Origin of the sequence: Geomicrobium sp. JSM 1781026 (assembly GCF_041949955.1) — a bacterium.
Taxonomy (GTDB): Bacteria; Bacillota; Bacilli; order Bacillales; family Marinococcaceae; genus Geomicrobium_A.
This window is the reverse complement of record NZ_JBHFQF010000005.1, coordinates 115343-171424: the sequence shown is the minus strand read 5'-3', so window position 1 is coordinate 171424 and position 56082 is coordinate 115343. Positions and strand designations below refer to the sequence as shown.

The following is a 56082-nucleotide window of genomic DNA, read 5'->3' as shown; positions in this document are numbered from 1 at the left end:
ACACGACCACTTTTCTAATCAGGTCCTCCGTATGAGGATCTTGACTTGCACGGATGACCGCCTGATGAAACTGGTGATTCTTCTGTAAAATCGCTTGAATATGTTCGATCTTATTATCCTCTTGCTCTGTAATCGTCGAATAGAATGCTGCATTCGCAGCATACATGTTGTCAAGATCTTCGTCCGTGCGGTGGATGGCACTTAAACTTGCAGCATACCCTTCGAGTAAAGACCGCACATCATAGATTTGGCGAATATCTTTTCTTGAAAACGAACGCGCGACATATCCTCGACGAAGGGGCGTGATTAAGCCATCAAACTCTAGCTGTTTGAGAGCGCTACGAATCGGCGTCCGACTCACTTGAAACTCCTCGGTTAATGCCTCCTCTGTCAAACGATCCCCTGGTTTATACTTACCTGTAATTAATGCTTGTCTCATTTTTTCATATACACTCAACTTCAACACCTCTATGTTCATTGTACAGAAATGTCAAAAAACCACAAAGTGATTATTTTGTATACAATAAAGCGTTTTCATGGTCATTTGTAGAATATATATTGACGTATTGTATACAATGATGCTATTGTTTTTTGTAATATTCGATCAGGGGTGATAATCATGAGCGACACATCAATGCCGCTTAAAGGAATTCAAGTGCTTGAACTCGGGACGTTACTTGCTGGCCCTTTTGCCGGGCGCTTACTTGCTGATTTTGGGGCGGAAGTGATTAAGGTAGAGCCCCCGGATAAACCTGATCCGATGAGGCAATGGGGAAAAGAAAAAGATGGTGTTGGATTATGGTGGCCCGTTCAATCTCGAAATAAGAAGTCAATCACGTTAAACCTTCGCACAAAGGAAGGGCAACAAGTATTCAAGGAATTAGCCGAAAGATCCGATGTGATTATTGAGAATTTTCGATCTGGGACGATGGAAAAATGGGGATTAGGTTACGACACGTTAAAAGAAATCAATCCTGGAATAATCATGATGAGAACGACGGGCTACGGCCAAACGGGCCCGTACAAAGACCGCGCAGGGTTCGGTAGCATTGGCGAGGCTATGGGCGGCATTCGGTATGTAACGGGGTTTGAAGACCGCCCTCCCGCTCGAGTTGGCATCTCTATTGGTGATACCCTTGCAGCATTATTCTCAACGATTGGTTGTTTAACCGCGCTCGTTGAGCGTCAAACATCTGGCCAAGGACAGATCATTGATACAGCTATTTATGAATCGGTATTTTCCGTTATGGAAAGTATGATTCCTGACTATCTCTTAGCTGATTATGTGCGGGAACGTACTGGGAATATCTTACCCGGTGTTGCCCCTTCCAGCATTTATCGTACGAAAGACGACACGTACATTGTTATTGGCGCAAATGCCGATGCGGTGTTTACAAGACTCGCAAAAGCAATGAATCAACCTGAACTTGCCAATCACAAAGACTATGCTTCTCATGTAGCACGGGGACGTAACCAAAAAGAGTTGGATGCTTTAATCGAACGTTGGACGAAAGATCTTGATGCATCGGATGCGCTGCAAATATTAGAAGACCACGGTGTGCCTTCGGGTCTCATTTACAGTGCAGAAGATATTGTGAAAGATCCTCATTATGCCGCACGTGACATGATCGTCACTACGAAACATCCCGTACTCGGAGATTTCCCTATGCCAGGCATCGTGCCGAAACTTAGCCGTACACCAGGCCAAATTCAACATGCGGGTAGTGTCACACCGGGAGAAGCGAACGAAGAAATCTATGAATCACTGTTACACATAACGAAGGAAAAGCTTGCACAACTACAAAAGCAAGGCGTAATCTGATTTCCCATTAAGTGAGGAGGGATTTCCAATGAAAGAACCTATTCAAAAGAAATGGATTTGGGTCGGATTTGTTTTACTCATTGCGTTTAATGCCCCGTGGTATTTACCTGAGGGCATGATTGAACCTTATATTCTTGGTATCCCTTTCTGGGCTCTCATTAGTATCTTGCTTTCTCTCATCTTGTGTGCCTATTTAAGCTGGGTTTGCATCGCGCATTGGAATCTCATTGAAGATGAAGAGGAGAAAGAAGCCGAACGTGAGAGGAGGCAATCATCATGACATTGCAATTTGGCGGTACGGATGCACTCATTATTCTAAGTGCCTATGCTGTATTAATGATTGTCATCGGTTGGCTTGCTGGAAGAGGTAAGAAACTCGGAAAAAGTGTTGGAGACTACTATTTAGCCGGTCGGAACCTTGGGTTTATCACGTTATTCTTCACGCTCTATGCAACACAATACAGCGGCAACACCATCGTTGGCTACGCGCCGACGGCTTACCGAGAAGGATTTTCATGGATTCAATCCGTCCCGTTCATGACTGCGATTATTGGTGTGTACTTAATCTTTGCGCCAAGATTGTACGTCATTGCAAAACGAGCGAAGTTTGTAACACCGACGGATTGGATTAGCTATCGCTTCGAGTCTAAAAAAGTTACGATTGTTGCCATCCTCCTCATGCTTTGGGGCTTAGGAAATTACTTACTTGAACAACTCGTCGCCGTCGGTCATGCGGTTTCCGGTTTAACAGGCGGCGCGATTCCATATGGGTATGCGGTTATTGGTTTTATCCTTGTGATGCTTATCTACGAATGGCTAGGTGGAATGCGCGCGGTTGCGCTTACCGACGTGTTGCAAGGAATCATCTTGCTCGTAGGCATTATCGTTGTCCTCATCGGGGCTATGACATTAGCCGGAGGAAGTTTAGGTAACATTTCTCAATCAATTGCTGCTACAGAACCTCAGAAGATTGGGGTGCCAGACTTGCAAACGAACATAAACTGGATCAGTATGATTTTACTTGCTGGTATCGGCGCTGCCGTGTACCCCCATGCCGTTCAACGAATCTATTCAGCAAGAAGTGAGCGAACATTAAAACGTTCGTTTGCACGCATGGCTTGGATGCCACCGATTACGACTGGCCTCGTACTTGTTGTCGGAATTATTTGTATTGTGTTGTATCCAGGGATGGAGACAGGTGAATCTGAACAAGTCATTGGCGTACTCGCAAATGACATCGCCTCCATGAATGCCTTTTATTATTGGATGATGATCATCTTCTTTGGAGGAATTGTTGGCGCGATCGTCTCGACAGCGGATTCGGTTTTACTTAGCTTCTCGTCGATGGTTTCTCATGACATTTACGGAAAGTACATTAACCCGAACGCTTCAGATGAACGAAAAGTAAAAGTCGGGAAATTCGTAGGCGTCATTGTCGTTTTTTTACTCTTATGGATTGCTTGGAATCCACCAGGGACGTTATACCAAATCTTCGTACTCAAATTTGAATTACTCATTCAAGTTGCACCGTGCTTTTTATTAGGCATCTATTGGAAGCGGTTACGATCGACACCGGTGTTCTGGGGTATGGTCGTCGGAGCGGCCATTGCAGGATTGATGACATTAACAGGGAACAACACTCTTTACGGCATTCATGGGGGTATTGTCGGGCTTGCCGCCAACTTTGCCATCTGTATCATTGGATCACTCCTCATCCCTGTTTCAGATAGCTATCGAACAAAAATTAAAAATAAAACGTCTCTTGAAAACAACGGTGTGAACATGTGATGCGTCTTTCCTTGCGTGTGGGGAACTTCCCCACACGCCTTTACACTAACCAATCTGTTCTCTTCATATATTGCGCTGCCCCGTAAACGAGCATACCCATCGTGATAATCGTTAAGGCGATCGGCATGGTACTACCCTCATGTTCAAACTGAACCGCAAGGTCAACAAGTGTTGCGGGTAACCACAAAACTTGCTGGTGGAATAATGAAGAAATGATTTGCAAAAGAAATATGATGCCTAAAGCAAGGCCCCCAGCTACGATTTGGCTTTTCATCAGTGCACTAAATGTGACAGTAACTGAAACTACGAACATTAACCATAACCAATATGCGAATATTGAAAACAGCAATGCACTCATTGAAAGCGTACCAAACAATTGAATAATGTAAACGAGAGTAACAGCGATTCCAGCAAGGAAACTTACCGTCGTTACCGTGAAAGCCGTCATGTATTTAGCGAGTAGATAAGATGTATAGCTTACGGGTTTAATGAGCAACCAAACCGATTCACCATTCATTCTTTCCCGACTAAGCGTCCCCATAAATGCCAGCACGAGAATGAACGTGCCAATTTGTGAATATTGGCCGAGTGTTTCAGCAAAGACCATCTCGGCAGTTGGTGTTGGAATAACAAACATTGCTCCATCTGGTAAACCTCCGAATTGTTCTAATAAATCGGATAAATAATAACTCGTTAACGGCTGCATGATACCTAAAAGTACAAATAGCAGCGGCAACCAAATGATCCGATAGCTTCTCGTCGTCTCTATCCATTCTTTTCTTAACAACACTCCGATCATCGGTTCACCACCCGATCAAAAAATTCGTCTAACGTAGGACGAGCTTCGTACATTTTTTCTATGACGACTTCTTCATCCAACAAACTTTGAAATAATACTGTTTGTTGCATTTGCCCTCGCACAACGGCTCTTTTCCCGACCGTTTCGATTTGTACATCGGGATGATAAAGACGCATGTAATCTTCCCATCGATCTAGCGGTGATTTTGCTTCAATGACTAAATCACCACTGCTATGGCTCTTAAGCACGGTCTCTAATGAATCATGCAAAGCGATTTCACCCCTATGAATCATAAGAACATCATTTGCAATCTGTTCTGCATCATGAAGAATGTGGGTTGAATATACAATTGTCGTTGACTCGCTCAATTCCACAAGCAATCGTTGCATGTCGCGTCGACCTTCAGGGTCCAAAGCACTCATCGGTTCATCGAGCATTAGCAATCGAGGTAGATGAACGATTGCCTGAGCAACTCCTAGCCTTTGCTTCATGCCCCCGGAAAGTTGGGACACCTTTTTATGAATCGCATCGGCTAATCCAACTTCTTGAAGCGTAATTTCAGCTTTTTGGGTGGCGGCATGCTTTGGCTCGCCAGCAAATTCGGCAGCGAAACCAACGACTTCAATGACGGTCAGCCACTCAGGAAATTTAGGGTATTGAGGCAAAAAGCCAATCACAGACCTTACATCCTGATTTCCACCATATCCTTCGACATGAACGGTACCTGCGGTTGGCGATAAAAGACCGGCCAACACATGGAGCGTCGTCGTTTTTCCTGCACCATTTGCGCCGAGCAAAGCGGTGATTTTGTTTTCAGAAAGAGAAAAATTCAAATTATTGAGGAGGGCCTGGTTTCCAACGGTATAACATACATCATTAACAGCAATCATCGGTCACTAACCGTTCTTCGTTTCCCAAATAAGAAGTACAAGATGGGTCCGATAGTATTCACGAACAAGATAATTAGAAGCCATCCCCATTTTGGCAATGACACGTGCTGTTGGCGATAAAGATCGGTCAAGGCAATTGCTTTTAAGACGAGTTCAATAATAATAAATGGTGCAATGAGTAACATGAAGTCATTCATAATTTTTTCTCCTTTGTCGATATGGAATCCAAATGTTTGTGTACAACAAGTAGACAATGAGCGGCATCGGAAGGCTCAACATCCCCCAAATCCCCCAAAACCAGTACATTCGACCGTTACGCCTTGCATTGACAAATAGATAGGTGCCTTGAGTTAAAAGTGCTATGAATAGGATCGTAAGTAGCCAAATCGGGAGTTCTAATAGATCATGACTCATCGTACGCCCCCTTCCTCCTCGCAACGAGTCCGAGCAATACAGTGAAAATAATGGTCGCTTGTATTGCCAGGAATACATACGGTTGTTTGGTCATCAAAAGGATCGTACCTGATGCAATGAAAAGCGCAATGAGGATAAAAACAGCCAATTCGAAGCGTTTCTTCTTACGAGTTTCACGGACGAGCGCGTGCATTTCAATTGGTGAAGGCTTTTGTTTCGGTTGCACACGGTGCAACTGATCGAGTTGCTCTTTCAATTTATTCTCATCCATTATTTAGCTCCTTTCTCAGACTAGTCATCCCGGTATGCACTCTTGACTTTGCTGTGCCCGAAGGGATTCCAACGATTTTGGCAATCTCATCATATCCGTATCCATAATAATGTTTCAAAATGAGTGGAATCCGCTCTTTCGGTTTGATGTTTTCAAGCGCTGATGTGACTGCTAGCCAATCGGCTGTCGGTTCCTCTCTCATTTCCCATTCCATTTGCTTATCGTTTGTATATCGCTTCCGTCGTTTCTCTTTTCGAAGCTCATCGCGCCAAAGGTTCGTTCCAATTTGGATGAGCCACGTTGAAAACGCAGCTTTCTTTGGATTGAATTGCTTTATTCGCTCAATCGCCTTTATAAACGATTCTTGCGTAAGATCTTCAGCCATTTGTGGGTGAAGGGTGAGCTTTAGAAGATAATGATAGACGAAATCATAATGATCCAGTAACAACTGTGTGAGAGCCAATTCATCGCCTTTTTTCGCTCTTGTTATTTCATCCATCCCACCCCTCCTTTCTTGCTGTTCATAAGTGATACGCTTAGCATCGTCAATTCGTTCATTTTTTTTACAGAAAAAAGAGAAGTAGCTTTACAATCGCTACTTCTCGTCTCTTGTATTGGTTATACGGGCGTTAAACAAAGAACTGCTCGGCTTTCTCGCGCTGTTCTTCTTGACCTTTCGGTAAATCCTCTTCAGCTACAATGGCTTCTACCGGACATGCAGCGACACAAGCACCACAATCAATGCATAGATTCGGGTCAATATAATATTGCTCGTCGCCTTCTTCAATACAATCTACAGGACAAATATCTACGCACTCGCTAGCTTTTTCTTGCTGGCACCCGTCCATAATGATGTATGCCACGCGCGTTCCCTCCAATCTCTTTACCGTTAAACAAGTTCGGATCAAGCCCAAGAAATTTCATTGCGTTTAGACCGAGAATTCCTTCTCTTTGTTCATCTGTAAGATGAGTGACGTCATCTACAACCTTTCCAGAAGGTGCTTCGCGCAATAAAAAAGGATAATCTGAACCGGCAATCAATTGCTCGGGACCTATTCTGTCAATCATAAGCCGTAGATTTTCGTGGTTGTATACTAACGTATCAAAATAGATAGATTGGACATATTCGCTCGGCCTCTTTTCTGACTGACGGATTTCAGGCCAAACATCGTACCCTTGATCTAACCGCGGAAGGAGATACGGCAAGGCCCCACCTCCATGAGCAAAGCACAGTTTTAGATTTGGATAACGATCCAACATGCCACTCATGAGCATGCTACCGGCAGCTGCTGCGGTTTCAGATGGCATGCCGACCATATACATAAGCTTATGACGCATGAGCCGCTCCTTACCAAGCGTCTCCCAAGGGTGAATGAATAAAGGAACATGTTGATCATTTGCAGATCGAAAAAATGAATCTAATGAAGAATCATCCAAGTTTAGGCCGTTTACGTTACTGCCGATTTCTACACCTTTTAGACCTAACTCCGTTGTGAGTCTCTCCATCTCTTTAATCGCAAGCGTTGAATCTTGTAAAGGGACTGTACCAAGTCCGACAAACCGGTGCGGATACTGTTCAACGATGCTCGCAATAAAGTCATTTTGAAACTTTGCCATTTCTAACCCTTTTTGAGGGTCAGCCCAATAACTGAATGTCACAGGGATTGGGGATAATACTTGCACATCAATGCCTTCTCTGTCCATGTCTTCAATGCGTTTATCCGGATCCCACGCTTGATCTGTAAGATCGCGGAAATTATTACCTTTGATCATAATTTTTGCACCACATTGGCAAGTTTTCTCTAATGTCGGCCAGCGATCATCTCCATATTTCTCTCGTAAATCAAGAAACTCTTCTGAAATGATATGCGTGTGAAAATCAACATTAAGCATGTTATTCTCCTAATCCTACACCGTACGTAAAGTAGGTTTTTGGTGGTTTACTTCCCCACATTTCTAGACCCAATTCACCGACTTGTGACGTCCATTGTATCGGCTCCCAATCTGGGGAAAAGATGAGCATTCCCCCAGTCCAAATTTCAACGCGATGGCCCGACGGTTCAAACACATAGATGAATTGGGCACCGCTCGTTCCGTGTTTTCCTGGCCCCCACTCGATCGGAATTCCATTCTCTGCCATGAGGTTCGCTGCACGGATGAGTTCATCAGGAGAATCTAAATAATAAGCAAGATGATGAAACTTCGCACCGTCTTGATTCGCATTGCGCATGAACGCAATTTCATGGGCAATATTCGTACGGCTCAACCACGAACCAAGTCGTGTTTTCTCATCATTCTCAATGTAATAACGATGATGAACACCAAGAAATTCTGTCCACCACTGTTGTTCCTTTTGTACATCGTTTACCATCACATTCACGTGATCAAAACGTCTAGGGGAAACGCCGTGCGCGCGGAACTTACTCGGGTGACTCGGCAGTTTGGACTGCAACTTCGTATCATTTGTCGTAAATCGCTCTTTCTCCCAATACAATTCGATCGGAACACCAGCCGGAGATCTGAAATGAATGGCATCCCCGAGCGCTTTCTTCGACCCACCTGCATGCCACGTAAACTGTACACCCATATCTTTCAATACTCGCTCAAATAGATAAAGGGATTCTTCTGAGCTTACACGCCAACCGACGCGCCTCACTTCTGATGTGTGTGCTTCTTGCAAAACGAGGGTGTGATGATCATAATCTTGCCACGCCCGAAGGTAAGCTCGATTCCCTACCGTCTCCGTCACTTCCAACCCCATAATATCTGTGAAAAACGCCAACGATTTCTCATAATCACTAACGGTAATTTCAACATGTCCGAGGTGAGCGACTGTACGCAAATACGTTTCCAACCGCTCTGTTGCTGTATCTTTATTAATGATGTCTTCATACACTTTCGCCATAACTATTCCTCCGTTACCTTTAAGTTAATTGCTTTTCTTTCTTACTCATAATGGTTGTACTATGAGGAGCGTGCAATGACCGGCTTGGATCAATAAAGATTTTCGCATGACAGACAGCAATCGGTGCTTCACCAAAACCTGTCGCCATCAACTTCACTTTCCCTCGATACATCGCCACATCACCAACGGCATAAATTCCTGGAATGCTCGTTTCCCCGAGTTCGTTAACGACGATGGAATTCTTCTCAATTTCTAGACCCCAGTCATTAATCGGTCCCAAGTTCGAAATAAAGCCATAATTGACGATATAATCATCTGCCTCAATCGTTCGTTCCATATCTCCTTTTACTTGCTGTACGATTACCGCTTCGATTTGTTCTTTGCCGATGAGTTGTACAGGGTGAAAAGGAGTTTGTATCTTTACTGATGACGCCTTTAGTTGCTCAACCGTGTAGTCATGCGCACGAAATTCGTCTCTCCGATGGACAATGGTGACATTTGAAGCGACATCTTCAAGCATGAGTGCCCAATCGACCGCAGAATCTCCACCACCAAAAACAACGACATCTTTATTTTTAAAATCATTCAGTTGCTTAATTTCATAATGAAGGTTTTTGCCTTTGAATAGATCTTCGTTGTCGAGTTTCATCGTTCTTGGCTTAAATGCTCCATTTCCAGCAGTAATGATGATCGTCTTGGAGTAGTGCGTTTGTTGGTTCGTCTTAATGACGAATAGACCCTCTTCTTTTGTCACTTCCAACACTTCTTCTCCTAAGCAAACATGATGATCAAAGTGATCCATTTGTTCCTTCAAACCTTGAACGAGCTCGCCCGCACGTACTTTCGGGAATCCAGCGACATCATACACGTATTTTTCTGGATACAATGCTGCCAGTTGCCCACCGAGTTCAGGCAAGCTTTCAATCACCTTCACACTCGCTTGGCGCATGCCCGCATAAAATGCTGTAAACATTCCGACCGGTCCTCCGCCTACAATCGTGATGTCAAAAACTTCTTCATGCACCGTCGTTCACTTCCTTTCTTCGGCACGTCGAGTAGCCGAGAGCGGGGCTCTCGCCCCACTACATCGTGTTAGAGAATTCTCTACAAGATCAAACTAATCTTCCCGTGGGGGCGTAAACTATCCAGGTAAAGAATGACTTTTTTGTTTTGAATTCGGATGCCTTCCTTCGTTTGTACTAGATCAAAATACGCCCGGCCGATAAACGTATCCAACATTTCTCTCTTCGTACGGTGAGTTGTAAAATTACAAGCAACTTTAATGATCGAAGGATCGCTTTCATCGTCGATGAGTATGTTGTGATAGTTTCGGATCGTCGTCGAATGGGGGTATTCCACATGAGCTTCTTTTTTCAATAACCGTTCTGCACGTTCTTGTAGTCGTGATCTGCTGTCATGCACATAAAATAGCGACGAGAGTGGGCTTGCGTCTGGTTCACCAATGGGCGGGATGAGGTACGTCGCATCCTCGGTAAACAAATCAGCCCATGCCAACAAATTCCACTCATCCAATAGCCGTGCTTCTTGAAATAAGAAGTCGATGATACCTTGTCGTGTTACACTCGTAACCGTCATCTGTATACAGCCTCCTTCTCAAGCGACGATTGAATGACCTTCTTATATTGACGCCAAAAACTTCTCATCTGCAATTCATCAGTTGCGAGCGTGTTCTCTTCACCACGCACCATTCCTTTTGAAATATCGTTCCACTGCACTTCGTAATTGTTTGTATACGCTTCTTGGCATAATTCTAATGCTTCATTATCATCTGGTGTGGCAAATCCCCCTGGCCCTAAAAATTCTAAGAAGTTATTGTTGCGGGCTAAGCGGTGCGCTTCGTCTTCTCCGACAGGAGCCATTGAATAGCCTGAAACTTCAATGTAACCAGGAGACGTTGGATAAAATGTGCGGGCAGTAATGGCCATGATGTCGTTAATGACTAAATTCGGAAAGATAATGATGTTTCGGTTGTAATTCGCGATGCGGTCTGCCCGCTCTTCCCCAAACCGCTCAACCAATCGCTCTTTCATCTTCTCCATGTCATGTTTCAGCTCTTCACTCCAAATCGCCGTCCATTGCGCAACTGGCCGTCCCCAAGGTGCAACATATTCCATAACGGCGTGTCCGTTGCCAAGGTCCTTTCCTTGCCCTTCTAGTTTTACTTTTTTAATCTCAGGGTCTTGCGCTTGTTTAATATCAAAATACGTTTTATGCGTTGGCATTCCATGATACAAATCCACACTGTTCTCAGCGAGTAATTTCCAATTTGCACGAACACTATATTGTTGAACACCACCGAGCGCCTCAAGTCCTTGTTCGGCTTGGTCAACAGCAAGGTCAATATACTCTTTCGCACCCGCCAAGTATTCATCTAACGTACATGCATCATCATCAAAGTTCACGAACACAAACCCTCGATAACTCTCAACGCGATTCACGGCTTTCATATCTTTCGTGCCCTCATCATTAAAATCATCTGGAAACCCATCTTTGCCTGGCATTCCTGCTAACTTACCGTCATTGGTGAAGCTCCACGCATGGTAGAAGCACCGAAACACCCGAGAATTCCCTTCATCCTCACGACAAACGAGTGCACCACGGTGTGGACATGTATTGTACAAAACGCGTAACTCTTCGTCTTGACTTCTTACGAAAAGCAAATTTCTGCCGCCAACTTTCTTACGCTTGTAATCTCCCTTGTTAGCAACTTCGGTTTCATGGCCGATAAACAGCCAACACTTGCTAAAGATCTCTTTGCGCTCGTGTGCCAGAATCTCCTTATCAGTAAACACACTCCGGTGAACAAGGAACTCATTTTTATCAATGTTATCTCGAACAATCTCTCTCATGATTTATTCCTCCTCTAGATTCGATCTACAGCATGTTGCTGCCACCGTTCACACTGATCACTTGTCCGGTGATAAAAGATGCCCCTTCAGTAGAAACGTACCAGACAGCATCAGCGACTTCTTCCATCCTCGCCGCTCTGCCTTTCGGGATAATATCAATATATTTATCTACCAATGCGTCGTCTCGCTCGCGAATGCGATCAAGTGCTTCACAATCAACCGCCGGTGGTGCAATGGTGTTTACGGTAATGTCATACTTGGCAAACTCTCGTGCAAGTCCTGTCGTCATCGCGTGCATTCCACCTTTAGCGGCATTGTACGCTGCGTGGTCCCATAACCCATTTCTTACAGAATCCGCACCGACGTTCACGATGCGACCATAATTGTTTTCCACCATATAAGGAAGTACTTTGTAACAACACCAGACCGCGGTCCATAAGTTTCGATCGATGGTCGTCCTTAATGTTTCAGGCGTTTGCTCGAGGAACGGTAAGATGACTCCTCCCCCGGCATTATTAATGAGAATGTCAACCTTTCCCCACGTATTTAATGTGTATTGCACCAAGTCATCGACGTTCCGTTCATTTGATAAATCTCCAGTGAAGTATATGACTTCTTGTTCTGTTAGCGCTTTCAATTGTTTGTAAGCGCTTTTCGTTCGTTCTTCATCTGTTCCTGCAATGACAACCTTTGCACCTGAATGAAGTAATTTCTTAGCAATTTCGTAACCAATTCCCCGTGCAGAACCAGTAACGATCGCTACCTTTTCCGTTAACGTTTCACTAAGCAAGCGATCTTCCATGTAACCTATCCATCCTTTCCCACTAAATATCCCTGTGTAGTTTCATCATAAATTTCATACGAAAAGAACACCAATTGATTATTTCTTAGTTTTCAGTCTTTTGTATAGAAAAATGATATACGGCGTACAAACCCTGTGCGTTGTTGCTTATAGAAGAACAACAATCTAGGATTTCTCTCCTTTGTTCGATATAATAAGGGAATCGGAACGAGTAACAACACATTTTTTGAATACGCTTACAAGTTTGTGAGGGGGGGATCTGTCATGAATGAATATCAATTGCAAACTTTTTTAGCTATTGCCAAGCATAAAAGCTATTCCAAAGCAGCTGAATCCCTAAACGTGACGCAACCAACGGTAACGTCACGAATGAAATCTTTAGAAGAGATACTAAAATGTACATTATTTAATCGAGTAGGGCATGAAATATTTCTTACGAGAGAAGGCGATATGTTTAAGGATTATGCAAAAAATATTCTCATCTATATTAATCAATCAAAAGAAATTACTAACATTACGAAAGACCCTGCCATTCGCGTTGGTTTCTCACCAGGCTACTCCTACTCCTTTATTGTTGAGCTATTAAAGACGATTAAGTCACTCGGCAACATTAACATCCAGATCATTGAAGGTTATGACTCTGTGAATCTAAACGAAAGGGTATTGGCTGGAGAGATTGACATGATCTTTGCACGCAATGTTTTGTCTAAAAATTCTGATATAGATTCCGAATATCTTTTCTCAAATGAACTGGTCGTCGTCTTACCAACCGATCATCCGCTATGCAATAAACCGACGATTACATTGGAAGATTTACATGGAGAGACAATGATTAGCTTTCGGAGGAATACAGAGTTATGGCGTTTAATTGATCAAGTATTAATCGGGGCTCGTGGACTTACACGTATCGATGTTGACAATAATGAAATGCTTTTAAAAGCTGTCGCTCACCATATTGGTATTGGAATTATACCGGAGTTAGGGATCGATGAAACGTATTCAGATGGCATTTGCACTCGAAAAGTGGATGAGATTTCCTCGATTCCAAATTCTGTGTATGTACAATATCGAAAAACGCCTCATATTCGTGACTTAGCAAAAAAGATTATCTATACGATTATTAATCACAAATATTCAGGGACATAAAAATGGGGCGGGGTCTTAAAAGGTCAAAAGATGACCGAGTAGAACCTGCCCCGATTATACTATACTGTTGCCTTCGCTTTTTCTTTCGCTAGCTCTTGCGCAACCCCAATAATCCAATCTTCTTGGCCACCCACTGCACCCATCTCACTTAATCTCGTTAAGATGTCTCGAGGGTCTACATCGTACTCTTTTCCTGCTCTTTCAGCAAAGAGTAGGAAGCTTGAGTAAACACCCGTATACCCAAGCGTTAAACTAAGCGGATCGATTTGTACGGGTCGCTTCATCATCGGCTTCATCACATCTTCTGCAGCATCCATTGATTTATACAAATCAACGTTGTGATCAATCCCCATCTTATTCATGACGGCGACAAGTTGTTCGGTTGCGGTATTGCCTGCACCAGCACCCATGCCTGCCAAACTCGTGTCAATTCGGTCAGCGCCCTCTTCAATGGCAGCAATGGAATTGGCAACCCCGAGAGAAAGGTTATTATGCCCATGAAACCCAATTTTTACGCTCAGGTTCTCTTTAAATAAACGGATGCGTTCACGCACTTCATTCATCGTTAACGCTCCAGCTGAATCGGTGACATAAATCGTGTCTGCACCATAATCTTGCATTTTCTTTGCTTCTTCTAGCAAATTTTCTGCTGATGTTCGATGCGCCATCATTAAAAAGCCGACCGTGTCCATACCCAACTCTTTGGCGGCACGTATATGTTGTTCAGAGACGTCTGCTTCTGTACAATGCGTTGCAACGCGAACGACCGATGCTCCGTAAGAGTGAGCACGCTTTAAATGTTCAATCGTCCCAACCCCCGGTAAGAGCAATACAGCAATTTTCGCTTGTTTCGCATGTTGAACGGCCGTTGTGATGATCGTTTTTTCATCTTCTTTAGAAAATCCGTATTGAATCGAACTGCCACCGAGTCCATCTCCGTGCGTGGCTTCAATAATATCCACACCCGTCTCATCTAAAAGTTCAGTCAGTTGAGCAATTTGTTGTTTGGAGTATTGATGAGAGAGGGCATGCATCCCATCTCTCAGCGTCACATCATTAATGATTATTTTTTTCATTGATCTAGTACTCCTTTACCATCATATGATCTGCCATGAGTTCCCCTGTTTTGACCGCTGCCGAAGTGATGATATCCAAGTTCCCTGAATACGTCGGGAGGAAGTCACCATTTCCTTCAACTTCAACAGAAACGGTTACGATTTTCCCTTGAATTACCGGGTCGGCTTTAAAGCGGTACCCAGGTACGTACGCTTGAACTTTCTTCAACGTCTCCTCTATTGAAGCAAGAATGTTTTCAGTGTGAGTATCGGCATCTTCAGAAAGTTGCATATGAATTGTATTTCTCATTAAAACTGGAGGATCGGCAGGATTTAAAATGATAATCGCTTTTCCTTCTTTCACGTTCGCCACTTGTTCGATCGCACGTGCTGTTGTGACTGTAAACTCATCAATATTCTGTCTCGTTCCGATGCCAGCACTTTTACTTGAGATAGAGGCGACAATTTCAGCGTAGTCCACACCAACAACATCTGAAACCGCTTTTATCATTGGGATCGTTGCTTGCCCGCCACACGTCACCATATTCACGTTGTCTAGCTCAACGACGGAGTTTGCATCCTCTTGAACAGCCGGTACAAAGAAAGGGCCAATTGCAGCTGGGGTAAGGTCAATCGCCCGCTTCCCCATTGCTTTTAGAATCGGCGCGTTGCTTTGATGTGCTTTCGCCGATGTGGCTTCAAACACGATGTCTGCGAGTTCAGGTTCTTCTTGAAAACCTTCGATACTCGTATAAATCGGTTTGAGTCCGTGCTCTTTCGCTAGTGCCAACCCTTTTGAGTCCCGATCAATGCCGATCATCGCTGTCGGCTCCAACGTTTCACTTCGGAGCAACTTGTACATTAAATCTGTACCGATGTTTCCAGAGCCAATAATTGCACATTTAACTTTTGCCATTGTTATACGTCTCCTTTATCTGTTCAATTCCTTCAGTGCAATAATCCATTGCTTCAAGCAAATGCTCGTTTAGCAATTGTTTCGCACACGCTAAGTCATACTCATGAATCGCATCAACAATCACCCGATGCCTCTCGACAACCCGCTCATGATTGGGCGCTGATACAACACTAGTAATGTCGACGAGGGTTGCAAAAATCCCTTCTAAAGACTTCCATAATTGAAGCAGCGTTTTGTTGCCACTAAGCTTCATGATGAGCATGTGGAAACGAACATCCGCTTCTACTTCGTTCGTTGTGACTTCCATATCGTATATGCATTGCCGCAGTCGCGGAACGATCTCTACAACCTCGTTTTTATTCGCTTGAGAAAGCGCATGGGTCTCTAGTAAAATTCGGCTGTCGTATAATTTCCGTATGTCTTCCTCAGTAAAGCCGTTGACGATAGTCCGACCATTTGACCTTTTTGTAACAAGATTCTCACTCTCAAGCTTTGCAAATGCCTCGCGTATCGGTCCTCTACTCACTCCTAACTGCTTGGATAACTCTGCCTCAACGAGTGCATCACCTTGCTCGTATGCTTGCAAGAAGATTTGTTTTCGAATGGTTGCGACTACTTGTTCACTTATTGTCTGTTTTTCGATTCGCATCGTGTACCTCTTTAAATATTCTGAAATGTTAACTGTTTACTATATTACGGGTGGGTATTGAAATTGTCAATACTTCTCTATATAAGTTGGACTAAAGATATTCACTGAACCCTATGTTCGAGATCGGCCTTTACGGGGAAACGCCTCCCTATTGCTATTAATTTTCACCTCGTTTCACTTCGACAATTTCGGTGTCGATCGTTGTTCGTCACTACAAGGTTTACCGCCAACACGAAGAAGGATTGCCGAAGGGTAACAAGATGTGATCGATGGTCATCACTTGGCGTAAGGAATATTATGACCTGTCACTTATGTGACAATTCAGCCGTCAAACCGGCCTCTTTCGGCCCTCAACTGTCACATATATCGCGATTTGTGACCGTTGACTCCGTTTATGTGCGGATTCACTTTTAAAGTGATGATTTTTCCTCTCACAAGTGTCACGTAAATGGATTTTTGATGCATTTGGACTTCCTTCTATACACCTTAGCCAGTAGGCAGAAAAGTAAGCCGTGTTGCCCTTGTGCTCTGGAGTGCATAGAAAACACGGCGAGCGATTTTTGACCGCCGATGTTGCACTTGTGCTCTGGAGTACAATCATCCGCTTGTACTAGTAAGCAAAAACCGATAGCGCAAATAAGGAAAATATTAAGTTCATTCCATTTAGCTTTCATCCATAAAAAAACCAACCGTCTCCCAGTGAGACGGCCGGCTTCTTTCATTAAATCGTTTTCTCAACTTGATTGAAGCAACGCTTATAAATCCACTCGTAATCAGAAACGGTAAGGTCTCTTGGATTTCCAATCGTTTGCGGATCATCCATTGCAGCTTTTGACCAGCGCTCGACTTGTGTTGGGTCAACGCCCTGTTCTTCAAGCGTCGGAACTTCCAATTCTTCAACGAGGTTGTACATATAGTCAACCGCTGCTTTTGCAGCTTCCTCAGTCGTCATATCAGCAGTATTAATGCCGAAAGCTTGTGCGATTCTTGCAAAGCGACCTGGTGCACCTTTCCAGTTAAACTCCATAACAGGTCCCATCATCGCTGCCACACATTGTCCGTGTGCTACCGGCACAATTCCACCAAGTGATTGACTCATCGCATGCGCAGCTCCTGCAGATTCACTACCGTAAGAAAGACCGGCAAGCATCGCTGATTGAGACATCCCGTAACGAGCTTCAAGATCTTCACCGTCAGCAAAAGCACGGCGAATGTAGGTTGCAGCATACTCGATCGCTAGAAGCGCAACAGCATCTGTTACTGGTTGTGCATATTTCATCGTGTAGCACTCCACTGCGTGAGCAATGGCATCAATGCCTGTCATAGCGGTCACATGTGGTGGCATAGAAACATGGAGTTTCGGGTCAATGATCGTCAAGTGTGCAGCGATCAATGGCCCGCCTGTATTAAACTTGTATTCACGCTTTTCATCAGTAATTACTGCCCACTGTGTCACTTCTGAACCTGTGCCCGCTGTTGTTGGGATGGTTGCGAGTGGTGGAATGCGGTTTTCAAGTGGCTTCTTGCCTTCTGCAGCCTCATAATCCAATACCGTACCTTCATGAGAAACTTCTACCCCAACAGCTTTTGCTGTGTCCATAGAAGATCCACCACCTACAGCAACGAGTCCATCACAACCGTTTTCTTTGTAGAATGTTGAACCTTCACCGATTAAACGCGTTGGAGGGTTTGGTTCTACGCGATTGAATACGGCGACATCAACTCCAGCTGCCTTTAAGCTTTCTTCAACAGGTTTTGTAACGCCTGCATTATAAATTCCCGGATCCGTGACGAGCATGACTTTTGACGCGCCGAGATTTTTTACTTCTTCTCCTAAATATTGAATGGCACCGATTCCGTGCTTAATTGCTGTCGGTACCTCAAATGTATGATAGCCAAGCATTGATTCAACTTTCATGTGCATACTCATGTCTAAATCTCTCCTTCATCGTAGATATATATTAGGAATTAAACCATTTTACTGGTGCTGGTTTTTGGTTGCGGAAAATATGCTTCACTTCTGTATATTCTTCGAGTCCAATCTTGCCAAGCTCACGACCAAATCCAGATTGCTTGTACCCACCCCATGGCGCTTGTGCAAAGTATGGGTGGAAATCATTAATCCATACCGTTCCCATGCGGAGTTGTTCAGCTACTTCTTCTGCTTTGGCGATGTCATTTGAGAATACAGCACCAGCAAGGCCATAAATCGTATCATTGGCTCGTTCAATGGCTTCTTCTTTTGTTGTGAACGTCTCCACAGTAATGACCGGACCAAAAATCTCTTCTTGTACGATGCGCATGTCAGCCGTACAGTTTGTAAAGATCGTTGGCTCAAAAAAGAACCCATTCTCAAACTCTTTGCCTTCAGGTCGTTTACCACCGACAGCAAGTGTTGCCCCTTCGTTCACACCAACGTCAATATATCCTTCAACTTTCTCGCGGTGGTCTGCTGAAATAAGGGGACCCGATTCCGTCGTGTCATCAAATCCATTTCCAAGCTTGATACGGCTTGCTCGTTTAATGAGTTCATCAACGAACGTATCGTGAATCGATTCTTCTACGAGTAATCGTGAACCTGCCGAACATACTTGACCTCCGTGGAAAAAGGCTGCATTTAACGCTTGGTCAACGGCTGTTTCAAAGTCCGCATCCGCAAACACGATGTTCGGGTTTTTACCACCTAGTTCAAGTGCGATTTTCTTTACATTATCACTCGCTGAACGCATGATCGTTTTCCCTGTCTCAATACCGCCTGTAAATGAAACAAGATCCACGTCCAAGCTCTCCGATAAAGGCGCTCCGACTTCTGCTCCCGCTCCGAGTACGAGGTTGGCTACTCCTTTTGGTAGACCTGCTCGTTCAAAAAGTTCAAACACACGTACTGTTGTGAGCGGTGTAATTTCACTTGGCTTCATGACAAGTGTGTTCCCTGCAGCAAGTGCGGGTGCTAATTTCCACGCGGCTTGTAACAATGGGTAATTCCACGGTGTAATTTGGCCACATACGCCGATTGGCTCTCGAACGACTTTACTCGTTGAGTCTGGGATTGGACTTGGGATGACTTCTCCGCCATCTTTATCTGCTAATCCACCGAAGTACTCAAATACATCGGCAATGTCGTCCATGTCTCCGCGACTTTCTTCAATCGTCTTGCCTGTGTCCAAAGTTTCTAGACGAGCCAGTTCTTCTTTGTCTTCTCGAATGAGCCTTCCAATCTCATTCACAGTTTTCCCACGCTCTCCTGCTGGTGTGTTGCTCCACTCTCCAGAATCAAAAGCGACTCTTGCTGCTTTAATCGCTCGTTCAGTATCTTCGCGTGTTCCCTCTGAAGCCGTTGCAATAACTTCCTGATTGTAGGGATTTATAATGTCTCGTTTAGATCCGTGAACCGCATCGGTCCACTCTCCATTAATGTACATGTTTACGTTCAAGGAACTCACTCCTTCAATTTGTTTAATATATATTAAACGTTCTATGTTTATAACTTAACATGCCGTTTTTATCCTGTCAAAGAAAAACAAAAAAAGAAAGGAGGAAACCAATCATGATGATCAGCTTCCTTCTTTCTTTTTCGCTTCATGCTTTTCCAATAGCCGCTGTGCAAGGTCGCCCTCTTCAAACTCTTCAACTAAGATATCGAGAAAACGATAATATTGAAGCGATTCATTAATCTTATTGTACTGATACGTGGCTTCTTCTCTTACACTGTCTGGGGCGGCTGTGTCTTCCATAATTTTCTTGTATCTCGGCTGTGCTTGTTTAATTGCATGTAAGTTTACATTCTTTTCTCGTTCCCAGCGGCGAGTAAAAAATGAAATAAAAAATTGAAAAAAGTCTTGTTCAGCTTGATACAAGTCTTTTCTTTCACCTTTACGGTAAACTCTATGAATAATCTTCTCATCTAGAAGTTTACGTACTCCAAGACTCATGCTGCCCTTGCTCATACCAAGCTCATCTCGTAATTGATCTAATGTCATTGGCTCATCACTTAGATAGAGTGTTGCGTACAGTTGACCAACGGATCGGTTTACGCCGTAAATATCCATTGTATCTGCGATGCCATTTTTAATTTGTGCGTGTGCCTCTTCTAGTTCTTCGTGAGCTGCTGTTGGTTCTGACATAGTAGCACCCCTTTTATTTAAAACGTTTCGAACGAACGCAAAATTAAGTATATCGATCCTTACCTTCATTTGCAAGTTTGTTTTTATGGTATAGTAGTTTAAACGTTGACAGATTGGTGATCTATGATAGTCTGTACATAATGTTTAATTTGTTTTAAACAAACAGAATTAACCGAAGGGGAGATTCGAATCATGAAGAAGTGGCAACTTCCACTCTTAAGTGTATCCGCATTAGCATTAGCTGCTTGCGGTGATAACGGTACAAACAATGGCGAAGACACAAGCGCGACGGCAGAAGAAGACAAAGAACTCGAGCTCGTCTACGTTACTTGGGATTCTGAAATTGCGTCTAACAATGTCATGAAGCTTGTATTAGAAGAAGCGGGCTATGATGTGACGATAACGACCGTTGAGCAAGGCGTCATGTGGGCAAGTGTTGCAGAAGGAGAAGCCGATGCACATATTGCTGGTTGGCTACCTGATGATATGCAGCATGATTATGAGCAGTTTGGTGATCAGGTCGTCGATCTCGGGCCAAACTTGGAAGGAGCGCAAACGGGTCTAGCTGTGCCAACGTATATGGATATTGATAGCATTGAAGAACTCGATGGTTCTGTCGTTTCTCATATTACTGGCATCGACGCTGGTGCCGGGGTGAACTCAACAACTGAAACGGTTCTAGAAGAATACGAAATTGATGACGTTCAACTACAATCCAGTTTTGATGCTGCTATGACTCAAGAATTGTCGACACATATTGAAAATGAAGAACCGATTGTTGTAACAGGTTGGCAACCACACTGGAAATTTAATACCCATGACTTAAAATTTCTTGAAGATCCTAAAGGCATCTACCAAGAAGAAGGAGAAATTCGCACAATCGTCCGTGAAGGTCTTGAAGAGGATGATCCTGTTGCATTCCAAATTCTAGATAACTTCTACTGGACGACTGAGGATATGAACGAAGTAATGCTCAAGATCTCTGAAGAAGAAATTGATGAAGTCGAAGCTGCCGAGCAATGGATTGATGATAACCGTGAAACGGTTGATGAATGGTTAGATGTTGAAGAATAAGTAGAGCGAGAAGTGGCTATGGGAATGAACAACATTCTCAAAGCCACTTTTTTTGATTCATATAACCTTCTATTAAATAAGGAGGGATGTAATCAAAACAGATATACTCCGCTTCCTTATAAGGCTTGTGCACTAGATAATCTGTTAGCGTCATTCGACTGTTCCAATATTGTTCCATAAGCCTTTGTTTAGAAGGGAGGTGATCTGTAAACATTCCTGGCGTGTATTCACTGCCCATGCCCTCTTCTTCTATATATGCAAATAAGTCAACGGTTTGTTCAATGTTGAATGCAATAATCCGATCTGAAGAATACGGAAAACGCAAATAGTTTTTAAAGGATTCTGCTGATAAATGTATTGCGAAAGATTGACTAAAATCCATCCAATCATCGGTACTTCCTTGTTGTACCTTCTTTATAATGTGTGGGAAGAGGGCTCCACACCCTCTTGAATTCCACTTGGAAATCGTTTGAGAGGTCATTCCTTCTCTTAATGCGCGATGGATTCCATCATTATTTTCATGTGGCTAGTAAACATGATAGATATCCATGCCTCTTCCCTCCGTGTTTAAAAACGCCGAAGGGTTCACCTCCGGCGTTTTTTTATACTCCCATGATCGCTTTTTCTTCAAGATATTCCTCAATGCCAAAATCGCCCCACTCACGACCGATTCCGGATTGCTTAAAACCACCAAACGGGGCCAAGTGGTCCGTTTTTGCATCATTTACGGTAATTTGACCGGCACGAATATGACTTGCTGCATATTTTAGCGACTTCTCATCTTCACCAGCAACGTAACCTGCCAAGCCGTACGGGGTGTCGTTGGCAATTTGTAAGCCTTCTTCAATGCCGTCATACGTAATAATGGTTGTGACGGGACCGAATATTTCTTCACGAGCAACGACCATATCGTTCGTTACATCAGAGAAAATTGTTGGTTTTACGAAATACCCTGTCTCAAGTCCGTCTGGTTTGCCTTCGCCACCTTGAACAATCCGAGCACCTTCTTCTTGACCTTTTTTAATATAAGATTGTACGGTGTCGTACTGCTTTTTGGAAATTAACGGCCCAGTAAAATTGCTCGTATTTTGTGGATCGCCCATTGGGAAACCTTCTAATGACGTGACAAGCTCACGCTCAAAATCGGCTTTCATTTCTTTTGGAACGAGCACTCTTGTTGCGGCTGAACAAACTTGTCCGCTATTTAGCATCATGTGTTCAGCAGCAGACTGCGCTGCTTTTTGAACGTCAGCGTCTTTTAGGACGAGAAGAGGTGATTTGCCACCGAGCTCAAGGGCAACGTTCTTAATCGTTTCTGAAGCGTTTTGCATGACACGTGTACCGACAGGACCTGATCCGGTAAACGATACAAAATCGATATCAGGATGAGAGCTAATCGCATCCCCAATCGTCGCTCCAGTACCATTTACAAGGTTAAATGCGCCTTTCGGTGCACCTGCTCGGTCAATAATCTCTGCTAGCATAATTGCCGCATACGGTGTTTCTTCAGACGGCTTTAACACAACTGGACTTCCTGCCGCAAACGCGCCAGCAATTTTTGTTGACGTTTGATTCGTCGGAAAGTTCCACGGTGTAATTAAACCACTCACACCGACCGATTCTTTCACAATCGTATGGTCGCCACGCTCTTCTTCAAACGAGAAGTCTTCGAGTGCTTTCGCTACCGTACGAAAGTGAGCAAGACCCATTTCATAATGAACATTTTCAGAGATCGTTTTTGGTGCACCCAGCTCCATTGTCATAACATCAATAAACTCATCTTTACGTTTCTCATACTCATCGGCAATGCGATTTAAGAGATCAATACGTTCTTTCTTTATTGATTTTGAAAAAGCGGGCAGTGCATCCCTAGCAGCTTTCACTGCTTTATCCAAATCTTCTTTGGTACTCGCTGATACAGTCCCAATCAATTCTTCTGTTGCTGGATTTATAACATCGATCGTTTCATCGTTCGTTGAATCAATCCATTCACCGTTTATAAATAGTTTATTCTCGTGTTTAAACATGATCGTTCCACTCTCCTTTGGTTGTACAAGAGGTGTTCCCGCTCAACATAGAATTAAACATCCCATAAACAATTGGTTAGAGTTGGATACATCGAACGCACGGTAGTGTTTTCTAGAGGGATCATTACGAGAGGGACGGAACAAGGAATCTTCTCAAAGAAATTTGAGGTTTTCTAATGAATTTGAGTTTCAATCGGTTGGTGGTTGATATTTAAGAACTCTATAAATGTTGAACTTTAGATCCCCTAAATTGCGCGGTTGGTGCTTGATTTCCATCGTCTTTCAAAGAAGGAAGAACCGGTTGCAGATCTCCCTCGACGCTTAAGGTAGCTAAAAACGTTGTTTACTTCCAAAGAGCATGGATTGGAAACAGAATCACCTATTATGCCCGTTTTGTCCTCGTTTTGCTTCCAATCGATGGACATCTCATTCCAAACTAGTATTTATGGAAGCAGATCGAGTGCTTTTAAAGAAAATGAACGACTCTCTCCTTCCAAAACCTACTTTCTTCTTTCAAGTTTGAGTCACACGCTTTGCGAAGGAAAGGTTAAGTGGTACCCGTTCGTTGAGTACAGCAGAGGAAAACTAATTATCGTTTAAAGCATCCTGAATGTATTTATAGAGAGATGGTTCAATGCCAACGCTCATCGCAATCTCAGGATTTTCTGCATAATAGCGTTCTGCACTCATCCGTAATTCATGATCATTTGAAGAAATGGAATCAATAATGGCTTGCCACCTCCGAGCTAAGCTTTGAACTTCAGCATTCGAGCTTGTTAACCCACGCTCTTTCCTGTTTCGTAATTCATCTAAAACAAGCTTAAATTCCTTTTCTCCCTTTTGAATAGCGGCTTCATCTAATTCTTGATAATGTTGTCTCATGCTGTCAATTTGTCTTTGATTAAAATACTTTGCTTGATTCACTTTCATGAGTTCGAATAATGTTGTTAGACTGTGTATCGAAATACGTTCTTCTTTGGAATTCGCTAATTCTTTCTGCACGCTTTGTAACTGCTCTAAAAGATTTTGCTGAATCTTTATATCCAATTTCATCCTTTCTATTTGGTTACTTAAGATCTCTACAATCGATGAAGCGTTTCCTTGCTCTTTTAATGAGCTGATATCTTCTAAAGAAAGCCCCATTTTCTTAAAAGATAGAACTTCTAACAATCTTTGTAAATCTTCACGTGAGTATCTACGGTGTCCTGAATGTGTGTATTCAGAAGGACTCAATAATTTGATTTGGTCATAATACCTTAATGTCCTAATAGACAATCCAGTCATCTCAGCAATTTCGCCTATCTTCCAGTACTTAGCCATTTAATTCCCCCAAAATGAGTTTAATTTCTTCTTCGTTGAACGAGTAATTTCTACCACATCTATTACATGTGGATATTATTGGATCACGAGAGTGAAGATAACCCTTTAGTTCTGCCGCATCTACTGAATGTAACAATCCAAAAAACATTTCCTTGGAGCAGCCACAGAAAAATTGGACGTTACTTTCACCAATAATCTCTGCTTCATCAAAATACTGGTTTAGTAAGCTGAAAATTTCACTGTTAATTAAAGTTTTAGGTTCATTTAATACACATTGTATAGATTGAAAATGTTCTTCTACCTTATTTAAAAGGTGTGTTGGTGATTGAGGAAGTAATTGAGCATATATTCCATAACTGTTTTTTATCTCTTTATTTCCTTGCCAATGAATCGTTGTTTTAATCAACGTTTCTGTTTGGTCGCTTTGTTTAAAGTAATGAGAAAAATCACGATCTAAATCTTGATAAGGCATATCGGTAATCCCTGTAAATTGATTAAAATCATTGGCCTTTATCATCCTGATTGATCCTTTTAAACCGATCAATTCCTTAACAGTCGAATAGTTTTTTGATGACGATAATAAGAAATCATTCGCATAGCCACGCACATTTCCATGTGCATCTGTGTCAACAAAGATTTTGCTTTTAGGGTGGTCAAATGAGAGAGCAGCACTTAAGCGTTGATTACCTTTTAGCGTTGCAGATAATATGCTCATAATCGATATTGAGCTAGCTAAAGCTTCTTTAATGATGGTGTTGGCGTTTTGATTCATGTGTAGTATTTCATTTAGTAAGCTCGTATTGTTTATAAGATAAAGCCTTACTTGTTTGTTAAAGATTAACGCTTTTATAATCCGGTTTTGCACTTGCAATCATTCCTTACGTTAGCTAATTAATTTTAACTATAAATCATTACGTAACGTAAGGTTCAAGGAAAAATTATTAACATTATTATCCTTTTACTTTAATTTAAAAAAGTTTAATAGGGTGAAGTTCATAATTCTCAGCTATAGCCTCCCAATACTTCCATGCCCCCAAAAAGGAGTGCCCCACAAATGGTCAAATGAGTTAAGTTGCATAGCATTCTCACCGAATACCTTGCTTAACTAAATCTCTAATGCCATAGAAAAGAGCTCCCCTCTTTATAGGGAGCTCTTTTCGTTCATTATGACTTTGATTCAATTAAAACATCGTTAACGAATGCTTCTATAAATAACATTTCATTATCCGTTGGCTCTCTTCCTTCAAGTAACCGGAAAGTATTTATTGAATCGGCGAAAGAACGTGTGTGAGCTGCTCTCGAAGAGGAGGCTAACTCGCGCCAATATAAATTCATCTCTTCATTGTCGCAAACTGACTCATGACCTAGAACAGTCCAATCCGCTTCGTATTTCTTCGCATCCGCTATCATCGCATCGATAGATTTGTGACTATAGTGAAATAACGATTCCGTTGTTTTACCGTAGGTTGCGTCACCGAAGAAAACGACTCTTTCCTTAGGATTATAGACTACGGTAGCATCTTCTGTATGTGTGCTAGCCATCTCTTCGATTACACAAAGCATATTCCCCAAATCAACAGTCAGTTGGTGATCAAAAATTACATCCGCATCTTTTACTTGGAAAGTATCTCTATCATTTAACTCCGTTTTTACTACTTCTGAAAAGATTGAACCTACGTTTTGTTCACGTTCAATTTCAGCTAAACCTTCATCTGAAAAAGAGCAGTTCTTCCATAATTGAAGTTTCTCATTCGTTTTCTTACTCACAATGAGAGAGGCTTCATATTCATTCACACCGAGAAAGTGATCCCAATGTGCATGAGTCACAACGACATATTTTATTGGGGGTAACCGTAACCGTTTCACTTCACTGATCAATTCTTGCGCGTGTAACGATGAATTCCCTGCATCCACGACTAAACTTGCATTTTCTCCACAAATCACACCTAACGTCGGTCTTTCTTTTTTATCATCATTTATTAAATAGTACGTATTTGCTGTTATTTTTTGCAACATAAGTTTTCTCCTTCAACATAATTATCTTGGCAATTATCGTTTGAGAAAACCTACATGTATTGAAACATTTATAGATTTCCTCGTTTATTTCACATTTACCATCGGGTGAAACCTCCTTCATATACATAATTACATCGTACCATTCATTGGCAGAAATTTCACTCATATAAAAAAACCTTAGTCACACCTGAATTCATCAAGGTTTATGACTAAGGCGAACCAACCATTGAAAGGAATTAATGAGTTATTTTAAAGGGGTAGAACTACCTTTACTAGAAAGCACGATAAGCAATATCACGGCGATAATGGTATCCATTCGTATCTAGCTGCTCGATTCGCTCGTACGCTTTCGCTTGAGCTTCTTGAATCGAAGGAGCATTACCGATTGCAATGTATACACGGCCACCGTTACTTTTTAGCGCAGCACGTTCACCAGTAACACCTGCGTAAAACACGTTACCGCTCGGGGCAGTCGGAACTGCGAGTCCTTTTTCATAATGAGCAGGGTAACCATCAGCGGCAAGTACGACGCCCACAACGGCATCATCGCTCCACACAATTGTCGGTGACTCATCATTTAAAACAGCAAGAATTACATCAACGAGATCACTTTCCATACGTGAAAGAACAACTTGTGCTTCAGGGTCACCGAAACGGGCATTAAATTCTATCGTTTTTGGACCGTCAGCCGTCATCATTAATCCTGCGTAAAGAACTCCCGTAAAGGGTGTTCCTTCTTGAATCATCGCTTTAGCGGTTGGAATAACAATCGTTTCAATTGCACGATCAATTTGCGCTTGATCAATATGAGGTACAGGTGAATACGCCCCCATCCCGCCTGTATTTGGACCAAGATCGGCATCAAACGCACGTTTATGATCTTGTGACTCAGCAAGTGGCACGACCGTGTCGCCATTGACGAGTGCAAGAATTGATACTTCTTCGCCTTCAAGAAATTCTTCAAGGACGACTTTCGCACCGCTTCCGAATGTATCATCGAGTAATATATCACGAAGCGCATGCTCGGCTTCCGCTAACGTTGTTGCAACCGTAACGCCTTTACCAGCTGCAAGACCGTCCGCTTTAACGACAATCGGGGCACCTTTTTCTTTCGTATAGTGAATGGCTTCATTGAAATCAGTAAACACACCGTACTGGGCTGTTGGAATTTCGTAACGGTGCATGAGGTCCTTCGCAAACGCTTTACTACCTTCGATTTGAGCTGCTTGTTTACTCGGACCAAACACGACTAAACCCGCTTCTTTGAACGCATCAACGATCCCTGCTGCAAGTGGCGCTTCTGGTCCAATAACGGTTAATTCAACGTCTAGCTCTTTTGCTTTATGAATGAGTGCTTCATGATCCGTACTATCAATGGTTACACATGTGGCAACGTCTTCCATCCCTGGGTTCCCTGGTGCCACGTAAACCGTGCTGACACGCTTACTTTGTGCGAATTTCCAAGCCAATACGTGTTCACGTCCGCCATTCCCAACGACTAAAATGTTCATTCTTGGTCCTCCTATGCGTGTCTAAAGTGGCGCATGCCGGTAAATACCATCGCAATGCCCGCATCGTTTGCTGCTTGAATCGATTCTTCATCGCGAATCGAACCACCTGGCTGAATAATCGCAGTAACCCCTGCTGTTGCCGCAGCTTCAACGGTGTCTTTCATCGGGAAGAAGGCGTCAGACGCAAGTGCGCTTCCTTTTGATAACTCACCTGCTTGTTTAACGGCAATATCACATGCGCCAACTCGGTTCATTTGTCCAGCACCTACACCAACAGTGCGTTCACCATTCACGAGTACGATTGCATTCGATTTAACGTGTTTGACAACGCTCCATGAAAGCTTCAAACTCTTCCACTCTGCTTCGGTAGGTTCACGGTCGGTTACGACTTCAATGTTCGCATCGTCAAACCCGGCACGATCATCATCTTGAACGAGTAGACCACCTTGAACGGACGTAATCATTTGTGCGTCGTTTGATTTTGTTGATGTGTTTACTTTCAGAAGACGAATATTCTTTTTCTTTTGTAGAATAGCAAGTGCATCTTCGCTATAATCTGGAGCAATAATCACTTCTAAGAATATGTCTGCAAGCTTATTTGCTGTTGCAACGTCGACGGTTTCATTCACCGCAACAATTCCACCAAAGATCGAAACAGCATCGGCTTCATACGCTTCATTAAAAGCTTCTTCTAACGTCTCACCAATGCCAACACCACATGGGTTGGTATGTTTTACTGCAACCGCTGCAACCGTGTCTTTGAATTCTGAGACGATTGCAAGCGCTGCGTCAGCATCATTTATGTTATTGTACGATAGTGCTTTGCCGTGCAATTGAATCGCATTGGCAAGCGACGGCGAAGCCGGAAGCGGCGTTTCGTAAAACGCTGCCTGTTGATGTGGATTTTCGCCGTAACGAAGTGTTTCTTTATGTTCATAAGTGAGCGTTAAGCTTTCTGGATATTTCTCGCCACTTTCTTTCGTTAAGTATTCAGCAATTAAGGCGTCGTAACTCGCTGTGTGACGGAACACTTTTGCCGCAAGGCGACGTTTTGTCGTCATGCTTACTTCACCTTTGGAAAGCTCTTCAAGAACAACGTCGTAATCGTTCGGGTCGGTTACAACCGTCACACTTTCATGGTTTTTCGCAGATGCACGAAGCATCGCTGGTCCACCGATGTCAATGTTTTCAATTGCATCTTCAAACGTTGTATTCGCCTTTTTAATCGTTTCTTTAAACGGATACAAATTGACAACGACGAGATGAATCGGAGCCATTCCTTGTTCTTCAAGAGCTTTCATATGCTTATCATCGTGTTGCTTTGCAAGCAATCCACCATGAATGGACGGGTGCAACGTTTTTACACGACCTTCTAAAATCTCTGGAAAATCGGTCACATCTGAGATGCCAATTACATCAACCCCAGCATCTTGCAAGGCTTTTTTCGTACCGCCTGTGGAAATAATTTCGAAACCGAGTTCAAGAAGTTGTTTGGCGAAAGATGCCACTCCTGTTTTATCACTTACGGAAATGATTGCGCGTTTCATCGTTAAGCTTCCCCTTCCTTAAAAACCGTTTGTAGCGTTTTTGGATACAGTTGATGTTCAAGTTGTTGAATACGCATAGCGAGTTGTTGTTTCGATTCGTTTGGATGGATCGCAAGTGCTGCTTGCGCAATGATCGGTCCTGTGTCCATCCCACGATCAACATAATGAATGGTCACTCCTGTTTCCTTCGCACCATCGTCAATCGCCTGGCCAATGGCATCTAACCCTGGATAGTGTGGTAGAAGTGACGGGTGAATGTTGATGATGTTCCCTTCATAGTTCGAAAGCAAAACCTCACCAATTAAGCGCATATAGCCTGCGAGTACAATCCATTCCACTTCGTGGATGTGTAACTTTTCAAGCAATGCACGCTCGAAATCGGCTTTTGAGTCAAATTGTTTTGGAGAGAATTGATACGTCGTTACCTCATACTGTTCTGCTTTTGAGAGAACACCTGCATCACGTTGATCACTAAACACAAATGCGGGTGTACCGCCTAATTCACCGTTTTGAACCGCTCTTAAGATCTGTTCAGCATTGCTTCCTGATCCTGATGCGAAAATGGCAAACTTCACGAGTTTACACCTTGGATAACGAGCGTATCGCCAACCGTTACTTCGCCAATCGTAATCGCACCTTCTAGACGATCGAGTACAACTTGTTCGTCTTCTTTTTGCACGGCCATTACGAAACCAATTCCCATGTTAAACGTTCCATATAAATCATGATCAGCCAATTGCCCAACGTCTTTTAAAAACGAGAAGATTGGCAACCGTTCCCAACGACGAGGATCAATGGTTGCACTAAGACCGCCTGGCAACATGCGTGGAATGTTCTCATACAAACCACCACCTGTAATATGGGCCATTCCTTTAATCGCATCGGTTTGTTGAATGATCGGTAGAACGTCACGAACGTAAATGCGCGTTGGCGTGAGTAGTTCTTCAATGAGTGGTCGATCGAACGGTTCGTACGTCTCATGATAGTTCAAATTATGATCAGCAATTAGCTTACGTACGAGCGAAAAACCGTTGCTATGAACCCCCGATGATGGCAAAGCAATGAGCACATCGCCTTCTTTGACGTCTTCATTCGTAACGATGTTCGCTTTCTCTACTGCGCCAACCGCAAAACCTGCAAGATCGTATTCCTCTTCATCATACATGCCTGGCATTTCTGCTGTTTCGCCTCCGATTAATGCGCTTCCAGCTTCTACACAGCCGTCACTTACACCTTTGACAATTTGCTCAATCCGTGCAGGATCGGCTTTACCCGTAGCAATGTAATCAAGGAAATACAATGGTTCAGCACCTTGTGCTAAAATGTCGTTCACACACATCGCTACCGCATCAACCCCAATGGTATCATGACGATCCGCTTCAAATGCGAGCATTAACTTCGTTCCAACTCCATCGGTTCCTGAAACGAGGACGGGCTCTTTCATATTCAGCATTGAAAGATCAAACATTCCTCCAAAACCACCAAACGCACCCATGATCCCTTGGCGCTCAGTACGCTTGATATGCTTTTTCATCCGTTTTACCGATTCATAACCAGCTTCAACATCAACACCAGCTTGTTTATATGCTTCACTCAACACTATTCCTCCTACTCCATGCCTACGGTTACAAGTTCTTTTTTCGTATTAAAGATCGCCGTTGGGTATTGATCTGTAAAGCACGCTAAACATTGTCCACAGTTTGGCTGTGAATCATCGCGGCCAATTCCTGATTTCAAGCCTTCTACACTTAAGAAACTTAAAGAATCAGCACCCATCATTTCGCGCATTTCCTCTATACTTAAGTTCGCTGCAACAAGCTCACCACGACTTGACGTATCGATGCCGTAAAAACACGGACGAATAATTGGCGGTGCACTAATTCTTACATGGACTTCTTTTGCACCGGCTTCTTTTAATAATCGAACAATTCGCTTACTCGTTGTTCCACGGACGATTGAATCATCAATCATGACGACTCGTTTGCCTTCAACGACTCCGCGTACCGCTGACAGCTTCATCTTTACCCCTTGTTCACGAAGTTCTTGGGAAGGTTGAATAAACGTACGACCAACATAACGGTTTTTAATGAGACCAAGCTCATATGGAATGCCCGTTTGTTCTGCATACCCAATGGCTGCTGAAATGGATGAATCAGGTACACCCGTCACCACATCCGCTTCAATCGGTGCTTCTTTGGCCAACTGTTTACCGAGTTGTTTTCTCGCTGTATGAACGTTAATGCCATCTAAATTTGAATCCGGACGAGCAAAGTAGACGTACTCCATACTGCAAAGCGCACGATCTTCAGCTTCAGTAAAACGAGAAGAATGCATCCCGCTCTCGTCGAAAATAATCATTTCTCCAGGAGCGACTTCACGTTCATACGTTGCACCGATAATGTCAAACGCACACGTTTCAGAAGCAACAACGTACGCATCACCAATTCGTCCGAGTGAAAGTGGACGAAGTCCATGAGGATCTTGGGCTACGATCAGTTCTTTTTCGGTCATCACTGCAAACGCGTAAGCTCCAATTAATTGAGGGAGTGCAGCGTGAAGTTGTTTACGAAGTTTCGTAGAACTTTGGCGCTTCAACAAGTGAGCCAACACTTCCGTGTCCGTCGTCGTTTGAAAAATGCTACCTTTACGCTCAAGGTCACCTTTTAGAATTTGATAGTTCACGAGATTTCCGTTATGCGCGATCGCCATGCCGCCGTCTTCTGAGCGGAAGTGAAGCGGCTGAACATTCTCAATGCCGCCGCCTCCTGCTGTTGCGTAACGTACGTGTCCGATCGCATGGTTTCCTTTTAAGCGCTCAATGTCTCCAGGGCCAAATGCTTCAGTCAGAAGCCCAACACCTTTGTGTGCATACAATTGCTCTTTATCGCTAGAAATGATGCCTGCACCTTCTTGCCCCCGGTGTTGCAAACTATGCAAACCATAGTAAGAAAGCTGTGCCGCTTCATTGTGGCCCCAAATCGCAAACAGTCCACACTCTTCGTTTAAGCCTTTGATTTCAGCAAACATGGAATGGCTCCTTTCCAAATGCGAGTTAATTCTTCAGTTGACGCGTTGATGTATGACTGACCAGAATCATCATTCACAATCACTTGTGCGTGGTCTGTTATATGACCGATTGCTCGTGCTTCTGGCATGAGTGATTCGAACTGTTCTGCATCACTTGCTCTAACCGTAAACACATAACGTGAAGGTGCTTCTGAGAATAGCGTGTTTGCGTCTTTGGAAAGCGTTATGTTAAGCCCTAAAGACGTGCCCATGACTTTCTCTGTAAGTGCTACTGCTAAACCACCCTCAGCTAAATCGTGTGCCGACTGAACGATTCCTGCTTGAATTGTACGTAATACCAATTCTTGACGACTCGCTTCAACATCCAAATCAATTTTTGGCACAATACCGTAAATATTATCGTCTTGCATCAGTTGAAGCTCGCTACCACCAAAGTGTGCTGAACCTTCACCAAGGACATAAACGAGGTCTCCAGCTTGTTTTGCTTGTTGCGTCGTAATGTGAGCGGTATCTTCAATAAGACCGACCATACCGATAATCGGCGTTGGATAAATTGCTTCCCCTGAAGTCTCATTATAAAGCGAGACGTTTCCGCTAATGACTGGCGTTGAAAGCGTACGGCAAGCATCACTCATGCCTTTCGTCGATTCTTTCATTTGCCAGTAGATGTTCGGTTGTTCTGGGCTGCCGTAGTTCAAACAGTCCGTGAGTGCAAGTGGTTTCGCTCCTGAACAGACAATGTTACGCGCAGCTTCTGCAACGGCAAGCTTGCCTCCATTTTCTGGGTCAAGCTTAATGTAGCGACTGTTACCGTCCATCGTCATCGCAAGCGCTTTTTTCGTTCCACGAATGCGAAGAACCGCTGCATCAGATCCTGGTACTACAACAGTATTCGTTTGTACCATATGATCGTATTGATCATACACCCATTCTTTAGAAGCGATTGTTGGGCGTTGCAATAGGTCTTTGAGTGTTTCGTTGTAATCGGTGATTGACGCTGGCTTCCAGTCTTTTGCTTGGTTCTCTTTAAATGAAGCCGGTTCAATTGACTCAACTTCATACACTGGAGCATCGTCTGTTAATGCCGTTACAGGTACATCAGCAACCACTTGACCGTCAAAATAGAGCGTTAAATTGCGATCATCGGTTACCTCTCCGATCGATGCGACATCTAGGTCCCACTTTTCGCAAATCTCTTCAATTTCAGACTCATGACCTTTTTTCACGACGAGTAACATCCGCTCTTGTGATTCTGAAAGCATCATTTCGTATGGGGTCATATTCTTTTCACGTTGTGGTACGAGATTGAGGTTCATGTTGATACCAGAACCGGCTTTGCTTGCCATTTCTGCAGAAGAACTCGTAAGACCCGCTGCACCCATGTCTTGAATCCCGACGAGTGATTCCAATTCAACGAGCTCTAAACATGCTTCAAGTACTCGCTTTTCCGTGAACGGGTCACCAACTTGAACCGACGGACGCTTCGCTTGAGACTCTTCGTTCAGTTCTTCTGAAGCAAACGTCGCCCCGTGAATGCCGTCGCGCCCTGTACTTGCGCCAACATACATGACCGTGTTTCCAACACCGGCAGCGACGCCTTTTTGCAAGTTGCGATGATCGATTAACCCAACACACATCGCATTCACAAGTGGATTGCCATCGTATGAGCGATCAAATTGGACTTCACCACCAACGGTCGGTACACCTACACAGTTGCCATAACCGGCAATTCCCGCAACAACTTCTTCAAACAAGTAACGTACACGCGGTGTATCAAGAGGTCCGAAACGTAGCGAGTTTAAGAGCGCGATTGGACGAGCACCCATGGAGAACACGTCACGCAGAATACCACCAACCCCTGTCGCTGCCCCTTGATACGGTTCAACCGCTGATGGGTGGTTATGACTTTCAACTTTGAAAACGACGGCTTGGTCATCACCGATGTCTACAACACCAGCACCTTCTCCCGGTCCTTGTAAGACGTGGGGTCCATCAACTGGGAATTGGCGAAGCAATGGTTTGGAATGCTTGTAGCTACAATGTTCTGACCAGAGTACACTGAACATACCGATCTCGGTATAATTAGGTTCACGGCCGATTAAATTCACAATTCGCTCGTACTCGTGATCTTTCACGCCCATCTCTTGATAGAGTTTCTCTTCTTTAATGTGTGATGGTGTTGGTTCAGTTTGTAACAACATTCATTTCCCTCCAATGGCGATAAACACTCGTAAACAATTGACGTCCGTCTTCACTACCAAGCCATGCTTCCATCGCGCGTTCTGGATGTGGCATCATTCCAAGAACATTACCCTCTTCGTTTTGAATACCGGCAATTTGAGATTTTGATCCGTTCACATCGTTCACATACGTGAAAACAATTTGGTTGTTATCCTGTAACTTTTGAAGCGTCTCATCATCGCATTCAAAGTTTCCTTCTCCGTGGGCAATCGGAACTTGCAGCACATCTCCTTCTGTATATTCCGATGTAAAACGAGTGCTATGATTCTCAATTTTTAGACCGACCGTACGGCAAATAAATTTCAAGTCTTTATTGCGCTTCATTGCGCCTGGCAGTAAGCCTGCTTCTTGAAGAATTTGAAATCCATTACAAACGCCTACAATTGTTTTTCCTTTTGCCGCTTCTTCACTCACACTCTTCATAACAGGTGCAAAGCGTGCGATCGCTCCAGTACGAAGATAATCGCCATATGAAAATCCACCAGGAATAAAAATTGCATCGTAATCGGCTACGCTACTAGCCGTATGAGGAACAAATTCAACCACATCAGCAGCGGTGAAATCTTTCACGGCGTGAAACATGTCTGTGTCACAGTTTGATCCTGGGAAAACGATGACAGCGGCCTTCATACCGTTGCCTCCCGCTCTACTTTGTAGGTGTAGTTCTCAATCACTGGATTGGCAAGAAGTTGTTCACACATCGCTTCAATACGTGTCTCTAATCCTTCTCCATCTTTCACTTTCAGTTGGATCCACTTGCCAACACTAACTTCCTCGACTCCTTCGTAGCCAAGTGATGATAAAGAATGTTCCACAGCTTTACCTTGTGGATCCAATACGCCTTCTTTAAGTGTGATGTATACGTGCACGTTAACCATGAACAACGCCTCCAATGCGCTCTAATATTGTTTCGTACCCTGCTGTAAGTGAACCGAGTTCATAACGATACAAATCTTTGTCTAGTTTCTGTCTTGTGTCACGATCCCAAAAACGGCACGTGTCTGGTGATACTTCATCCGCTAAGATGAGTTCACCCTCTTTTGTTATGCCAAACTCTAATTTAAAGTCAACGAGCAACAAATTCGCAGATTCACAGATTGGAAGAAGCGTATCATTTGTCAGCAATGCCAAACGCTTCATTTCTTCCAACTGTTCAGTCGATGCTGCTTCTAAGAGGGAGATGTGCTCCTCGGTAACAAGCGGGTCACCAAGAGCATCATCTTTATAATAAAACTCGACAATCGGACGTTTTAGTTCAATGCCTTCTTCCCAACCGAGGCGCTTTGCAAGGCTTCCAGCAGCGATGTTTCGAACGACCACTTCTAAAGGAATAATCGTTGTTGGTGTCACAAGTTGTTCGGTTTCGCTTAAGCGTTTAATAAAGTGTGTGGGAATTCCACCTTGTTCAAGAAGCGGAAAAAACAATGATGAAATCTCGTTATTAAGTCTTCCTTTTCCTTCGACGATGTCATGTTTGACTCCATTAAATGCGGTCGCATCGTTTTTGTACTGAATTCGAAGTTGATCACTGTTCTCGGTTGTGAATAATTGTTTCGCTTTACCTTCATATAGAAGTGTCATACCGTTTCCCTCCAGAAGTTCATCTACGTTTTAGAGCCCAACACGCTCAAACAATACGTCGACATTTTTCATATGATGTTTTTCGTTGAAGCACTCATCAAGGTCTGCATCCGTTAATACATCTGTAATCTTCGGTTCTGCTTCAACAAGCGTTCGGAACGGCACGCGTGTTTCCCAAGCTTCCATCGCTTTTGGTTGAACGATGTCATACGCTTCTTCTCGCGCCATGCCACGGTCAATTAGTGTTAACAGAACACGTTGAGAATAGATTAAGCCGAACGTTTTCTCCATATTTTCTTTCATGTTATCTGGATAGACCGTCAACTCATCAACAATCTTCGTAAAACGATTTAGCATGTAATTAAGTAAAATCGTGCTGTCTGGCAAAATGATGCGCTCTGCCGATGAATGAGAAATATCACGCTCATGCCATAGTGGCATATTCTCAAATGCTGTCGTAACGTGACCACGAATCACACGTGCAAGACCGGTCATGTTCTCTGATCCAACAGGATTTCGTTTATGTGGCATCGCAGATGAACCTTTTTGACCTTTTGCAAAAAACTCTTCAACTTCACGAGTCTCTGTTTTTTGGAGGTTACGAATTTCAACAGCCATCTTCTCAATACTCGTCGCAATAAGCGCAAGTGTAGATACGTAATGCGCGTGTCGATCTCGTTGAAGCGTTTGTGTTGAAATTGGCGCGGCTTGAATTCCTAATCGCTCGCATACGTGCGCTTCAATTTCTGGTGGAATGTTCGCAAACGTTCCGACCGCCCCTGACATCTTACCGACACGAACGCCTTCAGCTGCTTGGTCAAAGCGATCAAGATTTCGTTTCATTTCTGCATACCAAAGTGCTAGTTTCAATCCAAATGTCGTTGGCTCAGCATGAACGCCGTGTGTACGTCCCATCATTAACGTATAACGATGTTCATTCGCCTTTTTACCGAGAACATCAATAAAACGTTCAAGATCTGCACGCAGAATTTCGTTCGCTTGCTTCAAAAGATACGAAAGTGCTGTATCAACAACATCTGTTGACGTTAATCCGTAGTGCACCCATTTACGCTCTTCACCGAGCGTTTCAGATACTGCCCGTGTAAAGGCGACAACATCGTGACGTGTACTTGCTTCGATTTCGTGAATACGATCCACATCAAATGAAGCGTTTTTGCGGATCTTCTCTACGTCTTCTTTTGGAATGTCTCCAAGCTCTGCCCAAGCTTCACAAGCGGCAATTTCAACTTCTAACCATGCTTGAAAACGATTTTGCTCCGTCCAAATACTTCCCATTTCTTCTCGCGTGTAACGTTCAATCATTGTGTTGCCTCCATTGTATGTGTACGTATGTGTAGTTGTAATGATCGTTCTAGCGCTTCTTCAACCGTTGGTGCGGTAATGTTCAAATGACCCATCTTTCGTCCAGGTCGAGCTTCGCTTTTCCCGTAAAGATGAAGGAATGCATCCGTAAATTCTGGAATCATCTTTATTGCTATTTCCACATGTTCACCAAGAATGTTATCCATAATAACTGGGTGATACAACTTTGGTTTCACGAGCGGCCAGTCGCAAATTGCACGAACGTGTTGCCCGAACTGGGAAACGTTGCAACTGTCCATCGTGTAATGTCCAGAGTTATGTGGTCTTGGCGCAAGTTCGTTCACGTAAATCTCACCGCTCGTTGTATAGAACATTTCTACGGCAAGCGTACCGACAAGTTCAATGCTTTTGGCAAACGCTTCTGCCATTTGTACCGCTCGCTTTTTTGCATCTACACTAATTCTTGCAGGCACAATCGTCCGTTTAAGAATGTTATCTTCATGAATGTTCTCAGCAACTGGGAAGGTTTGAAGTTCACCTTTTAGGTTGCGCGTAACGATTACACTAATCTCTTTTTCAAAAGACACAAATCCTTCAACAACAAGTTCTACACCCTCACGGTAGAGCTCTTGAAATGCTTGATCGCTTTCTTCTTTTGAATGGATAACGTATTGCCCTTTCCCGTCATAGCCTCCACGACACGTTTTGAGAACGGCCGGAGTGCCAAGAACATCAATCGCTGCTGCTAATTCATCCGCAGACGTAATTGCTTTGTACGGCGCGACGGTTAATCCCGCTTCTTCTAACGCTTCTTTCTCACGTAAGCGATGTTGTGTTGTCTTTAATAACGTTATCCCTTGCGGCAACTTTCCAGCTTCTTGCAAAATCGTTGCAGTGTTCGCATCTACGTTTTCGAATTCAAAGGTAACAACATCACTCACTGCGGCTAATTGCTTTACTGCTTCTTCGTCATTATACGCACCGACAATTTCAATATCAGCGACTTGTGCTGTAGGAGATCCAGCTACAGGTTCAAGCACGGCAATCTGATATCCCATCGCTTTCGATTCGAGCGCCATCATTCTGCCAAGTTGTCCGCCACCTAGAATACCGATCGTTTGGCCAGGTGTAATCATGATTGTACCTCCTGATTGGCAAGTACATCGTTTTTCTTCGCTTCTCTTCTTGCTTCTAACTTGTGTGCAAGCTTTCGGTCCCAAACGCTAAGCATTTGTGCTGCAAGCAATCCAGCATTCTCAGCTCCTGCTTCACCGATCGCTACTGTCGCAACTGGTACGCCTTTTGGCATTTGTACGATACTTAACAGTGAATCCCATCCACTTAACGTCTTGGATTGTACAGGCACACCAATTACTGGCAATGTCGTTTTCGCCGCAACCATCCCAGGAAGATGCGCCGCACCGCCTGCTCCGGCAATAATGACTTTCAATCCACGTTCTCTTGCAGATGATGCGTAGTCAAACATATAATCAGGCGTACGATGGGCCGATACAATCCGTTTCTCATACGGAATGTGTAATTCTTCTAAAATTTGTACCGTGAACTTCATCGTCGGATCATCGGATGTACTTCCCATGATTACGCCAACATCAACAGTCATTCTAAACGCTCCTATCTTTAGGCATATCAAAGAACCCGCTGTCTTATTCATTCGAGCACCGGGAGGAGACATGTTGCCATAGACGTACGACAACCATTTGTCTCCTCATAGTCCAGCTATTTACGGTAGCCAGGTAGAAACTTTCGAGCCATATTCTCGAATTTATATGAGGTATCTTGTGAAAGATCAATGAAATGCCTTACTCTTCTTCTATCGTAGTATGCGTCAGATTAATTGTCAATGTAAACTCGAATATTTACCAATATTAATAATCGATCGTTCGGATATTGGCTAAATAAAACGAATGTCAACTGCTTTAAGCATCATTCTTATCACGAAAGAGCATTGCATTAACCCAAGTAGTTCCTATGTTGCAACACAAAAAAACAAACGAATGGGCTCGTTTGATATCACATGCGTAGATATAATGATTCTTTTACAATCGGTCAACCACATAATGCAATTCTACAAATTGATTAAACGTCTGCACTTGTTTTAATGACAAGTTATGTTTTGAATTCGTTTCCGGAAACAACCGTACGCCTTTACCAATGAGTTTCGGGGCAACCGTTACAGTGATTTCATCGAGAAGATCTGCTTTCAAGAATGAAGAAACTAGCTCACCGCCACCGACGAGCCAAATGTTCTTTCCACTTTCTTGTTTTAATTGGTTAACGAAGGATTCAAGATCTTCATGAACACGCTGAACGGACGGTTCACCTTCAAGGAATTGGTTTGTAAACACGAATGTTCGTTTATCTTGATAAGGAAAACCTTCGTTAATCGTTTCTTTTTTGACCCAATCGTACGTTTTTCTGCCCATTAAGACTGTATCAACCGTCTCATAAAAGGCAGAAATCCCATTGTCGCCTTCACCATCTACTTCGAATAACCAGTCAAGTTGTTCATTCTCAGTCGCAATATAACCGTCTAAACTAACCGCGATAAATAACACAACATGTCTTTGTCCACACACCGAAATCCCTCCACTTCATCTTCTTAAGCGGAAACCTAATCTACCGATGGAATAGGGTTCGTTTTTTCTATACATAAAAGCTGATCTGAACTTATCTTGAAGACAAGCTCAGATCCGTTGAACATCTAATCTTTAGCGACCGCCTCAAACACAATCTTTTGCGCTTTAACGGTTACATTTTGTTCACGATCTTCTGTAAAGATTGGCTTTTCTATTCGCTTTACCGGTCGATAGCCTTCTTCGTCAATTCTCGCTAAACAATCACCAATCGTTTCATTGTCTACAACTTCAAATGTTTTCTTTCGGGCCATTTATCTTCGCAATCCTTTCACCCAGAACCCGCCGAAAAATGCTTTTGGCTCATGGGAAATGATAAAAGCTTTAGGATCAAGTAACTTCACTGTATCATAAAGTAGCTTCTCACTTCGACGAGAAGTCAAAATCTCCATCATTAACCGTTCGCCTTCTCGTCCGTATGCCACCCAGTTGGTTACTCCGTAGCCTTTATCACGCAATTGGTTAGGAATGTCTGGCTCGTATTCTTTCGTGATGACGTTCACTGTAATGTAGCCTAGGGCGAGCTTTTCTTCAATCTTCATGCCTACAATCACACCAATGCCGTACCCGAGTGCATAGGCCGTCACGTGAAAGACGGACGTCATGTTATCCAAAACGATGCCTAAACCGGTCACGTAAACGACAATTTCAAACATCCCTGCACTTGCTGCTAGTAGTTTCAAGTTTTTCAAGGTTAAGATTAAACGAAGCGTTAACAAACTAACGTAGACAATATTAATCGCAAATATAATAAAAACGACACTCCACGCATGTTCCATTAACTCATTCATTCGGCGGCGCCCCTTACCCCCTAAGTTTTCATTTCCGCCAAAATATATCATGAAATGGAGCAAACGGATAGGGGATAAAAAACGCTATTTCCGACAAGGAGCGACGTTTATTTCTTCGGGATTCCAAGTGCCTCTTCTTCTTTCGGAATTCGCACAAAGTACAAGAACAAGAAATTCAGCACCGAGAAAACCGCCATCGTAATGTACGCTTGAAAAATCAGTGGGAGGATGAGGATTTCAAGAATGACAACCACATAGTTCGGATGCTTCAAAAACCGGTACGGTCCTTCTGCCACTCGCTCCCCGTCAGGAACAACGAGGATTTTCGTGTTCCAAAAACGGCCTAATGTCAACAACACCCATAACCGTAATCCTTGTATGGCAAGAAACACGAGAAGTAATAGCTGCCATACCGGGGAGAGAGGAAACCCTCGCCAGAACACTTCACTGATTAAGGTTACGAGAAATAACACGTGCATGCCTACCATATATGGATAGTGCCGGGCTCCGTATTCGATCGCACCTTCGTCTTTAGTCAGTCGCTCATTTCGTTTCGCAACTTGAAGTTCAACGACACGTTGGAATATGACCCAACTCATCACAATGAGAAATAAAATCATCGCTCTTCTCTCCATTCAACCCACAATAATTCAGAACAAAATCCTGGGCCAAGTGCCGTCACCAAACCTTGTTCTCCCGCTGTCGGTCCACGATCGATAATCTCTTTGAACACGTAAAGTACTGTAGGTGAGCTCATGTTGCCATGATTTCTCAGCACCTCTCTTGCTGGCTCGGTATGTCCGCTAGGTAGCTGCAGCGATTGTTCATACGCCGTGAGAACTTTTTTGCCCCCTGGATGCGCGACGAACTGATCGATATTCTCTTTTGAGCGGTCAATGGCGGATAGAAAGCTACTCACATTCTCATCTAACCAGTCGGTCACAATCGAAGGGATGTCTCTTGAAAAAACGACATGCAATCCGGTATCACTTACGTCCCACCCCATCACCCGTAAAGAATCAGGCATGAGCGTCGACCTCGTATGTGTAATGACAGGCACATGCGTATGCCGGGACTTCACTTTCTCCCCTTGCATTAATACACAAGCGACCCCATCAGAGAACAAAGATGTGCCGATCAGATTACTTTTGCTTTGATCGTTCGGTTGAAATGTCAAACTACATAGTTCAATACAAAGAATGAGCACTCGCGCCTCTGGAAATGCACGGCAATACTCATATCCGCGGGACAGCCCAGCAGCACCTCCTGCACAACCTAACCCCCAAATTGGAATTCTTTTTGTGTGTGGACTCATGTTTAGCCGATTCATAATTCTTGCATCCAAAGACGGGGTAGACACCCCCGTACTTGTTACACAAAAAATGGCATCGATCTCAGCATCGTCTACCTGTGCGTCTTGCAAACACTTCGAAATCGCTTTATGCCCAAGATCAACAGCTTTTTCTATGAACGTATCATTTTTCTCTCCGAATGAATGGGCTTCAGAATACCAATCGATCGGCATGACAAACTGTCTGTTCACAATGTCACCATTATCAAACACTTGCAACAGTCGATCGATATCTTTATACCGATCTTTAAATATCCGTCTAGCAAACGATGCAATCTCTTTTTGAGATACATTGTTCTCGGGCATTACCGTTGCAATCGCTTCTATTTTCGACAACCTCTCCACCTCAATGCGCATGACTTTATTCTAAGCATCACCAAAAGTGGAAGATTTATGTACAAAAAAATAAAGGGCATTGCTGGTGGTCAATGCCCTTCATCTATTGTTCTATTATACTTCGTCGTCTTCTTCGTCATCATCTGCGCCAAGTGGATCTTCATCGTCTTCCTCACCTAGCGGATCTTCGTCTTCTTCACCTAATGGATCTTCGTCATCTTCACCGAGTGGATCTTCTGCAGGCTCATCTGCTGGTTCATCCATTGGCTCATCGTCGAGACCATCTTCTGCAGGCGCTTCATCAATGCCACCTTCTGGCTCTTCTGGGGCATCTTCCCCGCATGCTGCTAACATACCTACTGAAAGGATTGCCGATAGTGCTCCGTATAGAAGTTTTTTATTCATGATCAAACACTCCTCATTCGATTCGTATTGGCTAACCTCTTGTTGTTAGCTGTGAATATCATATCAACGAAACCAGCCTTCGCCTAGAGGTTCTGCGGATTTTTGATTTTGCTTTACTTTTTCTCACAATACTGACATCTGTATGCAATCAAAACGATACATCGCAATCCCTCCATTCGCGGGAATGCTCCCGTTGTGTCAAGCCCCTGCCCCGTTGTGCCCTCTATTATCTGTTACGAGTGTAACCTCCCATTAATCTTTAATTCGAGAGTAATCCCCCCTCAACCAGGGCATACTCCGAGGGTACACATAACTTTCTTTGAAAGGATGAAATGATTGAAACGTACATGGATCACCTTAATGGCGCTTCTTCTGTGCGCAATTCCTACTATTGTAAACGGGCAAACTGACGAAGCAAGACAAGGAGAGACACTTCCTGAACTTGCAGATGCATACCCAGGTGTGATTTTGATAAGAGGCAACCCTGATACGAATCAGATTGCATTGACCTTTGATGATGGCCCTGATCCCCGTTTTACAGAAACCGTGTTGAATACACTTGAAGACTACGGAGTACAAGCTACATTCTTTGTCATCGGTGAACGAGCCGAAGCAAATCCTGACTACATTCGCCGCATTCAAGAAGAAGGTCATGAACTTGGAAATCACACGTTCTCCCACCCTAATTTGACGGATTTAACTGCCGATCAAATGCAAACTGAAATTGAGCAAACAGATGAGATCATCGAACAACTCGTCGGCTATCGACCTACACTCTTTCGCCCGCCGTATGGCATGATTCTCGATTCACAAATGGAGCGTCTCGAACAAATGGGCAATTACGCGGTCGGCTGGACGGTTGATCCAAACGATTGGCAAGAAATTTCTGCAGAAGAGGTGACAGAGCGAGTACTAGCAGACACGACCGCAGGCGGGGTTATTCTGCTGCACGATGGCGTAGATGAGCCATCTCTCACGGTCAATTCACCTGAAGCCTTAAACGAATTGATTCCAAGACTTCAACAAGCCGGCTTTCAGTTTGTCACAGTTGCAGAATTGTTCGAAGTGTCGAATGAGAAATAAGTGAAACGCTGATTAGCGATATAGTTTATGAGCTTTTTCATAAAAAGCATAAGGCAACATCAAGTATATCTATACCGTTTATAAACGGTAAGCTAGTTGTAGTGTTAGTGGCGAAATGTGATGACGTCGAAGCTCACGGTCTGTGCCGCACAGCACGATACTCATATTTGTTCGGAAACAAAAAAGCTTATCTTCATCTATAAAAGGACGCGCACCGCTTGCGCATTGATTTTCATTGAGGACAAGGTCGATCACTCTCTGTAACTCTTTATGCAACCATTCCGGGGATGGATGATGGACCCCCGCTTCAGAACCCGACTCTATGAAGCAATCGACCAGATCGTAAACCGAAATGCATTTTAACGCCAAAAGAAAACGCACGTGACGCAGCGAATAATAGTGCCATCGCTTTTATATCGTTGAGGTGGTGTTTACTCATAACCACCTCTAGTTGTAAAGAATTTAGGTATATTTAGGAGATCGGTGATCTATATAGGATGAACTTAAGATTTTCCTAATTACACAGTTTGTTGTTGCTTTCCAATTTAGGCGGATACTTGCACTCCAGAGCACAAGGGCAACATGGTGCTGTCTCTACTTTGGATGGATGCTCGATATTGGTAATTTCCAGGAGACCGGCGATCTAGATCACCTCCCGGAACCATCTAGATCAATTGAACGTAAGGTTTTCCTGATTTGCGCTGTTGGGTTGGAGGAGGAGGAGCGCGGTGCTAGTTTGCCTAGTTTAACGATTTTGGCTCTCATTTTGCTAAACTCCTGCGCAGTTTGTTCCAACTTGCGCGCAGATTCCAGGCTGATGTGCCAACGACACGTCGGCCCCGCCGGGGCCGAAACAAAACCGGACTCGGTTCGGCGCGGCTCGCGCCGACAGTATGTGGGTACTTCGGGGCGGGGATGTACACATGACCTTTTGATTTGTTACCGAGTTTGCTCATTCTGTTCCCTAGTTTATGAGAATATATCGCTTTTCCTGCGATTTTCACCAACTTGAGAACAGTTCGGTCGCAACTCCAGCACAGTTTCCACTTTGCCAAGCTCACCATTGGTCCTTGAAGAAATATGTTAGTGCAACTAATCTAGACGCCGCCGACTTCCAATATCCTCTAAATGAGTCTAAGCGCAGAAACTCAAACAATTATAGCAGTGCGACCGGTCTGTGCCGCCTATCCCCCCTATACAACAGCACACCTAACAAAAAACGCACACGGCGCTTGGCCGTGTGCGTTTTTACATTTAGCGGTTGGTAATCGTTTCCGGATAAAGATCATGGTATAACAAACGTTGTTCTGCCATGTTCTCGAACTTCGTACCCGGTTTGCCATAATTCACATACGGGTCAATCGAGATGCCACCTCGCGGCGTAAATTTCCCCCATACTTCTATATAACGAGGGTCCATTAACTCAACGAGATCGTTAACGATGATGTTGATCGCATCTTCATGGAAATCTCCATGATTACGAAAACTAAACAAGTATAATTTTAACGATTTGCTCTCGACCATCTTTACGTCAGGGATATAGCTAATATGAAGCGTAGCAAAATCCGGTTGACCTGTGATCGGGCATAACGTCGTAAATTCCGGGGTGTTAAACTTCACGAAATAATCCCGGTTTTGATGTTGATTCTCAAACGTCTCAAGAACTGCTGGATCATACTCAAAAGAATATGCGGTCCCTTGATTCCCAAGCTGTGTGATTTCTGGTAAGTCTTCTTTTCCTCTGCCAGCCATGGAGATGCTCCTTTATTTCAAATTACACGCCTTGCTTGTTGCCCCAAATGAGTGCATGGATTTGCGGCAACACACGCACATTGTTCAGCTCTCTGTCTTCCATTACGGTGTCTACAAGCCATTCATAACGATGAAGCAAGTGGTCCCGAAGTTTCTCAGGTTGATTCTCGTGCAAATCGTCATTACCGACTTGCAAATAAAAAGGCATGTGCGGATACCGTTGATGTACCTGTTTCGCATACGCCAAATCTCCATCGTTAAAGATCACGACTTTGAGCGATTGCGAACCTTCACTTCGCGATGATAACCGCTCAACAAACAAGTCCAACTGCTCGAAGTTCGTAACCATGGTCGAACTCGGCGGCTTTGGTGAGATGGTCACATCGTCAATACTGAGGAGCCAGTCTTGCCAGTAACTCCCTTGGGTTTCCACCGCAGTTTGAATTCCTCGATCTGTAAGAAGTTCTACGAGCTCACCAATGCCTTTATGGAGCGCTGGGTTTCCACCAGAAATCGTTACATGATTATAACGATCTCCACCGGTGTCGTCCAAACGTTCCAACACACTTTCTGCCGATAGCGCTTCTGCCTTTTGACTGCCATCCCACGTAAATGCGGAGTCACACCACGAGCAACTATAATCACACCCACCTGTACGAACGAACATCGTCTTTTGCCCTGCAACCATACCCTCTCCTTGAACCGTCGGCCCAAAGATCTCTAATACAGGAATTTTCATCGATGCTCCTCCTGTTTCGGACGATAAATCGCATAGCTTGTTGGGGTTTCCCTCACGATGACTTGCAGACAAAACGGTCGGTGCGCCTCTTTAGACAAAAGTTCATCGACTTGGTCCCAAATGACACTTGCCACAACTTCTGTCGTCGGTATACCTGCCTTGAACTCCGGATGTTTATTAAGAAGTGAATGGTCAAAACGACCATGCACTTGTTTTTTTAGTTCCTTAAAATTTATTAAAAATCCAGTGCTGTCAAGCTCATCTCCAGCAACGGTCACATTTACAAAATACGTATGTCCGTGCATTTCTTGGCAAATGCCGGCACTCGGATCGTCAATAAAATGCGCAGCAGCAAAGTGCATATCTTTATTCAACTCATAACGATAGTCATGTTGTACTTGCGGGTAAAACTGCTGAAGCATTAGCGATCACTACCTTTACGCTCGAGATACTTGTTTAGCCCAAGTTGTCTTAACTCACATGCTGGACATTCGCCACACCCATCACCTTGAACACCGTGGTAGCATGTTAATGTCCGCTCACGTACATAATCGAGCCTACCTAAATCATCCGCTAACTTCCACGTTGCTTCTTTATCCAGCCACATGAGAGGAGTATGAATAACGAAAGTGTCGTCAATCGCAAGGTTTAGCGTTACATTTAAAGATTTAACAAACCCATCACGACAATCAGGATAGCCACTATAATCGGTCTCACACACACCTGTAATGATATGATTCGCCCCACGTTGCTGACCGAAAATCGTAGCAAACGTTAAGAAAAGCAAGTTACGGCCTGGCACAAACGTGCTCGGTAACTCACCCTCTCCTCCATCAGTCACATCAATATCTGAACGAGTGAGTGCATTCGGAGCAAGTTGGTTCAACAGATCCATATCAAGAATATGATGCTCGACGCCTACGTCTTTCGCGATCGCCTTTGCGACATTCAATTCTTCACTATGACGCTGACCATACGCAAACGTAACCGCATAGACCGTTTCAAAACGCTCTAATGCCCAAAAAAGACAAGTTGTACTATCTTGTCCACCACTAAATACGACGACTGCTTTTTCACGCTTCATCACATACCCCTCCTTTCTATCAGTAAAATAGTCAATCTATATTATCATACAGGTATTTTTCATAAAAATAAAGACGTATGCGACCCTCATTTTTGTGACAGTTTCTCCCACGTTACCTTTGAATTTCATAGCGGTCGACGATTTCTAAGAGCTGCTCTTGATCTGTAGAAATCGGTGTAATTCTTTCCACTTGGCGATCATTTTGAGCAACATGGATGACAAAGTACCCCGCACCGTTATGAGCTAAATAAAACGTAGGGTTGCCTGATGTATATCGTGTGCCTGTTCCGAGATACTGGTACGTATAATACTGCCAATTTGATTCCTCAAAAATACTCGCTTCTAGCGCCCGTTCTTGATGGACCGTAGAGATATAGTGAATCGGAACGTACAATAACAACATCGCAAGCAGCATACCGGTGATCCAATAGATGGGTGTCTGTTTCACTAGTAACTCCTCCTAAACCGTATCTCGTACACTCTATGTCGATGTCTACTAGATTAGAACGCGTATCCGTTTCAGTTTTTGTCGGATTTCTTTGCATCATTTCTATTGGCTTTTTCGTAGATTTTCCATATACTATGTAATTAAAGAGGAGTGGTGTTCATGAACGCAAAAGTATGGGATCCTTCCCTTTATGACGATACAGCTGCCTACGTTTCCAGGTATGGCAAAGACTTATTAGAAGAGTGGTTAGCTCCTAAAAAAGGGGAAACCATTCTTGACCTTGGCTGTGGTACGGGCGAACTCGCTGACCGCATTACCCAACTCGGCGCAACCGTTCACGGAATTGATTCATCTAGCTCTATGGTTGAAACGGCGAAGGCAAAGTATCCAAACCTATCATTTGAAGTAGCCGATGCGAAAGAATTCAAAGTCGACCAGCCTGTTGACGCTGTTTTCTCAAATGCGGCGCTTCATTGGATGACCGAACCCGATCCAGTACTTCAATCGGTATCTAAATCACTAAAGCCAGGTGGTCGCTTTATTGGAGAGATGGGTGCTCAAGATAACATCGCAACCATTATCGCCGCTGTGAATATGGCTTTTGTAGAGATTGGGCAAGAACCGATGCCGACGATTTTCCCATGGTACTTCCCGAGTTTAGGAGAGTACACGTCTCTACTAGAGAAGCACGGTTTTGTTGTAGAAAAAGCTGTCTACTTCAATCGTCCGACACCGCTCGTCAACGGTGCAGAAGGACTGAAGATTTGGATGCAAAACTTTGCTGATCCACTTTTACAACCTCTCGAACCTGAAATTCGTGAAGAAGTGTTAGAACGAACTATACAGTTTGCTGAACCGGCACTTCGTGACGGCGACCAATGGTATGCCGATTACGTTCGCCTACGTTTTAGTGCATATAAAGAAGAATAACCTGAACATATCAGGTTATTCTTCTTTATTTTTCTCGTTTTCCTTCATTCGCTTCGCGATCTGTTGGTCATCTTCTCGCTCAGATTGTTGCAATTTCGCAATCACACGCCGCTGGCGATCTCGTGAATGGTTTTGGCTCAGCTTAGATTTACCTTGCAATTCTGTTATTTTCATTTTAAAGCCAACAACGCCTTTTTTCATGCCTTCAATATAGTCACTGTCTTCCAGAAAAGTGTCTTCATACGTGAGCACGAGTTGTTTTAATGCGTCATGCAGCTCATCATCTCGCAAGTATTCCATCGTTCCATACACATGTACGCTCTCATAATTCCATGTAGACACTGCTTTTTGGGTTTCATACCATGAAGAAGAAATATAGCTGTGTGCACCGAGGAAAATTGCGAGTGCACGCTGCCCTTCAATCGTTTTCCATTGATGATTGGCTCTTGCAAAGTGCCCGATCAAATGCGCTTTGTTTTCATCTAGAATGAGCGGTACGTGTGTCGCTTCAGGTATACCGTCTACATCGAGTGAAACGAGAGAAGCAAACGGATATTGCTGCACAAAAGCATAGACTTCATCTTCATCCTTCATTGCAAAATGCTTAGGAATGTACATGGCCACCTCCCGAGTGTAAGATTCATTACAATCATATCGCGTTTAAACCATATATCCAATAAGGAGGAAACACCATGAATGAACAAACAATGTTAGACCGCGCAAACGAATTATTCACGAAGTATGAACAAGCTTTCAACGGGGCACTGAATGGCGAGATAGATATGCATCACTTTGCGTCATTTTATACAGATTCTTTCATCGCTGCCAACCCGAATGGGGTAATGACCGGGGATAACGATGAATCACTTCAAAAAAATATGAAACAAGGCTATGAATATTACCGATCAATCGGCACAAAAGCGATGCAATGCTTACACGTCAAACTGAACATCATTGATGCTCATCACGGGGTTGCTCACACCGAGTGGCAAGCGAGTTATGTTGTAAACGAAAAGACCATTCACGTTCCCTTTCGTGCCAACTATTTGCTGCAATTTCAAAAAGGAGAACCGAAAATTTTCGGTTGGATTACCGGGGATGAATCGGAGTTGTTGCACAAGTACGGTGTTATTTGAGTGAAGAGACTCGCTATTTTTTGTACTCTCTTGACGAAAAATAGCGAGAGCTGTTATATTAATATAGGTTCATACATAAACGCGGGGCTGTAGTTCAGGGGGAGAACGCTTGTCTGGCAGACAAGAGGTCGAGGGTTCGAATCCCTCCAGCTCCACCATACATAGTGACTAACGCATCTTTTCGTACAAAACGAGAAGGTGCGTTTTTTATTTTACTAAGGTAGACTAGAGAAAAAGGAGTGGATGATTGTGGCTACCATTGATGACTTTCAAGTTTTAGACATTCGAATTGGAACAGTAAAAACCGCTGAGCCATTAGCAAAAGCAAAGGTTCCAGCCATTGCAATGAGCATCGATTTCGGTGACGAGATCGGTATCAAACATTCTAGCGCCCAAATAACAAATCGCTATGAACCTGAAGCGGTCATCGGAAAACAAGTGACCGCCGTCGTCAACTTTCCACCTCGAAAGATTGCTGGCTTCACCTCAGAAGTGCTTGTCCTCGGTGCCGTTCCAGGAAAAGGTGATGTCATTCTCTTATCTCCTGATGAACCTGTCGCCAATGGCACATCGATTAGCTAGCCATCTGTCAATAAACTGACTCAACCGAGTCAGTTTTCTTTTAACCTCAAGGTTCCATCAGGGCCGCATATAAATCTAAGACTTCACGAGCGCTACAAAGTTAGGATCTGCTTCCAATATCGCGTGTTTGGAACTAGACGTCTATTGATTGGAAGCAAACGTGGGGAAAACGTTCATATGCGACTGAATCTGCTTCCAATAGCGGTTCTTTGGAAACAGCTAGTCGATCTAACCGAACCACCCACTCAGCAACTACACGCTCACAAGTCACTCCCCCCACACCCGAATCACCGATGCATGATCTGATTATCGTCCCGTATCCTCGGACCTGTTTTTCAAAAATACTCTTCCTGCTGATTGACGTTCTCAACTTCCTGTGTGTAAATATTAAGAATAGTATTTACAATTTATGTAGAAAAGGGGAATTCGATGAAGCACCTACTCATATTATGTTCGACTTTGCTCATTGCTTTTGCTCCGCTCACAGCCGACGTTCAAGCGAACTCAGCCACAGTAGACACCGCGCAACAAACGACCGAACCGACAAAGGTATCTGACGTACAACTTCTCATTGAACATCTCAAACGTCACGACGGGTTCGTGGATGCACGCGTACATAATGATTTACAGCGTCAACTCGTCGTCATGCGCATGATGATTGACCCAAATGATACCGATGCACTCACCGAAGCGATGCTCGCTTTCAAAGATGACCTTTCGCTTTACCACGCTCAAAACCGAATGAGTACGACCGCTTACGAGCTTCTCAGAAAAAAAACCGCTCACTATTTGTTGCGAGATGAAACACCGATTGCCACTTTTGATCAAGATTGGCAGAACCGCAACACATCACACACTCTCGCTTATCACCCACCCGAAGAAGCAGGATTAACCACCTCATTTATTGATGAGATTGATTCGATCGTCCACGCTGGAATGACAACCGATCAGCTATTCCCTGGTGCAGTCACTCTTGTAGGAAAAGACGGGAAGATTGTTCAACATGAAGCCTACGGTGATGCCTATCGATTTGACGCTGACGGAGAAGAGTTACCTTCAGACGAAAAGATCTCGATGCAGACGGATACGATCTTTGATCTCGCTTCTTTAACGAAAACATTTACAGCAACAGCCGTCATGCAACTCGAGGAACGAGGGCTGGTGTCGATTCATGACCCGGTAGCCAATTATCTTCCTCAGTTTGGGACTAATGGCAAAGAAGAAGTGACGATCAAGCAATTACTCACACATACATCTGGTGTACCCGCTTCCATTCAAACGAGCCAATACGATACGGTTGACGAAATGTGGGATGCGATCCTAGAAATTGAACTGATTAATATTCCTGGCACGACGATGGTTTATAGCGATGTAAGTATGCTCGTTCTCGGTAAACTTATTGAGGAAGTATCATCTGAACCACTTGATGCGTATATTCATGAGCATATTACAAAGCCCCTTGGGATGAACGAGACGATGTTCAATCCTCCAGAAGAGCTACTCGGGCAAATTGCTCCGACTGAATACACCGACGAGCGCGGCCTTGTATGGGGCATTGTGCATGACGAAAAAGCAGATGACCTCGGTGGCGCAACTGGTCACGCCGGGCTATTCAGCACCGCCTATGATTTGGCGGTTTTTCTGCAAATGCTTTTAAATGGCGGAACGTATGATGATGAGCAAATCTTGCAGCCAGAAACGGTGGGGCGAATGATGCGAAATGAAATCGTCCGAGAAACCCACATCGGTCAAAGTCTAGGCTGGAACGTTGATCGAGGTTGGTTCATGGGTGGGTTATCTTCCCCATCTGCGGTCGGCCACACCGGGTTCACCGGTACAACATTTGTCGTGGATCCGATTACGAACAGTTTCGTCATCTTTCTTTCCAACAGAGTTCACCCGACGAGAGATGAAGGGTCAATCAATACCGTCCGTCATGACGTCGCACAACAAGCGGCTCGTGCAATACCCGTATCTGCACCAAGCGGTGAACCGGCATGGTATTCTGGTTACACACGAAACGCGAGCCATACCCTCTCCTTTTCCATCGATGCGACAGATCATGATGCCATAACATTTGATACGTGGTTTCATATTGCCAATGACATTGAACGTGACTACGGAATCGTTGAAGTATCCGATGATGACGGTGAAACGTGGCAACCATTGTCTGGTCGGGTCAACCGAGACGACACACAAAACACCATTCATCGCGGATGGGTAGGATCAACCAAATGGGAATGGGTATCCGCAAACTTTCCAATTACCGATTACTCAGGACCCATCGACGTCCGCTTTCGTTATGAAACGAGCGAATCAAATGGCAGAGGTTGGTACATCGATCAAATAAGTGCAGATGAAAATGCGATTACAGATTTCGATGCGTTTGGCTGGGTGTTGGAGGATGACTAGACAGACCCTTAATGATTATAATTTCAGTCCTAGTAATATAATTAATTTTTAACAGTAGAGTTTAATTTTTGATGGGTACGTATTCTGAAGGGTAAGCATTCATTGTTGTAATCCTAAATACCAAGCTTATTCAATAGATTACCCGCGCAATAACACAACTTCAAAATCTTTTATAAAACTAGCCTGTTTGCCTATTCCTATTAGGCCAGCAGGCTATCTGTACTTTCCTTAACGGTACATCATTTTTATCATTCGATTGTGTGCCTAACACAATATCGCCAGTTATTATTTTTGTGTACTTCTTTCTTTTGCAATCTTTCTATAAGAATCTATCTTACTTTCCAAGTACCTCTCTAAATGTAACTTTATAAAGCTTGCTTTTGCATCAGCTGTTAATACCGACCAGTTATTCGTTTGAATAATATTATACGTATACTTAGCTTTTAAGAAATCATATTCTGATTGAGTCACAACCTCTACATTTACAGGTTCCAAACAATTATTATCTCCTGGAACGACAGTGAAATTAAAAGAGTGAGTAGACTTAAACCCATATTCATTAATAGGATTACCGCCACCCTCAATTGAAAGATTGCGTATCTTCATATTCAGTCCTCCACTAAATAAAATGTTTATTTTTCTGAAAAATGGGTATTATCATTATAATCTTAAATAAGGAGTGATTTTATGAAAGTGATTTTACCCATTGTAACATTACTGTTCGTTTTTTTACCAGTCACGGTTGACGCAAATGATTTTGGCGATTATGCAGGCGACTTGAACACAATGCAACCAATGATTGATAAACAGAGCGACGATTCATTTCCACTAGCTATCGAGAGCGTTTGGGGCGATTGTTTTGTGTTCCTAGATGAATTAACTTGTCAATATGAAGTCACAGATGACAGATCCATCTGGCATGCAAATATTTTCTTTGAAGTCGAAGAAGAAGTTCAAGGGAGTTTCGAATTTCTAAGAACCGAACCACATCACACAACCGGAGTTGGAAATACCGCAGACGGCGAGAGAACCATTGACGTTCCAAATGGCACTTACCGAATTTCTATGTACGGAAATGTAGAATATCACGATGGGGAATACGATGAATTTGAAATTAGAACAATCGCAGACAGCGTCACTTTAGGTGATTGATAAAATAATATTTATTCTCCATAGATGATTGTAGGTACACTTGCAATATTGGATGAAGATATCAAGAGTTTAATTACACTTGATATCTTCTTTATTTAATAAACTTGCTATTATAACAGCAGTCCAATCAGAAAATGTAAATTGCTCACTGCTGACAAAACTTTTTTACATGCCTAAAACTAAACAAATTCATTTCACCTAGTCATATGATGCTTTTTAAAAACTTGAGGATCTATCCTTCTTAAGTAACGTCTTAAAACATAGTTAAACTCCCGAGCTGAGTATCAATGACCATTACTTAAAAGCGCTCACCCTTCAACCGTGCCACACGCAATTCGAGCACCTGATCTTTCTAAAACGAGGGAAGAACCTGCTGGCAGCACAGGATTATTTATCGAACCCTCTATTAGACTAGCGTGTTCGGCGACGATCGAATCGCTGTACCGACCATCGTTGTCGGTACGGATGTTCGGCAATTCCCCTGCCACTGACGATGATTCATGGTCGGGGTTCCAATACGCACCTGCGGATTGAAACTCCGGTGCATCGCATGCTGCATACTCATGAAAATGAAATTCGTAATTTGTGTTTGGGCGTAAACCCGACACACTTACGTGCACACGCACGCCTGCGTCATCAGGTTCCAAATAGACAAGCCCCATCGGAATACCCTCCCGGTCAACGAGTTGTGAAGTGACCGGATCACTTGCCTCCACCGGAACAGTTGATTGAAATAGTACCGCAGCAATCATCGCTAAACCCCATACTACTTTCTTCAATACAAACACCTTCTCTTCTACTGAACTGCTCCCATTTTCCCCAAACAAAGCCATTCCCATGCACACAAAAAACACTGCACAGCGTCACGGGGACACGGTGCAGTGTTTATCGTCATCCATGCTATAAAAAGAACAGATATCCGACAAAGATGAAGAATAGTCCATACATGATCGGGTGAACATTTTTTCCTTTTCCAGCAAGAACCATTGTAATCGGATAGAACATAAAGCCGAGTGCAATTCCGCTTGCAATGCTATACGTTAGTGGCATACCGACAACGACGAGAAATGCAGGAATGGCAACTTCAATTCGGTCCCATTCAATAAGTC

63 protein-coding genes, 1 tRNA gene and 1 riboswitch (2 of these 65 only partly in view) are annotated in these 56082 nt (G+C 43.6%); of the genes, 12 read left to right on the top strand and 52 right to left on the bottom strand.

What is annotated here, in order from left to right; translation table 11 throughout:
* Positions 1–457, bottom strand: the 5' portion of a protein-coding gene (locus tag ACE1TF_RS10595) for a GntR family transcriptional regulator (protein ID WP_152549006.1). It extends 188 nt beyond the left edge of the window; only the first 457 of its 645 coding nucleotides appear in the window; the start codon lies at positions 455–457; the stop codon falls past the left edge of the window.
* A gap of 162 nt (positions 458–619) precedes the next feature.
* On the opposite strand from ACE1TF_RS10595, the gene ACE1TF_RS10590 reads away from it, so the two are divergent.
* Genes ACE1TF_RS10590 through ACE1TF_RS10580 form a run of 3 tightly spaced genes read left to right on the top strand, consistent with a single transcriptional unit; the run spans position 620 to position 3610 of the window.
* Positions 620–1822: a CaiB/BaiF CoA transferase family protein gene (locus ACE1TF_RS10590; protein WP_375016579.1), complete on the top strand. Its 1203-nt coding sequence runs from the start codon at positions 620–622 to the stop codon at positions 1820–1822.
* A 28-nt stretch (positions 1823–1850) separates the two neighbouring features.
* Positions 1851–2102, top strand: a complete 252-nt coding sequence (locus tag ACE1TF_RS10585; RefSeq protein WP_375016577.1) for a hypothetical protein — start codon at positions 1851–1853, stop codon at positions 2100–2102.
* Positions 2099–3610 (top strand): sodium:solute symporter family protein, encoded by a 1512-nt coding sequence (locus tag ACE1TF_RS10580; protein WP_375016575.1) that lies wholly within the window; start codon positions 2099–2101, stop codon positions 3608–3610. The genes ACE1TF_RS10585 and ACE1TF_RS10580 overlap by 4 nt, the downstream gene beginning before the upstream one ends.
* Positions 3611–3650: 40 nt before the next feature.
* Here ACE1TF_RS10580 and ACE1TF_RS10575 read toward each other — a convergent pair whose 3' ends face one another.
* The 13 genes from ACE1TF_RS10575 to ACE1TF_RS10515 form a co-directional block, all read right to left on the bottom strand.
* Positions 3651–4409 carry an ABC transporter permease subunit gene (locus ACE1TF_RS10575; RefSeq protein ID WP_375016573.1) on the bottom strand — a complete coding sequence of 253 codons (759 nt, stop codon included), beginning with the start codon at positions 4407–4409 and terminating at the stop codon, positions 3651–3653.
* Positions 4406–5299 carry an ABC transporter ATP-binding protein gene (locus ACE1TF_RS10570; protein WP_375016571.1) on the bottom strand — a complete coding sequence of 298 codons (894 nt, stop codon included), beginning with the start codon at positions 5297–5299 and terminating at the stop codon, positions 4406–4408. The genes ACE1TF_RS10575 and ACE1TF_RS10570 overlap by 4 nt, the downstream gene beginning before the upstream one ends.
* A complete protein-coding gene (locus ACE1TF_RS10565; protein ID WP_375016569.1) occupies positions 5296–5496 on the bottom strand; it encodes a PLD nuclease N-terminal domain-containing protein in 201 nt (66 codons plus the stop codon). The genes ACE1TF_RS10570 and ACE1TF_RS10565 overlap by 4 nt, the downstream gene beginning before the upstream one ends.
* Complete coding sequence (locus ACE1TF_RS10560) at positions 5489–5713, bottom strand: transcriptional regulator (RefSeq protein WP_375016567.1); 225 nt, start codon at positions 5711–5713, stop codon at positions 5489–5491. Before ACE1TF_RS10560 ends, ACE1TF_RS10565 begins: the two co-directional genes overlap by 8 nt.
* On the bottom strand, positions 5703–5984 hold the full coding sequence (locus ACE1TF_RS10555) for a YxlC family protein (RefSeq protein ID WP_375016565.1): 282 nt from the start codon (positions 5982–5984) through the stop codon (positions 5703–5705). Before ACE1TF_RS10555 ends, ACE1TF_RS10560 begins: the two co-directional genes overlap by 11 nt.
* Complete coding sequence (locus tag ACE1TF_RS10550) at positions 5977–6483, bottom strand: sigma-70 family RNA polymerase sigma factor (protein WP_375016563.1); 507 nt, start codon at positions 6481–6483, stop codon at positions 5977–5979. The genes ACE1TF_RS10555 and ACE1TF_RS10550 overlap by 8 nt, the downstream gene beginning before the upstream one ends.
* A gap of 130 nt (positions 6484–6613) precedes the next feature.
* The gene (locus ACE1TF_RS10545) at positions 6614–6847 is read right to left on the bottom strand and encodes a ferredoxin family protein (protein WP_042400000.1); all 234 of its coding nucleotides are present in this window, start codon (positions 6845–6847) and stop codon (positions 6614–6616) included.
* Complete coding sequence (locus ACE1TF_RS10540; protein ID WP_375016561.1) at positions 6804–7877, bottom strand: amidohydrolase family protein; 1074 nt, start codon at positions 7875–7877, stop codon at positions 6804–6806. Before ACE1TF_RS10540 ends, ACE1TF_RS10545 begins: the two co-directional genes overlap by 44 nt.
* A 1-nt stretch (position 7878) precedes the next feature.
* A complete protein-coding gene (locus tag ACE1TF_RS10535; RefSeq protein WP_052363715.1) occupies positions 7879–8889 on the bottom strand; it encodes a VOC family protein in 1011 nt (336 codons plus the stop codon).
* 19 nt (positions 8890–8908) lie between these two features.
* Positions 8909–9862: an NAD(P)/FAD-dependent oxidoreductase gene (locus ACE1TF_RS10530; RefSeq protein ID WP_375016898.1), complete on the bottom strand. Its 954-nt coding sequence runs from the start codon at positions 9860–9862 to the stop codon at positions 8909–8911.
* A 131-nt stretch (positions 9863–9993) separates the two neighbouring features.
* Positions 9994–10485 (bottom strand): aromatic-ring-hydroxylating dioxygenase subunit beta, encoded by a 492-nt coding sequence (locus ACE1TF_RS10525; RefSeq protein ID WP_375016559.1) that lies wholly within the window; start codon positions 10483–10485, stop codon positions 9994–9996.
* Positions 10482–11759, bottom strand: a complete 1278-nt coding sequence (locus ACE1TF_RS10520) for an aromatic ring-hydroxylating oxygenase subunit alpha (protein WP_375016556.1) — start codon at positions 11757–11759, stop codon at positions 10482–10484. The genes ACE1TF_RS10525 and ACE1TF_RS10520 overlap by 4 nt, the downstream gene beginning before the upstream one ends.
* 25 nt (positions 11760–11784) lie before the next feature.
* Positions 11785–12561: an SDR family NAD(P)-dependent oxidoreductase gene (locus ACE1TF_RS10515; RefSeq protein WP_375016554.1), complete on the bottom strand. Its 777-nt coding sequence runs from the start codon at positions 12559–12561 to the stop codon at positions 11785–11787.
* A 264-nt stretch (positions 12562–12825) separates the two neighbouring features.
* Here ACE1TF_RS10515 and ACE1TF_RS10510 point away from each other — a divergent pair, with 264 nt between their 5' ends.
* Complete coding sequence (locus ACE1TF_RS10510) at positions 12826–13707, top strand: LysR family transcriptional regulator (RefSeq protein ID WP_042399996.1); 882 nt, start codon at positions 12826–12828, stop codon at positions 13705–13707.
* Between the two features lie 59 nt (positions 13708–13766).
* Here ACE1TF_RS10510 and dmpG read toward each other — a convergent pair whose 3' ends face one another.
* The 6 genes from dmpG to ACE1TF_RS10480 form a co-directional block, all read right to left on the bottom strand.
* Positions 13767–14783: a 4-hydroxy-2-oxovalerate aldolase gene (dmpG, locus tag ACE1TF_RS10505; protein ID WP_375016551.1), complete on the bottom strand. Its 1017-nt coding sequence runs from the start codon at positions 14781–14783 to the stop codon at positions 13767–13769.
* A 4-nt stretch (positions 14784–14787) separates the two neighbouring features.
* The gene (locus ACE1TF_RS10500) at positions 14788–15678 is read right to left on the bottom strand and encodes an acetaldehyde dehydrogenase (acetylating) (RefSeq protein WP_375016549.1); all 891 of its coding nucleotides are present in this window, start codon (positions 15676–15678) and stop codon (positions 14788–14790) included.
* Positions 15665–16327: a GntR family transcriptional regulator gene (locus tag ACE1TF_RS10495; RefSeq protein ID WP_375016547.1), complete on the bottom strand. Its 663-nt coding sequence runs from the start codon at positions 16325–16327 to the stop codon at positions 15665–15667. The genes ACE1TF_RS10500 and ACE1TF_RS10495 overlap by 14 nt, the downstream gene beginning before the upstream one ends.
* A 721-nt stretch (positions 16328–17048) precedes the next feature.
* Complete coding sequence (gbsB, locus tag ACE1TF_RS10490) at positions 17049–18257, bottom strand: choline dehydrogenase (protein WP_375016545.1); 1209 nt, start codon at positions 18255–18257, stop codon at positions 17049–17051.
* A 31-nt stretch (positions 18258–18288) separates the two neighbouring features.
* Positions 18289–19749, bottom strand: a complete 1461-nt coding sequence (betB, locus tag ACE1TF_RS10485; RefSeq protein WP_375016896.1) for a betaine-aldehyde dehydrogenase — start codon at positions 19747–19749, stop codon at positions 18289–18291.
* 132 nt (positions 19750–19881) lie between these two features.
* A complete protein-coding gene (locus ACE1TF_RS10480) occupies positions 19882–20451 on the bottom strand; it encodes a GbsR/MarR family transcriptional regulator (RefSeq protein ID WP_042399986.1) in 570 nt (189 codons plus the stop codon).
* Between the two features lie 192 nt (positions 20452–20643).
* Here ACE1TF_RS10480 and ACE1TF_RS10475 point away from each other — a divergent pair, with 192 nt between their 5' ends.
* Entirely contained in the window at positions 20644–21525 is an 882-nt protein-coding gene (locus tag ACE1TF_RS10475) for a glycine betaine ABC transporter substrate-binding protein (protein WP_375016543.1), read from the top strand.
* Between the two features lie 37 nt (positions 21526–21562).
* On the opposite strand, the gene ACE1TF_RS10470 is transcribed toward ACE1TF_RS10475, so the two are convergent.
* From ACE1TF_RS10470 to ACE1TF_RS10360, 23 genes are all read right to left on the bottom strand, one after another.
* Positions 21563–22006, bottom strand: coding sequence for a hypothetical protein (locus tag ACE1TF_RS10470; protein WP_375016541.1), 444 nt, complete (start codon positions 22004–22006; stop codon positions 21563–21565).
* Between the two features lie 121 nt (positions 22007–22127).
* Positions 22128–23552: an aldehyde dehydrogenase family protein gene (locus ACE1TF_RS10465; RefSeq protein ID WP_375016539.1), complete on the bottom strand. Its 1425-nt coding sequence runs from the start codon at positions 23550–23552 to the stop codon at positions 22128–22130.
* A gap of 585 nt (positions 23553–24137) precedes the next feature.
* Entirely contained in the window at positions 24138–24872 is a 735-nt protein-coding gene (locus ACE1TF_RS10460; RefSeq protein WP_375016537.1) for a MerR family transcriptional regulator, read from the bottom strand.
* The gene (locus ACE1TF_RS10455; RefSeq protein WP_375016535.1) at positions 24865–25737 is read right to left on the bottom strand and encodes an Hsp33 family molecular chaperone HslO; all 873 of its coding nucleotides are present in this window, start codon (positions 25735–25737) and stop codon (positions 24865–24867) included. The genes ACE1TF_RS10460 and ACE1TF_RS10455 overlap by 8 nt, the downstream gene beginning before the upstream one ends.
* Before the next feature lie 299 nt (positions 25738–26036).
* Positions 26037–26888, bottom strand: coding sequence for an MBL fold metallo-hydrolase (locus tag ACE1TF_RS10450; protein ID WP_375016533.1), 852 nt, complete (start codon positions 26886–26888; stop codon positions 26037–26039).
* A gap of 272 nt (positions 26889–27160) precedes the next feature.
* Positions 27161–28399 carry a phosphoribosylamine--glycine ligase gene (gene purD, locus ACE1TF_RS10445; protein ID WP_375016531.1) on the bottom strand — a complete coding sequence of 413 codons (1239 nt, stop codon included), beginning with the start codon at positions 28397–28399 and terminating at the stop codon, positions 27161–27163.
* Between the two features lie 11 nt (positions 28400–28410).
* A complete protein-coding gene (gene purH, locus ACE1TF_RS10440; protein ID WP_375016528.1) occupies positions 28411–29946 on the bottom strand; it encodes a bifunctional phosphoribosylaminoimidazolecarboxamide formyltransferase/IMP cyclohydrolase in 1536 nt (511 codons plus the stop codon).
* 2 nt (positions 29947–29948) lie between these two features.
* Complete coding sequence (gene purN, locus ACE1TF_RS10435) at positions 29949–30521, bottom strand: phosphoribosylglycinamide formyltransferase (protein WP_042399939.1); 573 nt, start codon at positions 30519–30521, stop codon at positions 29949–29951.
* On the bottom strand, positions 30518–31543 hold the full coding sequence (gene purM / locus ACE1TF_RS10430) for a phosphoribosylformylglycinamidine cyclo-ligase (protein WP_375016526.1): 1026 nt from the start codon (positions 31541–31543) through the stop codon (positions 30518–30520). The genes purN and purM overlap by 4 nt, the downstream gene beginning before the upstream one ends.
* Positions 31544–31554: 11 nt before the next feature.
* Positions 31555–32973: an amidophosphoribosyltransferase gene (gene purF, locus ACE1TF_RS10425; protein ID WP_375016524.1), complete on the bottom strand. Its 1419-nt coding sequence runs from the start codon at positions 32971–32973 to the stop codon at positions 31555–31557.
* The gene (gene purL, locus ACE1TF_RS10420) at positions 32949–35174 is read right to left on the bottom strand and encodes a phosphoribosylformylglycinamidine synthase subunit PurL (protein WP_375016522.1); all 2226 of its coding nucleotides are present in this window, start codon (positions 35172–35174) and stop codon (positions 32949–32951) included. The genes purF and purL overlap by 25 nt, the downstream gene beginning before the upstream one ends.
* Positions 35158–35844 (bottom strand): phosphoribosylformylglycinamidine synthase subunit PurQ, encoded by a 687-nt coding sequence (purQ, locus tag ACE1TF_RS10415; RefSeq protein ID WP_375016520.1) that lies wholly within the window; start codon positions 35842–35844, stop codon positions 35158–35160. The genes purL and purQ overlap by 17 nt, the downstream gene beginning before the upstream one ends.
* On the bottom strand, positions 35841–36092 hold the full coding sequence (gene purS, locus ACE1TF_RS10410; protein ID WP_042399924.1) for a phosphoribosylformylglycinamidine synthase subunit PurS: 252 nt from the start codon (positions 36090–36092) through the stop codon (positions 35841–35843). The genes purQ and purS overlap by 4 nt, the downstream gene beginning before the upstream one ends.
* On the bottom strand, positions 36085–36795 hold the full coding sequence (purC, locus tag ACE1TF_RS10405) for a phosphoribosylaminoimidazolesuccinocarboxamide synthase (protein WP_375016518.1): 711 nt from the start codon (positions 36793–36795) through the stop codon (positions 36085–36087). Before purC ends, purS begins: the two co-directional genes overlap by 8 nt.
* 30 nt (positions 36796–36825) lie before the next feature.
* Positions 36826–38118: an adenylosuccinate lyase gene (gene purB, locus ACE1TF_RS10400; RefSeq protein WP_375016516.1), complete on the bottom strand. Its 1293-nt coding sequence runs from the start codon at positions 38116–38118 to the stop codon at positions 36826–36828.
* Positions 38115–39254, bottom strand: coding sequence for a 5-(carboxyamino)imidazole ribonucleotide synthase (gene purK / locus ACE1TF_RS10395; protein ID WP_375016514.1), 1140 nt, complete (start codon positions 39252–39254; stop codon positions 38115–38117). The genes purB and purK overlap by 4 nt, the downstream gene beginning before the upstream one ends.
* Positions 39251–39739 (bottom strand): 5-(carboxyamino)imidazole ribonucleotide mutase, encoded by a 489-nt coding sequence (gene purE / locus ACE1TF_RS10390; protein ID WP_375016512.1) that lies wholly within the window; start codon positions 39737–39739, stop codon positions 39251–39253. The genes purK and purE overlap by 4 nt, the downstream gene beginning before the upstream one ends.
* Positions 39740–39827: 88 nt before the next feature.
* Positions 39828–39929: riboswitch (purine riboswitch) on the bottom strand.
* A gap of 246 nt (positions 39930–40175) precedes the next feature.
* Entirely contained in the window at positions 40176–40715 is a 540-nt protein-coding gene (locus ACE1TF_RS10385; protein WP_375016510.1) for a dihydrofolate reductase family protein, read from the bottom strand.
* A gap of 125 nt (positions 40716–40840) precedes the next feature.
* The gene (locus ACE1TF_RS10380) at positions 40841–41026 is read right to left on the bottom strand and encodes an NETI motif-containing protein (protein WP_042399910.1); all 186 of its coding nucleotides are present in this window, start codon (positions 41024–41026) and stop codon (positions 40841–40843) included.
* Complete coding sequence (locus ACE1TF_RS10375) at positions 41027–41563, bottom strand: DUF2179 domain-containing protein (RefSeq protein ID WP_042428357.1); 537 nt, start codon at positions 41561–41563, stop codon at positions 41027–41029.
* 107 nt (positions 41564–41670) lie between these two features.
* A complete protein-coding gene (locus ACE1TF_RS10370) occupies positions 41671–42183 on the bottom strand; it encodes an isoprenylcysteine carboxyl methyltransferase family protein (RefSeq protein ID WP_052363710.1) in 513 nt (170 codons plus the stop codon).
* Positions 42180–43250, bottom strand: coding sequence for a type III polyketide synthase (locus tag ACE1TF_RS10365; RefSeq protein WP_375016507.1), 1071 nt, complete (start codon positions 43248–43250; stop codon positions 42180–42182). Before ACE1TF_RS10365 ends, ACE1TF_RS10370 begins: the two co-directional genes overlap by 4 nt.
* Positions 43251–43364: 114 nt before the next feature.
* Positions 43365–43655 (bottom strand): hypothetical protein, encoded by a 291-nt coding sequence (locus ACE1TF_RS10360; RefSeq protein ID WP_042399904.1) that lies wholly within the window; start codon positions 43653–43655, stop codon positions 43365–43367.
* A gap of 336 nt (positions 43656–43991) precedes the next feature.
* On the opposite strand from ACE1TF_RS10360, the gene ACE1TF_RS10355 reads away from it, so the two are divergent.
* Positions 43992–44738, top strand: coding sequence for a polysaccharide deacetylase family protein (locus ACE1TF_RS10355; protein WP_375016505.1), 747 nt, complete (start codon positions 43992–43994; stop codon positions 44736–44738).
* Positions 44739–45992: 1254 nt separating this feature from the next.
* Here ACE1TF_RS10355 and queF read toward each other — a convergent pair.
* The 5 genes from queF to ACE1TF_RS10330 all read right to left on the bottom strand — a co-directional run bounded on the left by queF (position 45993) and on the right by ACE1TF_RS10330 (position 48761).
* Positions 45993–46490, bottom strand: a complete 498-nt coding sequence (gene queF, locus ACE1TF_RS10350) for a preQ(1) synthase (protein WP_375016502.1) — start codon at positions 46488–46490, stop codon at positions 45993–45995.
* A 22-nt stretch (positions 46491–46512) separates the two neighbouring features.
* The gene (queE, locus tag ACE1TF_RS10345) at positions 46513–47229 is read right to left on the bottom strand and encodes a 7-carboxy-7-deazaguanine synthase QueE (protein ID WP_375016500.1); all 717 of its coding nucleotides are present in this window, start codon (positions 47227–47229) and stop codon (positions 46513–46515) included.
* Entirely contained in the window at positions 47226–47651 is a 426-nt protein-coding gene (queD, locus tag ACE1TF_RS10340; RefSeq protein WP_042399902.1) for a 6-carboxytetrahydropterin synthase QueD, read from the bottom strand. The genes queE and queD overlap by 4 nt, the downstream gene beginning before the upstream one ends.
* The gene (gene queC / locus ACE1TF_RS10335; protein ID WP_042399899.1) at positions 47651–48313 is read right to left on the bottom strand and encodes a 7-cyano-7-deazaguanine synthase QueC; all 663 of its coding nucleotides are present in this window, start codon (positions 48311–48313) and stop codon (positions 47651–47653) included. Before queC ends, queD begins: the two co-directional genes overlap by 1 nt.
* Before the next feature lie 112 nt (positions 48314–48425).
* On the bottom strand, positions 48426–48761 hold the full coding sequence (locus ACE1TF_RS10330) for a hypothetical protein (RefSeq protein WP_042428345.1): 336 nt from the start codon (positions 48759–48761) through the stop codon (positions 48426–48428).
* A 159-nt stretch (positions 48762–48920) separates the two neighbouring features.
* On the opposite strand from ACE1TF_RS10330, the gene ACE1TF_RS10325 reads away from it, so the two are divergent.
* Complete coding sequence (locus ACE1TF_RS10325) at positions 48921–49691, top strand: class I SAM-dependent methyltransferase (protein WP_042399895.1); 771 nt, start codon at positions 48921–48923, stop codon at positions 49689–49691.
* A 15-nt stretch (positions 49692–49706) separates the two neighbouring features.
* Here the strand turns inward: ACE1TF_RS10325 and ACE1TF_RS10320 are convergent, their stop codons facing one another.
* Positions 49707–50309 carry an FMN-binding negative transcriptional regulator gene (locus ACE1TF_RS10320; RefSeq protein WP_042399893.1) on the bottom strand — a complete coding sequence of 201 codons (603 nt, stop codon included), beginning with the start codon at positions 50307–50309 and terminating at the stop codon, positions 49707–49709.
* Between the two features lie 74 nt (positions 50310–50383).
* Between ACE1TF_RS10320 and ACE1TF_RS10315 the strand changes: the two genes are divergently transcribed.
* The 4 genes from ACE1TF_RS10315 to ACE1TF_RS10300 all read left to right on the top strand — a co-directional run bounded on the left by ACE1TF_RS10315 (position 50384) and on the right by ACE1TF_RS10300 (position 53821).
* On the top strand, positions 50384–50827 hold the full coding sequence (locus ACE1TF_RS10315) for a nuclear transport factor 2 family protein (RefSeq protein WP_375016496.1): 444 nt from the start codon (positions 50384–50386) through the stop codon (positions 50825–50827).
* 83 nt (positions 50828–50910) lie between these two features.
* A tRNA-Ala gene (locus ACE1TF_RS10310) sits at positions 50911–50985 on the top strand.
* 91 nt (positions 50986–51076) lie between these two features.
* Complete coding sequence (locus tag ACE1TF_RS10305) at positions 51077–51409, top strand: tRNA-binding protein (protein ID WP_042399891.1); 333 nt, start codon at positions 51077–51079, stop codon at positions 51407–51409.
* Positions 51410–51838: 429 nt separating this feature from the next.
* Positions 51839–53821 (top strand): serine hydrolase domain-containing protein, encoded by a 1983-nt coding sequence (locus tag ACE1TF_RS10300; RefSeq protein ID WP_375016494.1) that lies wholly within the window; start codon positions 51839–51841, stop codon positions 53819–53821.
* Between the two features lie 285 nt (positions 53822–54106).
* Here the strand turns inward: ACE1TF_RS10300 and ACE1TF_RS10295 are convergent, their stop codons facing one another.
* Positions 54107–54427, bottom strand: a complete 321-nt coding sequence (locus ACE1TF_RS10295) for a hypothetical protein (RefSeq protein WP_375016492.1) — start codon at positions 54425–54427, stop codon at positions 54107–54109.
* 81 nt (positions 54428–54508) lie between these two features.
* Here ACE1TF_RS10295 and ACE1TF_RS10290 point away from each other — a divergent pair, with 81 nt between their 5' ends.
* A complete protein-coding gene (locus tag ACE1TF_RS10290) occupies positions 54509–54973 on the top strand; it encodes a hypothetical protein (protein ID WP_375016490.1) in 465 nt (154 codons plus the stop codon).
* A gap of 308 nt (positions 54974–55281) precedes the next feature.
* Here the strand turns inward: ACE1TF_RS10290 and ACE1TF_RS10285 are convergent, their stop codons facing one another.
* Positions 55282–55752 carry a superoxide dismutase family protein gene (locus ACE1TF_RS10285; protein WP_375016488.1) on the bottom strand — a complete coding sequence of 157 codons (471 nt, stop codon included), beginning with the start codon at positions 55750–55752 and terminating at the stop codon, positions 55282–55284.
* Positions 55753–55873: 121 nt separating this feature from the next.
* Positions 55874–56082: the final stretch of an NCS2 family permease gene (locus ACE1TF_RS10280; RefSeq protein WP_375016486.1), read on the bottom strand. It continues 1099 nt past the right edge of the window; the window shows 209 of its 1308 coding nt (coding positions 1100–1308); its start codon lies off the right edge, out of view; it ends in the stop codon at positions 55874–55876.

Excerpts from the sequence above, each read along its gene's own strand:
- purF (WP_375016524.1), bottom strand. The coding sequence starts at position 32,973 with ATGTTTGCTGAAATCAAAGGCTTAAACGAAGAGTGTGGACTGTTTGCG.
- ACE1TF_RS10585 (WP_375016577.1), top strand. The coding sequence starts at position 1,851 with ATGAAAGAACCTATTCAAAAGAAATGGATTTGGGTCGGATTTGTTTTA.
- betB (WP_375016896.1), bottom strand. The coding sequence starts at position 19,749 with ATGTACATTAATGGAGAGTGGACCGATGCGGTTCACGGATCTAAACGA.
- purK (WP_375016514.1), bottom strand. The coding sequence starts at position 39,254 with ATGATTACACCTGGCCAAACGATCGGTATTCTAGGTGGCGGACAACTT.
- queD (WP_042399902.1), bottom strand. The coding sequence starts at position 47,651 with ATGCTTCAGCAGTTTTACCCGCAAGTACAACATGACTATCGTTATGAG.
- purL (WP_375016522.1), bottom strand. The coding sequence starts at position 35,174 with ATGTTGTTACAAACTGAACCAACACCATCACACATTAAAGAAGAGAAA.
- purS (WP_042399924.1), bottom strand. The coding sequence starts at position 36,092 with ATGGTTAACGTGCACGTATACATCACACTTAAAGAAGGCGTATTGGAT.
- purE (WP_375016512.1), bottom strand. The coding sequence starts at position 39,739 with ATGACTGTTGATGTTGGCGTAATCATGGGAAGTACATCCGATGATCCG.
- ACE1TF_RS10320 (WP_042399893.1), bottom strand. The coding sequence starts at position 50,309 with ATGTACATTCCTAAGCATTTTGCAATGAAGGATGAAGATGAAGTCTAT.
- ACE1TF_RS10295 (WP_375016492.1), bottom strand. The coding sequence starts at position 54,427 with ATGAAGATACGCAATCTTTCAATTGAGGGTGGCGGTAATCCTATTAAT.
- purD (WP_375016531.1), bottom strand. The coding sequence starts at position 28,399 with ATGAACATTTTAGTCGTTGGGAATGGCGGACGTGAACACGTATTGGCT.
- ACE1TF_RS10460 (WP_375016537.1), bottom strand. The coding sequence starts at position 24,872 with ATGGCTAAGTACTGGAAGATAGGCGAAATTGCTGAGATGACTGGATTG.
- ACE1TF_RS10495 (WP_375016547.1), bottom strand. The coding sequence starts at position 16,327 with ATGCGAATCGAAAAACAGACAATAAGTGAACAAGTAGTCGCAACCATT.
- purQ (WP_375016520.1), bottom strand. The coding sequence starts at position 35,844 with ATGAAGGCCGCTGTCATCGTTTTCCCAGGATCAAACTGTGACACAGAC.
- ACE1TF_RS10525 (WP_375016559.1), bottom strand. The coding sequence starts at position 10,485 with ATGACGGTTACGAGTGTAACACGACAAGGTATCATCGACTTCTTATTT.
- ACE1TF_RS10570 (WP_375016571.1), bottom strand. The coding sequence starts at position 5,299 with ATGATTGCTGTTAATGATGTATGTTATACCGTTGGAAACCAGGCCCTC.
- ACE1TF_RS10500 (WP_375016549.1), bottom strand. The coding sequence starts at position 15,678 with ATGGCAAAAGTTAAATGTGCAATTATTGGCTCTGGAAACATCGGTACA.
- ACE1TF_RS10465 (WP_375016539.1), bottom strand. The coding sequence starts at position 23,552 with ATGTTTAAACACGAGAATAAACTATTTATAAACGGTGAATGGATTGAT.
- ACE1TF_RS10555 (WP_375016565.1), bottom strand. The coding sequence starts at position 5,984 with ATGGATGAGAATAAATTGAAAGAGCAACTCGATCAGTTGCACCGTGTG.
- ACE1TF_RS10360 (WP_042399904.1), bottom strand. The coding sequence starts at position 43,655 with ATGAATAAAAAACTTCTATACGGAGCACTATCGGCAATCCTTTCAGTA.
- ACE1TF_RS10550 (WP_375016563.1), bottom strand. The coding sequence starts at position 6,483 with ATGGATGAAATAACAAGAGCGAAAAAAGGCGATGAATTGGCTCTCACA.
- purB (WP_375016516.1), bottom strand. The coding sequence starts at position 38,118 with ATGATTGAACGTTACACGCGAGAAGAAATGGGAAGTATTTGGACGGAG.
- queF (WP_375016502.1), bottom strand. The coding sequence starts at position 46,490 with ATGGCTGGCAGAGGAAAAGAAGACTTACCAGAAATCACACAGCTTGGG.
- queC (WP_042399899.1), bottom strand. The coding sequence starts at position 48,313 with ATGAAGCGTGAAAAAGCAGTCGTCGTATTTAGTGGTGGACAAGATAGT.
- gbsB (WP_375016545.1), bottom strand. The coding sequence starts at position 18,257 with ATGAGTATGCACATGAAAGTTGAATCAATGCTTGGCTATCATACATTT.
- ACE1TF_RS10580 (WP_375016575.1), top strand. The coding sequence starts at position 2,099 with ATGACATTGCAATTTGGCGGTACGGATGCACTCATTATTCTAAGTGCC.
- purH (WP_375016528.1), bottom strand. The coding sequence starts at position 29,946 with ATGAAACGCGCAATCATTTCCGTAAGTGATAAAACAGGAGTGGCATCT.
- ACE1TF_RS10535 (WP_052363715.1), bottom strand. The coding sequence starts at position 8,889 with ATGGCGAAAGTGTATGAAGACATCATTAATAAAGATACAGCAACAGAG.
- ACE1TF_RS10450 (WP_375016533.1), bottom strand. The coding sequence starts at position 26,888 with ATGTTGCAAAAAATAACAGCAAATACGTACTATTTAATAAATGATGAT.
- ACE1TF_RS10315 (WP_375016496.1), top strand. The coding sequence starts at position 50,384 with ATGAATGAACAAACAATGTTAGACCGCGCAAACGAATTATTCACGAAG.
- ACE1TF_RS10530 (WP_375016898.1), bottom strand. The coding sequence starts at position 9,862 with ATGTTTACAGCATTTTATGCGGGCATGCGCCAAGCGAGTGTGAAGGTG.
- ACE1TF_RS10540 (WP_375016561.1), bottom strand. The coding sequence starts at position 7,877 with ATGCTTAATGTTGATTTTCACACGCATATCATTTCAGAAGAGTTTCTT.
- queE (WP_375016500.1), bottom strand. The coding sequence starts at position 47,229 with ATGAAAATTCCTGTATTAGAGATCTTTGGGCCGACGGTTCAAGGAGAG.
- ACE1TF_RS10480 (WP_042399986.1), bottom strand. The coding sequence starts at position 20,451 with ATGTCAGAACCAACAGCAGCTCACGAAGAACTAGAAGAGGCACACGCA.
- ACE1TF_RS10325 (WP_042399895.1), top strand. The coding sequence starts at position 48,921 with ATGAACGCAAAAGTATGGGATCCTTCCCTTTATGACGATACAGCTGCC.
- ACE1TF_RS10515 (WP_375016554.1), bottom strand. The coding sequence starts at position 12,561 with ATGGAAGATCGCTTGCTTAGTGAAACGTTAACGGAAAAGGTAGCGATC.
- ACE1TF_RS10560 (WP_375016567.1), bottom strand. The coding sequence starts at position 5,713 with ATGAGTCATGATCTATTAGAACTCCCGATTTGGCTACTTACGATCCTA.
- ACE1TF_RS10475 (WP_375016543.1), top strand. The coding sequence starts at position 20,644 with ATGAAGAAGTGGCAACTTCCACTCTTAAGTGTATCCGCATTAGCATTA.
- ACE1TF_RS10510 (WP_042399996.1), top strand. The coding sequence starts at position 12,826 with ATGAATGAATATCAATTGCAAACTTTTTTAGCTATTGCCAAGCATAAA.
- ACE1TF_RS10590 (WP_375016579.1), top strand. The coding sequence starts at position 620 with ATGAGCGACACATCAATGCCGCTTAAAGGAATTCAAGTGCTTGAACTC.
- ACE1TF_RS10370 (WP_052363710.1), bottom strand. The coding sequence starts at position 42,183 with ATGATTTTATTTCTCATTGTGATGAGTTGGGTCATATTCCAACGTGTC.
- ACE1TF_RS10375 (WP_042428357.1), bottom strand. The coding sequence starts at position 41,563 with ATGAATGAGTTAATGGAACATGCGTGGAGTGTCGTTTTTATTATATTT.
- ACE1TF_RS10575 (WP_375016573.1), bottom strand. The coding sequence starts at position 4,409 with ATGATCGGAGTGTTGTTAAGAAAAGAATGGATAGAGACGACGAGAAGC.
- dmpG (WP_375016551.1), bottom strand. The coding sequence starts at position 14,783 with ATGAAAAAAATAATCATTAATGATGTGACGCTGAGAGATGGGATGCAT.
- ACE1TF_RS10380 (WP_042399910.1), bottom strand. The coding sequence starts at position 41,026 with ATGGCCCGAAAGAAAACATTTGAAGTTGTAGACAATGAAACGATTGGT.
- ACE1TF_RS10520 (WP_375016556.1), bottom strand. The coding sequence starts at position 11,759 with ATGAGAGAGATTGTTCGAGATAACATTGATAAAAATGAGTTCCTTGTT.
- purC (WP_375016518.1), bottom strand. The coding sequence starts at position 36,795 with ATGACACTTCTATATGAAGGTAAAGCGAAACAATTATTCACAACCGAG.
- ACE1TF_RS10470 (WP_375016541.1), bottom strand. The coding sequence starts at position 22,006 with ATGACCTCTCAAACGATTTCCAAGTGGAATTCAAGAGGGTGTGGAGCC.
- ACE1TF_RS10300 (WP_375016494.1), top strand. The coding sequence starts at position 51,839 with ATGAAGCACCTACTCATATTATGTTCGACTTTGCTCATTGCTTTTGCT.
- ACE1TF_RS10290 (WP_375016490.1), top strand. The coding sequence starts at position 54,509 with ATGAAAGTGATTTTACCCATTGTAACATTACTGTTCGTTTTTTTACCA.
- ACE1TF_RS10565 (WP_375016569.1), bottom strand. The coding sequence starts at position 5,496 with ATGAATGACTTCATGTTACTCATTGCACCATTTATTATTATTGAACTC.